This is a genomic window from Cupriavidus sp. C1SS-2L (genome assembly GCF_057073735.1).
The window spans coordinates 1183507-1237366 of sequence record NZ_CP172708.1 but is presented as its reverse complement, the minus strand read 5'-3'; the positions used below and the strand labels follow the sequence as shown (position 1 = coordinate 1237366).

Here is a 53860-nt window from a genome sequence, read left to right as displayed (position 1 = left end):
CCTGGCGCTGTACGACTTCCTCTTCCGCCAGGTCAGCATCGTCTCGCGCCTCCCGCTGCATTGGGCCCGCAAGCGGCGAGGCTGCCGTCCCGACGGCATCCCGGATGCGGGCCTCGCTGGCGTCCAGTTGCACGGCCAGGGCCGCCAACTCCTGCGTTGTCAACTCGGGCATGACAGGTCTCCTTGATCCTTCATCATCGCTTTCTGCTCGTATGTCGAACTCTGGTGCTTTGCGTGATGCCGAGATGTATGACTCGGCATCCATATGGAGAGATGCTGGAACGGGAATGCCCAGGACAGCAAGGCGCTATGTGCCGCTTTCCGCTTCTGCTGCGGCGAAATGGCGCGCGAACCATCCGGCCGCAAGCCGCCCTACCTGTTCGAGCGCACCCGGCTCTTCGAACAGGTGGGTCGCCCCGGGAACCACTTCCAGCCGCTTCTCGCAGGATATCCACGCCGCCGCGCGCGCATTGAGGTTGACGACGACCGGATCGGCTTCCCCGACAATCATCAGCAGCGGAGACGCGAGGCGGCAGAGTGCGTCATGACCTGCCAGATCGACACGCCCGCCCCTGGACACCACGGCATCGATGCGCAGATGCGCCGGCGCCGCCGCGGCGGCACGCACGGCGGCGGCCGCGCCGGTGCTCGCACCAAAGTAGCCAAGTCGAAGATCGCGCTGCCCTGCCAGGCGTTCAATCGATTCCGTCGCAGCGCTGAGCCTGTCGCTCAGCAGCGCAATATCGAAACGCCGCCTCAGGCCAATATCCTCTTCCGGGGTCAACAGGTCAAACAGCAAGGTACCGATGTCCGCATCATGCAGCATCGACGCGACCAGACGGTTGCGCGGGCTATGGCGGGAACTGCCGCTACCGTGGGCGAACAGTACAAACCCGCGGGCTGCATCAGGCATGGCCAGCTCCCCCGGAAGGACCACGTCATCCGCGTGGATCATTACCTGCTGCGCAGTGACGAGTTTCATTCGCGCCCCCTTCTTGTTCGGGTGCTCCGATCAATCCCGGTGCCAGTTCACATGCAGTTCGGTTTCCGCATGGTCGTAGTCGATCGCAAGCTTGCCGCGGTAAGCGTGATGGATGGCATTGCCGATATCGCGCGCAAGGTGCACGCCAGTGGTCGCGATGACGGTGCCCTGGTCGTCGGAATCGATGGACATCAGCCGTTCCATCGGATGCTGCGCGCGCAATCCGGCTTCCCTATGGCGGACAAGAGCGAGGATCTCCGTGCGATGGGCGCCCTCAAAGCCGCCTGCAAGCACCACCCGCGCCGCCGGAATGCCGTCAGCGGTGCGCGCGCATGCCGAACACACCAGGTGTGCCGCGCCGGAGGGCGCCGGGCGCCATTGCCAGTGGCCCCGCATGAAGACAGCGTGGCAGACGGGACAGGTCGCCACAATTGGCGCGGCGGCGGGCTGCTTGTAGCGGTCGGAAATGTGCTCGACCGGAAACGGACTCCACCGAACGGGTCGGACTTTCACGAACTGTGCGCGGACTTTCATGTTGGGCTCCTCGTTGATGGGATTCTTCAGCGCGCCTAAACGCCAGGCGTGCAGGTGAAGATGGTGCACCTGGCGGCGTCAACTTCGGCCAGGTTTCGGGTTGGCGGCAACCGCTGGTCACATAGGGATAAGCTATGCGCCCGGCCAGACCACGACTTAAGCTGGATCAAAGAAATTGCACCGGCGCTCGGCGTACACAGGAAAGGACTGACCCAGTTTCGGGCAAATACCACAGCCAAGCGTTTCCACATTCGTTGATACCGAGCAATTTCCGTTGCCATGGCTTGCCTATGTTTGAGGAAGCAGAGCCAGGGACCAGACCGGACATGACGACGCTTTTGATCCTCCTGAACATCGTTGCGTTCTCTGGCGAGGTGGCGACAGACGGTGCTCTGGCACAGCAATTCGCACTATGGCCACCCATACTTGGCATGCCGGCGGACGGTGAGGTCAGGTTCGCGCCGTGGCAGTTGCTGACTTATGGCTTCCTGCATGCCAACCTCGCACACCTGGCGTTCAACATGCTCGGCCTGTGGATGTTCGGCCGGAGCGTCGAGGCAAGTCTCGGGCCCGGCCACATGCTCGCTGTCTATTTGGCAAGCCTGGTCAGCGCCGGTTTGATCCAGTGTGCGGTGCTTGGCTATATTGCGCCGGCACACATGCCCACCATCGGTGCTTCCGGCGCCGTGTTCGGGCTATTGAATCGACGTCATCGGCTGGCATGCTCCCGTCTCAGCGCGCGATCAGACAGGCAATGACCTGCTCGTCTTCAACCTGCGGAAACTCGCCATAGCACTCACCGACTGCGCGGAATGCTGGCGGCGATTCGAGGCAGACCACTTCATCCGCATACGGACGCAGGCGCTCCAGCGTCTGCCGAGGTGCTACCGGCACTGCGCATACCAGGCGTGAAGGCTTCTGCTCCCGGACGGCGTGCAGTGCGGCGATCATCGAAGCGCCGGTCGCCAGGCCATCGTCAATGATGATCACCACACGGCCCGCCACGCTGGCGGCGTCACGCCCGGGCGTGTACATGGCCCGGCGGCGGCGCAGCGTTTCAAGCTGGCAGGCCCGTTCGCGGTCAACGTATACGCTGTCCGCACCGTACATCGCGGCATGGGGAGTCAGATACGTCCAGCCACTCTCGTCCACAGCGCCGATAGCAAGTTCAGGGTTCCCTGGTGCTCCAAGCTTGCGTACGAGCACGACGTCGAACTCCGCGTCGAGCGCTTCGGCAACGATCGCGCCCATGGGGACGGCTCCACGCGGAACAGCCAGCACAAGCGGATGCTTGCCAGCGTATCGGCGCAGCGCCTTCGCCAGTTGCCTGGCGGCGTCCTCCCTGTCGATGAACGGCATGTTGTCCTCCTTCTGCGGCCCTCGCTGAGTCATGCGGGAAAACCAACGCTTTGGGCCAGGACAACGCGTTGGTCGGGGTCCAGCCGCATCGCCTTTGCGAGCGCGCGCCGATCCAGCAGCCCCCGCGCCACCGTGGCCAAGCCCGATGCGGCACAGAACAGGTAAACGTTCTGGCTGATGTAGCCGGTATCCAGCGCGGTATAGAACTGACGCATCGGCTTGTCAGTCTCGTCGAGCTTCGACAGCCTGCTGACATAGACGAGGTCAAGCGGCGCAGTGGATACATAGTCTTGTAGGCCGGTGGCCGCGCGGAGGTCTTCGCCGGTCACCAGCCTGAGTCGCCACGCTGCCGGTTCGAGTGCATAGAGCCCGTCCGGCATGGCAACGTACACGTCGATCTCCTGCCAGTTGCGTGCGGATGGCGCAGTGCGCAAGCCGGTATCTGGCCGGTTGATGCCAAATGCCGCCCACAAGAGCGTGGACAGCAGTGCCTCGTCCAGCGGACGCTGTGCAAAGCTGCGGACAGACCGGCGCTTGTGAAGCGCGGTCATCAACGGCATGCCGCCTTCGGTCTGAGGCTCCGGCAGGTTGATGTATTCCACGGGGACTTCGGATGAAACGATGGGATGGGTCACGTCACGCTCCTGAATTTCGAGGGCCCTGGCATCGTGCGGAAACAGGTGGCGCCGGCCGTCGTGTTCGCTGCGCTGCGCGCTGCACGTTTCATGGCCGGTAGTGTGCCGGCGAACGCATGGCGGCGTTTTCAACGGCATGGCGCTCGGCCCAGCGATGCGCCTGCGCGATGCCAATGCGAATCGCCATGCCTTCACCGTAACCCTGTTCCAGCAGCGCATTGGCGATCGCGATCGCTTTCGCCCTGACTTCGGGTTGAAGGTTCTTCATCGAGATGGGAAAGTAGCTGGAATTCCAAGGCATCGCGCCACCACGCTCATTCGGGGGAGGTGGGCGCCTGCGCGCTCACCTCCCCGTCGCGCTTCAGGACAATTCCAGATCGTCCACCACGGCGCCAACTCCGGGCGCAGACCAGGCCGCACCAACTGCGGCCAGTCGTTGCGCGCGTGAATCTACCCGGCCGCTCAGCGTCACCGTGCCCTCTTTCATCGAGACATTGATGTGCTTCGCTTCACGCTCGGCATGCCGGCGCAACGCAGCTTCAATGCGTTCGACCACATCGTCGGGCGCGGGGCGCATCCGCATCTTGATATGGTTCGTCACACCGGTCACACCGCGCAACTGCGACACGGCACGCTCGGCAAGCTTGCTCTGGTACCCCCACTCCACTTCGCCCGTCAGCGTGACGCGGCCCTTCTCGACACGCAGCTTGATCGCATCGGCAGGCACGTGCACATGCCATTGCAGAGCATCCCGTGCGGCGGTGGCAATCGCCTCATCGCTGAATTCCCCGTGGGCCGGACATCGAGGTTCACTACCACCGCGCGCACGCCAGAGACCTTTTCCGCAGCACGCTCGGCTGCAAGCTTCTCGGCATAGCTGGGCAGGTGACCGCTGAGCGTTACCACGCCCTCGCGTACCTCCACGCCAATGGCTGCCGCATCGATGGCGGGATCCCAGTCCAGCTCTTCCGTGACGTCCTTCTTGAGTTGAAGATCGGTTTTCATCGAGACATCTCACAACATGGATTTGAGGAACGGCATGCGACGCGCCTGTGCGGCGGCGAGGTCCGCCATTCCTGCAATGGTTCAGACATGAAGCGCCGATTGGGTATGGCCGGTGCGCTCGCGCTCCTGCTCATTGCTGATGATCGTGGATAGCATGCCCCACTCCGCCGCCATGGCGCCGACAATGTCGTCCATCGAAATCACTCCGATGAGCGCTTCACCATCGAGCACGCCAAGCCGGCGCACACCATGCGAGAGCAGCAACTGCATCGCATCGGCAACACCATTGTGGCGGCCGACAGTGACCAGCCCGCGCGTCATGATGTCCCCCACCTGATTGGTGCAAGGGTCTGTCCCGGCCGCCGTGCTGCCAAGCACGATATCCCGATCGGTCAGCACACCGGCAACGCGCGTGCCTGACGCCGTTGCTTCCGTGACGATCAATGAGCCCACATGCTGATCACGCATTTGCACTGCTGCTTCCTGCAATGTGCAGGAAAGCGGAATATGGACAGGTTCACGCGTACAAAGCTCGTCGATTCTCATTGCCGTACTCCTTTTCAGACATGGTTTCACTTCACGGTAATCCGCTGTTGCGGCGATGTCTCCTTCTTGGGCAGGACCACGCGCAGCACGCCGTTGTCGTAGCTGGCCTCGACCTTGCCCTCGTCGATGCTGGCGTCCAGCGTAAAGGCTCGCTGCATCGAGCCGCTGTAGCGCTCGCGCCGGATCACGCGTTCGCCCTCTTTTTGTTCGGAGGACTTCTCCACCTTTGCGCTGATCATCACCGTGCCGCGGTCAACGGATACGTCGATGTCCTCCTTCTTCACACCAGGCAGTTCCGCAGCCAGGGTGTAGGCGCTCTCCGATTCCGACACATCGACCTTGAATGCCAGACCGTTATCTGCAGTCCCGCGGAATGAGCGCAGCATGCCCTGCAGCATGTCGCTGATGGGTTCGACAGAGAACGGATCAAAGTGCCTGAGGTTGGTCATGGTGATCTCCTTGGAAACTGGAACAGAACCGAAAGGCCGGCTGCTTCCAGATTGGCAGTTGAGCGCCGCGGGCGTTTGTTCTGCATCAAGGCCGCTGCATCGACTTCCATGCGGCGCTGGAGCGACATTGCCGAAGTCGGAATCCGCCGCGACGCTGTCAGGTAAACCTGACAGGGCATGCTTCAAGCCTGACACCAGTCTCAGCCCCGCCTGATTTCGAAAGGGGCGGCCGGCGACGATACTGCGGACATGAGCCACCGCACCCAACTCCACGACTTGGAGTGGGTACGGATGCCGAAGCCGACTTGCCGACACTCGAGGCGCTTCGCCCCGATATCGTGCTGGTCGGACTGCGCACCGGACAAAGCCTGCGGCACGTCCGGTTGCTCACAGTAAAGCTGCCGGAAAGCACCTTGATCGTGCTTTCCAACAGCGGGTCTGCGCTGATGCGCAAGGCCTGCCTGCGGGCCGGCGGAAGCTATTGCTTCGACAAGACGCTGGAAGTCGACAAACTGCGCACCGCTCTGCTGGAGATCTCCGGCACAGCACCAAGAAGCAGCGAACCATAGGAGTACCGGGCTCTCGGGGCCAGCAGACGCGCCCCTGATAGCACCGCCATCTGGAGACAACGATGTTCGGAACCAGTGACTCGCCGTCGGCCGACCTCGAGCAACACGCGATCAGCGCCCCCCTTGACCGCCATGCAAGGCTGTCCACCGAAAACGCACCGAAGCCGGGTGCCCAGTGCTCCACCTGCATGCTCCGGCACATCTGCATGGCGTCCAACCTCGACGAGACGGACATAGTGCGCCTGAACAGCGTGGTGAAGAACTGGAAGATGGTCAGGCAAGGTCAAGCGCTCTACCGCGCCGGAGATCCGTTCCAGAGTATCTACGCGCTGCGTTCGGGCTCGATCAAGACCGTGCTCTCTCACCCTAGCGGCAGGGAATGCGTGTCCGGCTTTTTCCTTCCCGGCGAAACGCTCGGCCTCGACGGCATTTCGACAGAGGTCCACACCTGCGACGCCATTGCCCTGGAAGACAGCGCCGTCTGCGTGATCCCGTTCCACCTGCTGGAAGCCCTTTGCCGCGAAGTCAAATCGCTGCAGCAACAGGTGCACAAGATGATGAGCGCGGAAATCGTGCGCGAGACCGGCCAGATGATGCTGCTCGGCAACCTCACGGCGGAGCAGCGCGTGGCGGCCTTCCTGCTCAACATCTCGCGTCGCCTGCAGCGCAGGGCTATTCGCCGACATGCTTTACGTTGCGCATGACGCGCGAGGACATCGGCAGTTATCTGGGCATGACCCTGGAGACCGCGAGCCGCACGCTGTCGCGCTTCCAGCAGGAAGGACTGATTCGGGTACAGGGCAAGCAGATCGAACTGCTGGATCTTGAAGCACTCGATCTGCGATAAACCTATGACGTTGCTCATGCCGGTCGGACAGGCGCAAGTGCGGTGCTTCGTCCTGATGTTCCAGGCTGGTCGCCAGCTTGCCGGCAATTGCCTGGCTGACGCGTGCGTGCCCCGCTTGCCACCTGGGTGATCGCCGAAACCAGCTCGGTCGCAGCGCTTTCCTTGGTCAGATAGCCCGCCGCACCGGCCTGGAACGCGCGCACGATGTATTGCTGCTCCGCATGCATGGTCAGTACCAGGATGCGCAGCGCCTGTTGCTCGTCCCGCAACAGGCGGATCAGTTCCAGGCCGCTGCGGCCTGGCATCGACAAGTCGAGCAGCAGCACCTGCGGCGCGCAGTCGCGCACGAGCTTCAGGACCTGGCTGCCGTCGGCGGCTTCGCCTACCACATCGAATTTGCCGGCGCGCTCCAGGATATGCTTGAGACCGTCGCGCACGACGGCATGGTCATCGGCAATGAGCACGCGCGTCATTTCATAACCCTTTTTCCAGAGGAATCCGATCACATGAACGACCTTCAGGTCGGCGTCGCAGAGGGCGGCCAGTCCGATCGCATGGTCCAGGGCCATGTCGCTGCAGTGGCTGCCGTCGACTGCCACGAGAATCTTCTTGTACATTCCATATCTCCGTCAGGTTGCCTGCAAGGCGGGCGGGAGGCTAGGCCTCTCTGGGCGATATCCACGCTGGCCTTACGATGGCTTCGGGCCTTGTCTGACGATTGCGCAGTGCCGCGGCGAACGCTGCCAGCGGTTCAGCGGCCGCGCCGCTCTGCACGTCGCGCTGCTTGAGCACGAGGGCGGGCCCCGGCGTCTTGCCGGTCAGGAAGGCAATGTCGTCCTCCGCGCGGAAACCGCCACGAGAAGCCATGACGCAGACTGCGGACACGGAACCGGAGAACGGCGCATGGTCCAGCAAGAACTTGCGCGTGGGCGCCGCCAGACGTCCGAGCCATACCGGTGCAACGACAACCACATGGGCGCAGTCGCTGGGTAGCGGCCCTTCGTAGTGGCATGCCGGCGTGCGATGCAGCAGCATGTCGAGCACGCAGCGCAAATCGCCGTATAAGCGGGCCCTGGGATTCTCGTCCCGAACTTCTGCCTGCCCCCAGCCGGTGTACGCCGCCAAGGTCTCCGCGACTTGCCTGGCCGTGCCGGTCCGTGAGTAATACACGATCAGGGGGAGGCTCCTCACCCGACGTCGGGCGCGCCGGGACATGCATGGAATGCTAGGAAGCTGAGGCGAATCCCTCTTGATGCATGTCAATCTGACCAGCCTGGGAAAAGGCCGGCTTGTTCCCCAACCGGACGGCCGCCTCAATTTGACATGCATCAATCCACACTGGGTCGCCTGTTCTAGTATTTTCAACAGGCATTTTCCTGTCACTCAAGGGAGTTAACCATGTCCGCGGCCACCGACCCGACGTTTGAAATGATCCGCAGCGGCCACCAGGCGGCGCTGCGCGCAATGATCCTGATGGAGGAAGCCCGCCAGGCCATGCTGAAGCTGCAAGTGAAGGCTCTGGAAGACGACATCAAGGGCGGCCAGCGCATGCTCGCGGCCATGTCGGCTGCGCCCGACTGGAACGCGTTTCACGGCATACCGACCAAGATGCTCGCAGAGCAGATCGAACGCAATGCGGAATTCTCGCGCGCGGCAGGAAAGCTTTCCGTCGAAGCGGCATCTGGCTTTCTTGAACACCTTCGCGCCGGCACGGAACATTGGGCCGAGTCCCAGCGCAATGCACTTGGCGCAGGTGGCGGCTTTATCCCGCCGCTGACCGAGTTCAGAGGCATCTTCGATAACGTCAGCCAGATCATGACGTGGCCCCTTGGGCAAGCAAGCCGCCAGCCGGCGACAACTGCAGCCGGGAGCTGACGCGGTGCCCGCACAAAGGGTGGCCCTGGTAACCGGGGGAATGGGCGGACTCGGGGAAGCCATTGCCATCCGCTTGCTGGCCGATGGCATGCAGGTGATCGTTACCCATTCCGAACACAATGACCATGTTGCCAGTTGGCTCGAACGTCAGCAGGAAGCGGGCCGCGAGTTCCTGGCGTTTCCGGTGGACGTGGCGAACTTCGAGTCATGCCAGAGATGCGCCTCCCGGGCACTGGCCGAAGCCGGCCAGGTCGACGTGCTCGTGAACAACGCGGGCATCACGCGCGACAAGACCCTGCGGCATATGGACAAGGCTGACTGGGATGCGGTGCTTCGCACCGATCTCGATTCCGTGTTCAACATGACGCGGCCACTATGCGACGGCATGGTTGCGCGCGGTTGGGGTCGGATCATCAACATCTCGTCGGTGAACGGATCCAAGGGCGCTTTTGGGCAGACCAACTATGCGGCGGCAAAAGCCGGCATGCATGGCTTTACCAAGGCGTTGGCGCTCGAACTAGCCAGCAAGGGCGTCACGGTGAACACCGTCTCGCCGGGCTACCTTGCGACTCGCATGGTGACCAGCATGCCGGCCGACATTCTCGATAAGCATGTACTTCCCCAGATTCCGATGGGCCGGCTCGGCAGACCGGAAGAAGTGGCAGCGCTGATTTCTTACCTGAGCTCAACGGAGAGTGCCTTTGTCACTGGTGCAAACTTCCCGATCAATGGCGGACAGCACCTTCAATGAAACCCAAGGACGCGTTCCTGGCGACGATCGCCGCTGCAACAGTGGCAGAATGCCCGCCGGTTTCGGATGAGCCGGCATACCGGGACTTCGACCGGCAGGTCCGCGCAGCACTGGCACGCGCCACCGGCGGTATATCGCTGATTTCGCTCGGCCTGGCGGCCGCGGACTGGCTGATCCAGTGTGCAATTGCGCCGGGCAAGGTCTCCAACGCGGCGGCCGAGGCAGGACGCCAGTGCCTGGCGGATGCCGTGCGCTGGCTGCCGTTCGCCGATTCGCCACCCGCCATTGCAACGACCGATTCGCGCTTCGCGGACAACGGCTGGGAGGCCTGGCCATTCCGTTGCTGGCGCGACAGCTTCCTTCGCAATGAGGCACTCTGGCAGTCGTTGACCAGCGGAGTAAGCGGCTTGTCGCGCCACCACGAACGTGTGACCGCATTCTGCGTGCGCCAGTGGATAGACATGTGCTCGCCGGGCAATATTCCGTGGATGAACCCCGCGGTCATTCGCGAAGCGCAGCGCACATCGGGCATGAATTTTATCGAGGGCATGCGGCACTGGGCCGAAGACTTCGCCGACATGGTCGGCAACCTGCCAGGTGCAGCCGCCCGGCCGCCGGCGCTGGCCTACCTGCCGGGGAAGGATGTCGCGGTCACGCCTGGCAAGATCGTGTTCCGGAACCCGCTGTTCGAACTGATCCAGTACACGCCCACTACCGCGCAGGTGTGGCGGGAACCCGTGCTGATCGTGCCGTCATGGATCATGAAGTACTACATCCTCGATCTGCAGCCGCACGACTCGCTGGTCCGTTACCTTGTCAGCCGCGGCCACACGGTCTTCATGATTTCATGGAAGAACCCGGGCGCAGAGGCGCGTGACCGCGGCTTGCACGACTATCTGCATGACGGCATCCTTGCCGCCGTTTACGCGGCGCAGGCACATTGCGACGGCGCGAACATCCACGTGGCCGGATACTGCCTGGGCGGCACGCTGCTGGCGATGTGCGCGGCGAAGCTCGCGCGCGATGCCGACGGTGAACCGCTGGCGACGATCACGCTGTTCGCCACCGAGACCGATTTCTCCGAGCCCGGCGAACTCGGCCTGTTCATCGACAAGAGCGCCGTAGACACGCTGGATGCCCTGATGTGGAGCCAGGGCTATCTGGATGGGCCCCAGATGACCTCGGCGTTCCAGGTGCTCAACGCCCGCGACCTGGTCTGGTCGCGCATGATGAGCGAGTACCTGCTGGGACAGCGGCTGCGCGCCAACGACCTCATCTCGTGGAACCGGGATTCCACCCGCCTGCCCTACCGCCTGCATTCGGAATGCCTGCACAAGCTGTTCCTGTCGAATGAACTCGCCGAAGGAAAGCTCTGTGTCGGGGGTGGCCCTGTTGCGCTGTCGGACCTGAACCGGCCGATCTTCATGGTCGGCACGGAGCACGACCACGTATCGCCGTGGCGCTCGGTCTACAAGCTTCATCTGCTCGCACGGACGGACCTGACGTTCGTGCTCACGTCGGGGGGCCACAACGCGGGCATCGTTTCCGAACCCGACCATCCGCGGCGGCGGTTCCGGATCACGACGCGCGCGCCCGGCGAGCCGTACCGCAGTCCGGAACGGTTCCTTGCCGAGGCAGAGCGCCACGCTGGCTCGTGGTGGCCCGCATGGAGCAACTGGCTTGCCCGTGCGTCGTCCGAGCAGTGCCGCGCCCGCGATCCGGCCCCGCATGCCCTGTGCAATGCCCCGGGCGAGTATGTGCACGAGCGCTGACAGCCAGTGCCAGCGGCTGAACTGGCTGCAGCGTTCGGTTCAGTCCAGACGATAAGTCTTTCTGTACTCCGGCATCGTCACCTGCCATCCCAGCCCGCGCTCCACGCGCTGGCGCATGGCATCGCTGGCGTCCGGTTCCCCATGCACGATGAATACGCGCCGGGGCGGCGCCTGGAACCCGTTGAGCCACGTCATCAGTTCGTTGGCATCGGCATGTGCCGACATACCATGGATCTGCTCGACCGCCGCGTGGATCGCGACGTCCTTCCCGTGGATGCGCAACTCGCGCTGCCCGCCCGCAAGTGCCGCGCCCCGCGTACCCGGTGCCTGGAAGCCGGATAGCAGAATGGTGCAGCGCGGGTCCCTGCCGAAGGTGGCAAGGTGGTGCACCACACGTCCGCCCGTCGCCATGCCACTGCCCGCCAAGATGATTTTCGGCGCGCGATCCTGGTTAAGCCAGACCGACTGCTCCATGCTCTGCACCGGAATCGGCAGTCCGCACGCGGCCGCGCATGCGGCCCGGTCGATGCGCAGTTCATCGGGATGCAGGGCAAAGATCTGCGTCGCGTCGATGGCCATCGGACTGTTGAGGTAGATCGGGATATCGGGCATGCGCCGTTCTTCGAGCAAGCGATGCAGGCAATACAGCAATGCCTGTGTGCGCCCGACCGCAAAGGCCGGAATGACCAGCGTGCCACCGCGGCCAAGCGTGTTGCCGACAACGCCGGCGATCGCATCGAGGGGATCTTCGTCCGGGTGAATGCGGTTGCCATAGGTGGACTCGACCAGCAGGCAATCGGCCTCGCGGATGAACTCGGGCGGCCGCATGACAATATCGTTCTGCCGGCCGAGGTCTCCCGAGAACACGATGCGCTGGCCTCCGGCATGCAGCGTCACCGCAGCGGCGCCGATGATGTGCCCGGCATGGTGAAACTCGGCGTCAATGTCGGGCGTCAGCGAGAATCGCGTGCCGAAAGGCTTCGGTTCCAGGCGGCGCAGCGCGCGCCCTGCGTCTGCGCTGGTATAGAGCGGCAAAGCGGGCCGGTGGCGCGAGAAGCCTTTCCGATTCGCATACTCGGCGTCCTCCTCCGCCAGTGCCGCGCTGTCCGGCAACAGGATGCCGCAAAGCTGCGCGGTGCCCATGGTGCAGAATACGGTCCCGCGGAAGCCGTTGCGCACCAGCAGTGGCAGATAGCCGCTGTGGTCGATATGCGCATGGGTCAGGATCACGGCATCCAGGGTGGCCGGGTCAACCGGCAACGGATCCCAGTTCCGCAATCGCAATGACTTGAAGCCTTGGAACAGACCGCAGTCAACCATGACGCGGCTGTGGCCGGTGTCGAGTATGTATTTCGAGCCTGTGACGGAATCCGTGGCCCCCAGGAATTGCAGTTCCATGCTTGACTCCTGATCAATGAGACAGCAGCAGCGGGACCGGGCACGCGTGCATCAGGGTTCGGGTCGTGCCGCCAAGTATCAGTTCGCGCACACGCGAGTGCCCATAGCCGCCGGCAACGAGCATCCCGGCACCGAGCACGGACACGGTTTCAAGCACCACGGTGGCGACATCTCCCGAAGTCTGCTCCGTACGCACGGCGGCAATGACGCCATGTCGCCTCAGGTACTGGCGCAAGCCCGCCACCGGTTCACTGTTGGCATCGGGGCTTCCCTTCTCGTCCCAGACGGCAAGAATCGTTACCCTGGCCGCACAAAGCAGCAACGGCATGGCGTCGGCCACGGCGCGTGCCGCTTCACGGCTGCCATCCCATGCGATGACCATGTGCACGCCATGCAGTGGCATGGGACGAGGCGGCACCAGCAGAACCGGCCGGCCGGCATTCAGCAGCACATACTCCGCGGTTCGCTGCATCGTGCTGTCTCCGGCAGGCAGCAAGCCGCCAATGACGATGATGTCGGCAACGCGCCCTTCCTGCGCCAGCACCCAACCGAGCTCGTCCTCGACAACATGGTGCGTAAATGGCGTACCGTATGCCGTCTGGCTGACGGTTTCACCGAGCAGCTCGCCGGACGCCGCCGTTTGCGCCAGGCGCCTGCGGCGCGCGCGTTCCGCGAAAGTTGCTGCGTCCTCTCCGGCGCGAAAAAGCGGATCCATTCGTATGCCGGTGGCACTGACCCCGACCACGTGCCCGCCAAACCGCGCGGCGAGCTCCGCTGCCATCCGCACCCGCGCTTCGCAGCCGTCATCTGTGCCAAGCGCGACCAGTACTGTTCTGTAGTCCATCTGCCCCCCTCCCAGGAATCGACCACCCGAACTATCCGGCGAATCTCGCGGACAGCGCGCAGGACCGCCAGTGCCCGGTGCCGCCGCAAGCGCACACGGCCTGCACCGATATCGGAACCGACGCCCGCGGCGTGGGCGGCCGCAAGAAATTGGGTACCGACGTGCAGGCACAACTGGACATCACGGCGCCCCACATCACCAAGTGCCGGACAGTCACCTGTAACCGCGCGAATGAATGAACGTTCAGGGCCATGTTGATCCCCATTAATCCGTCAATGCGACAGCAGCACCGGCACGGTCATCGACTCGAGGAGCGTACGTGTTACGCCGCCGAGCACCAGCTCGCGCATCCGGCCGTGCCCGTAGGCACCCGTGACGATCAGGTCCGAGCCCTGATCCGCGGCAAACGACAGCAGCATTTGCCCTATATCGTCACCGTCAGCCGCAGTGAGGTCGTGGAGCGTGGCCTGCACCTGATGCCGGGCCAGCCATTCGATCGCATAGCGCGGCGGCGAGAGCCATGGATTGAGCGCCAGGTCCAGCTGGTTCCAGGCGACAACGTCGACGGTCTGCGCACGCCGCAGGAATGGCAGCGCATCATGAATGGCTCGCGCGGCCTCGCGGCTTCCGTTCCATGCGACGAGGATGTTCTTCCCCGGATGCGGAAACACCCCCGCATAGGGCACGACCAGCACCGGGCGACCGCATTGCAGCACCACCGACTCGACGAAGTGATGCCCAGCGAAGGCATCCTTGTCGGCAGGATTGTGCTGCCCCAGTACCAGCAGGTCCGCCGTGTGGGCCTGCGCAACCACGCTGTCGGCCGCAGCCCCCTCCGGCGCATGCCATTCTGTCGGGATCAGCAGTTCGTCCGTCGCGCCAAAGAATGCATGGCGTGCCACTTCGCCGATGTGCTTATGCCATTCCCGATAGGAGTCAAGGTAGCGGTCCCCATCGACCAGATAGCGAATGGAACTGGGATCCGCATGGCCCATCGCGAACAGTCCAATCAGCGTTGCGTGAAAGTCCTGCGCCAGCCGGACAGCGATGTGCAGCCGCTGGTGCGTGCGGCGGCTGGCATCCAGGTGAACCAGGATGGTGGCATATTCCATGGCAATCTCCGTTGCACGGTGTGATACATCAGCATCTGCAATGTAGGTCGCAGCGCATCCGCGCAGTTGTCGCACGTCAAGGCTCGCGATGGTGGCCGCCAAGGATGCCCAGCCCGCGTCCGGCTTGATAAGCATCAAGTCCTGCTGTGTCGTGGCATCTAGCCTTCAGGTATCGGACTCCGCCGCACGCGGAGCGGCCCGGATCCATCGCAGTTGAGCAGGTTGCCGCCATGAGCCAGATTCTCTTTCCCGATTCCGTACCGGCTTATTGCGCGGCAGGTCCCAGCTTGCAGTGCCCGGCACAGATCGACGGCGCCGCCGCCACCTTCGAGATCACGGCGGAGGCGCTGGAAGACCATTTCGGGGCACGGTCGTATCTCTATGAAGATCTGGCTTCCGCCTTTTCGTCTCATCGCAAGGCCATCGAGAACGTCGCCCGTAGCATGTTCGAGATGACGGGCGCACATAGCATCGTCCTGCATAGTGGCCATTTCCGGTTTTCCGCCTAGTGCGAGTGCTGGCTCGCCGATCGCCATGCCTATCGAACTGCAACGGTCACCACGTGCGCACGCGGGAAGCTCCGACAATTCGCGGGCGGTCCCCGGCACTCCTGCCGAACAGGATCTCGCGCATGCCGCTGCCCCGGCCGTGCCCGGGCGAGGCGCCTTGAAACGGGCATTCACTGTGCTGGCCCGCCGGTCGGCACTGATTCTGCTGTGTCTGGCAACTTGCCGTGCGGCTAACGGTGCAGGACCTTCGGCGGCCTCGATCCCATTGCCGGCAAGATATGCGCAACAGGTGGCACGGATCGGGCATGAGGGCAGCATGGATCGAGCAGGCCGCGTCGCGAGTGAAGCGCAGATGCCCGTTGGCGTCGGCGCCTGCGCCGCGCTCAAGCGGCAGCATGCGGCGCGTCAGCCCGCGCCGGCCCCGGACGATTCCGATGCCGCAACGCGCCATGCCTATGCGTCGGCCACGAATGCCAACGGCGTCGCCTACTTCAGTGGCAGCGCGGATCCGGCGCAGGCCATCGACATGCGAGACATCGCCGGCCTCTACAATCTCTGCCTGGTTTTCGCCGGCAAGCAACGGGCATGGATCGCCGGGGTGAAAGCGAATATCTACAGCGCCAATGGCACGCTCGTATTCCAGACGTATGCCGACGGCCCATTCCTAATGCTCCGGCTAACCCCCGGTCGCTATCGCCTGGTCGCCGAATACGATGGCAGCGTGGTTGACACCGTCCTCCGGGTGCCGAGGCATGGCGCCGCTGCGCGCATGCTGTGGTGGCCCGACCTGGCCAGCCTGGTAGTTTGAATGCGCCGTGACTTCATTGCGAAGCCAGGTCCCGGTGCGGAATGCCAATCGTCATCATGGATGACGCAAGGCCGTTCCGGACATCACGGTCCTGTGCTTCGCTGATCGGAGGAAACCACTCTGATCGACGCGAAAAGCCGGATCCCCGATCTCATTCCTGCCGGGATCCCACTTGCGGCAAATCGAGGCGAGTCGTCGCGCATGGGTGGAACCAGATTCGAATGGGAAAGGGATCCATCAAGGCAGAGACAGCGCATCGACTTTGAATGACTCGTGACCGCCCAAGGAATTCAGAAAACAAATTGCGCTGATGGAGTCCGCCGCCCGGGACAGGAGCAATTCGCCAACGGAGACATCTGACCCGCTCGCGCAAGTCTCGACTTCGACGCCCGCACCATCCGTCCACGTATGGCAATGCCGTTGTCGGCGTCGTGCTGATTGGCGAACTCAACGACGGCACGGCCGGACTGATTGCCATTAAAGACCGCGGAGGTATTGCGATCATTCCGGCCCCCTTGGAAGCTGCTTCGCCGTCCATGCCTCGCAGTGCGCTCGCACACGTGAAAGGGGACTACTGTTGCAAACTCGATGAAATGGCAGAGCTCTTCATGCACCTGGCGGCCGACCATCCTGTGCCGCGAGACTGCGGCCTCGATGAACTCATGGCGATCGAATGCCGCATCGCCGCGAACGTTCCGGGCAGCGAAGACTGGCGGCGGCAGCGAGAACTGAGTGCTCCGACTGACCTCAACTGTCCAGCCTGCCAGTGCGTACTCTAACAATTGCAGGACAAGGGATTGCCGCGGTTTCGGTGCGGCGCGGGACATGCCTTTCGCCAGGCTCATGTGTCCCTGCGTGTGCGCCAGGCGGCGCGAGCATTATGTGCAGACACTAAAGACCGGTGGCACGCAGCACCGAGCGCCTACGAGCGGGGACGTCAAGCTCCTAATGAGTCATGTCGCGCGAAGCCACTTGCCTTTATTTCATCTTTCTAATAAAGTGGAAATATGGAAGAACAAGACATTGTCCGTTCCCTGGCCGCCCTGGCACACAACCTCCGCCTGCAAGTCTTCCGGATGCTGGTGGTTGCGGGTCCGGCAGGTTTGACCCCCGGGGTCATCGCCGAACAGCTCGACGTGCCGGGCACCACGCTGTCGTTCCACCTGAAGGAGCTAATGCACGCGCACCTGGTGACGCCGCAGCGTGAGGGCCGAAATCTGATCTATCGGGCGGAGTTCGATCAGATGAATGCGCTGCTGGGCTTCCTCACGGCCAACTGTTGTCAGGGCGGGCCCTGCCTTGATGTGAGCGAAATCTCCTGCAAATGCTGACGGAAACTGCCATGAAGCGATTTCACATTCACCTCCACGTCGACGACCTGAACAAGAGCATTGCCTTCTACTCGAGGCTCTTCGCGGCTGAGCCGACGCGAGTGGAGAGCGACTATGCGAAGTGGATGCTGGAAGATCCGCGCATCAATTTCGCAATCTCGACACGAGGGGATCACGCAGGCGTAGACCATCTCGGGTTCCAGGTGGATGACGCTGCCGAGCTGGTCGAGCTGAAAGCACGCGCCGAAGCAGCCGACATGGCCGTGCTCGACGAAGGCGCGACGACCTGCTGCTACGCGCGCAGTGACAAACACTGGATCACCGACCCGCAAGGGATTGCATGGGAGCACTTCCATTCGCTCGCCAACATCCCCGTTTTCAGCGAAAGCAAGCAGGACGAGTCAACCGCGACGAACTCCGCCTGCTGTCCACCCCGCGCGCCGCGTGGCAAGGCACTCGGCATTGCCGTGAAATCTGACACTTCTTGCTGCTAGGAGCGCAACCGTAACGAAAAGAGCCTACAACGTCCTGTCCATCTGCAGGCAGCTCGGCCCACTCGATTCGTGCCGAGGGCCTGCTGAACCATCTCGGACAAGGCCGCTTCAGGGGCTTTTCGGCTGGTAGCCACCCGAGCGGGGGCGTGAACCGTCTCTTGAAGCTGACGGTCTCCTTGAAGTCCGCCGCGCTGCCGATCCGACGCAGATCCGCCCATATCCCCTTGTGGTACGACACGACATTGCGATCCGTCCATGGCGTGGTCACGTTGCCCATAACGCCGTTGTAGTGGGCAAACTGCGATATCTCGAGGGCTTCTGCCGAGCTCATGCCATGAGCCTTGGAGAGCCGGGCGGCCAGCTACTTGAACAACAGCGCCAGTCCTGATTCGCTCGATCAATGAGTTGCCATCCCAATGACCGATGGTGTTTGAGGATTCAACTGGTCGATGCAACACACTTCTATGGGGCATTGAGAGTCAAGCCCTTGGCTGGTCTTTTTCTATAGGCAGTCGTCTCCATTTGAGAGGGCAGCAGTTATCGGCCAGGAGTCAAGATGTCGTCCGTCATGAACTCGGATAAGGCAGGCACTTCAACAGGATTGAGGTCGGAGTGTACTTTTCGTGCCACGGTTGGCTCCCTCAGTCAGACCGGCTCAGCGACAACGACGTTCTCGATGTGACCCACGCCGTCGATCTCGACGCGCATCACGTCGCCGACGCGCAGGAAACGCGACGGCTTGTGGGCAACGCCGACGCCTGACGGTGTGCCCGTCGCGAGGACATCGCCGGCTTCGAGTGTCATCACTGTCGACAGATAAGCGATCTGTTGCCAGATGTTGTAGATCATCTCCCCAGTGTTGACCTCCTGGCGGCATTCGCCGTTCACGATCATGCGCAGCCGCAGCGCATGCGGATCGGCGATTTCGTCAGGCGTGACAAGCCACGGGCCGAAGGGGCCATGCGTGTTGAACGACTTGCCGAGCATGATGGTCGGTGAGCGCATCTGCCAGTCGCGCACTGAAACGTCGTTGCAGATGACATAGCCCGCGACGACTGACGCCGCGTCCTCCTCCGACACGTGACGGCAGCGGCGGCCGATAACGACACCAAGCTCCGCTTCGTAATCGAGCTTGTCGGACACTTTCGGCATCTGCACCGGGTCGAACGGCCCATTTACGCACGACACCTGCTTGCTGAACCAGACCTGGCTGTCTGGCACCTGGATGCCGGCAGCGACGGCTTCTTCGACATGACGGCGATAGTTCATGCCGATCGCAAGAAACTTTGACGGGTTCGGCACGGGAGCGTCGAGTCGCACATCTGCGAGCGGGTAGGTGACGGCGTCAGCGATACGCAGGTCGCGCGCGCGCTGCATGGGCGCGCGGCCGCCTTGGAGGAACTCCAGCATGGTACGAGGCAGACTGCAATCGCTCGCGGGCAGATCGATGATCTGTTGACCTTCGATCTTACCAATGGATTGATATCCGCGGAATTGGAATGTGGCGAGCTTCATAGTGGTTCATCTGAAAAAAGGCAAAGGATGGCAAGGGATCGCGTGCGCTAACGCGCATGCCCTAACGATCCTTCGTTGACGCGTCAGGTACTCGCTCCACGCTTTCGAAGAGCACCACGGGTGAGTCGTGGTCATGGCGCTTTGCGCGCCGATTAATCTCAACAATCTCCGAAACTCTTTACTCGAAACAGATTGTTTCCATTAGTCCAGGGTCATCTTCCCGGTCGAGAATTCAATTCGCAGGTCAAGGCGGCCTTCGTTGACGAGCCATGGGCGGACTGTGAATGAGCGGGCGCCGCACTGATGCATAGGATCCGCTGCGGCTAGTTCGCGCGCCTGCTCCGTAGAGGACGCGCGAATCACGAACATTCCCTCGCCGTCCCAAAACTTTTCGTCGTCGGTCCAATGAGGGCCGGCGGCAACCAGAATGCCCTCTCGTTCGATTTTTCGCTGATGCTCAAGATGAACCGGCACGTTTTCCATAACGGGGCCGATACCATTCGTCGGCTTCGAAAAAACGACGTAAAACTGCTTCTGGAGCATGCCCTTGCTGGCTTCAAGAACCTGCTCACGGGTAACTCGTGTGGCTTCCATCATCGTCTCCAATTCAAATAGCGATTTAAAATCTTGAAATGCCTCGCTTCAAACTACAACTCCGTGTTCCTCGTGAAGTAATCCGGGACATCGGGTCCCCACAGAAGCAGGGAGTCCTCGGGAGGAAAGTCGCCGGATGACCACGACACGCCAGCCGTCACGTAATCGATGTCGGCCGAATATTCACAAAAGGAACCCCACGGATCCATGACATAGTGAAAATAGTTCGACCCGAGCACGTGACGCCCGGTACCCCATCCACGACGATAGCCCGCTGCAGCCATTTGTGCTGCGCCCTCGCCCACGTCATCAATGCCAGCGACATCCCAGGCCACGTGGTGCCACCCCTTCCCCCCGCTCTTGACGAAAGCTACGAGATGGTGATCGCAACCGTGTACGGCGTGCATGAATGCAACGCGGTCCATGGATCTATCGGAGAGCCGCAGCCCGATCGAGCGCTCATAGAAGTCGACCGCGCGCAGTGTGTCCGGAGTAAACAGCAACACATGGCTCATCCGTCTCGGCCGTACCACGCGAGCATGCGACCGGGGATGAGAACCTCGGCGGTCAGCTGCGACGTCCACTCGCCCGAAGGGCTCTTTTCGCGACGCAGTTACCTTGGGCCCCGTGTTGACGTGAATTAGGTTGCCGTCGGGATCTTCGAACCACAGCCCGTCTGCCGTGTGGTGTCGCCCATCGGTCAGCGCGGCCACGTCGACATTGAATCGCCCTCCCGCCTCCCGCACCTGTCGTTCAATTTTTCCGAGGTCATCGGCAAAGCAGCTAAAGCTGAGGTACGACAATGATTTTCTCGATGCCGGAAGAATTCTCGCCCAGCGATGGCCGTCGAGCGCCCTTAACTCGAGCTCGGTACTGCGATCTTTAGTTACCTCGCTGACCGCTAACCCGAAGGCTGTAAAAAATTCCCGCGCGTCGCGAATTGACGGAACGTTGAGCGCAAAATGATCGACTGAATGAATCGCGGCACGTGCGTCGGGTTCTCCATTATCCATAGTCACCTCTATTGGTTCCTGCATACTTAACGAAGGCGTTTCACAAAGTGGAGGTCGAGACCCGATAACGGCGCGCCTGCTTCATGCATTGCACTGCGCTCGGCAATGGAGCCCAGGTCGATGGCGACGACGCCAACGCTGTTAATCACCTTCTGTACCAAATGACGTCCGAATACCTTTGTCACGGTCCCGGCACCTATAAAACCGATGTTCATGGCAAGTCTCCTTTCCTGATATTTAGTGTGTGAGGGTATTGCGTGGATAGGCCGCCCTAGCCTGCGCGACTCGCTTTGAAGCGCTGCCTGGGTTGGCATGGGGTCAAGCAACAACACGGATGATGATCGGGGCGAATCATGCCCACCGTCCGGCCTCTTCGAAGATCAGCCGCGGGTTGCGCGGAAAGGGCGTGTCCGGCTTTCCGTATCCAAGGCAGCAGATGAAATTGGATCGAATGCCCGTGTCCGCGAAGAACTCCTGATCGACTGCGGCGTTGTCGAAGCCAGACATAGGGCCGCAATCCAGACCAAGTGCGCGGGCGGCCATGATCAAATAGCCCCCCTGAAGCGTGCCGTTGCGCGTCGCCGTGATCTCGGCCATATGCGGTTCACTAAACATGTTGCGCAGCATGTCGCCGCGAGCCGGAAATAACCGCGGCATCAGGTCCGGAAAACCAAAGTCATGGCCAATGATGACGGTCAACGGCGCCGAGAGAATTTTGGGGCGATTCGTCTCCGCCGCGAGCGCGGCAAGTCTGGCCTTACCGGCGTCGCTCTTGACCCAGACGAAGCGCGCCGGGCAGCTGTTGGCGGAGGTAGGACCCCACTTGAGCAATTCGTAACGTTCATGAATACTCGTTGTAGGCTCTCGCGAGCCGAAACAGCTGGTAAGAGATGCGGAGGGCAGTCGGCTTTTCATCATGATGTGCCGTTCACGGTAATTTTGGGGGTGGTAAGAAAGATAAGAGACTTGACTCATCCGCAAAAGTGACTAAATTTTGATCTTTCCCATCTAACGATTAGATGACATGCTGGACACCGTCACCATCAACCAGCTTCGTACCTTTATCGCCGTATGTGAGGAGAAGAGCTTCACGGGCGCGGCGCGCCGGCTTCGGCGGGCCCAATCCGCGGTGAGCCACGCGATCTCCGCTTTGGAAGCTGCGCTAGGCGTCGAGCTTTTCGAGCGAGACACCCGAAGGGCCGAACTTACCGCTGCTGGACGCAGCCTTATCCCCGATGCCCGAGCCGTCATTACACGAACGGAAGACATGAAGAACCGGGCGAAGTCGATTTCCGCAGAAGGCGTGCCGCGGCTCTCGATCGCCGTCGACACCTATTTCCCGAGGAAGCGCCTGATCGACTGCCTGCGTGTGCTCGAAGCCGAATCGCCGACGGCTGCCATCAACCTCCACATGACAACCATGCAGGGTGGTGAGGCGTTGGTATTAGCAAGTGACTGCTCGCTTGCAGTCACCATTTCTGACGTGCCGGAGATCAAGAAAAGCGCTATCGAGCGACACTGGCTCTGCGAAACGCCGCTTGTCACCGTTTGTGCGCCGACCCATCCGTTAGCCGGTATCAGCCGACCAATCGCCCAGGATGAATTTGGCGAATATGTGCAGTTGGTGGTCACCGACAACCAGCCGAGCGCAGAGACGAGCCAGAAGGGAGTGGCAGGCGAGCGCCAATGGCTCGTCAACGACCTCGGGGCAAAACGTGACCTCTTGCTAGCGGGGCTTAGCTGGGGGCACATGCCTGCGGATCTAGTCGCTGAAGATCTGGCTCAGGGGCGTCTTGTCGAAATCCGTCGCCGGGCATGGCACATCGGCCCCCTGGTGTTTGTCATCTCGCGCATCAGGGGAAGCGAGCTCTCATCATTCGAAGAGCGGGCGGTGCAGCTCCTGGCGGGTGAACCGATCGCGGCTCCTATGTAAAGCTTCGTCGCAAGTCATGGTTGTTGCATAGTCGTCGAGATATTCGAACGATTGCGGGATCTCAGCGAGCTATCCGTGCACCGATGCCGAGGCCGACAACATTCCTCCGGCAACGCCGATTCATCGCTATTGGGTGATGGATATGTATTGAAAAAATCGCTTGCGAGGTATCGCGAAACGACGCCCGAGACCCGCACCGGTTTCCTGGAAACCATCGCCTCTGGCATCGAAGGCCTGGCGACGCCCTTATCGAGCGCGCCATGGGTAATCGTCCTTCTCGTGCATGTATGGACCCGACGCCTTTTGCAAGCTTCTTGTTCGTGATGTCGAGATGGTCTGCATGCATGTATCCGGCTTGCGTGGTGGCCTTTGCCGAAGCTGCTTGCAAAAGGCGTCGGGTCCACTGGGGATCTGCTCAACCCTTTTCTGGGTGCTGGCGGCGCGCGCTTCGAGCCGCCAGCACAGTGAGGGAAACGCAGAGAAATGCGCGCAATGAAAGCGACTGATGACGGGCAGATCAGGCACCGCGCCATCAACTCGCGTGGGCAGTCAAGATGTCCGTTCATTTCTCCCAAAAAACATGGCCGCAAGTTTTTGGGGGCCAATGACCCGCCCAACTTCCCAGAACGCAAAGAACGGAATGAACGCACCGAACATCATCACGGTCCGCGCAAGCAGTTCATAGACGCCGTACTCGATCATTCCGTGAACGATGCCATCCAGGTTCTGCTTGTGGGTCAACCCATCCAAGACATGTTCGAGAGCGCCCAGGAAAAACACAAGCCCCCCATAGACCAGCGATTTGTAGATCACCGACACGGCCAACGGACCGCTCTCGAAGCGCCGCCCAAGCTTCAACGCGTCGCCGATCATGATGACCTTGGCGATGATCAGCGCTTCGAAGAAGGCGAATCCGTAATTGAGATAGACGACGTCGAACTCCGACAGGAGCAGGCGGCGGTAAACCATGAAGGTGCCTATCAGCAGGAAGAGATAGAAGGTGATGATCCAGAAAGCCCTCAACTCCTCCATGGCCCGATGTTTGAGGCCGCTGTGCTTGTGTGCTTCGCCAGTCATCGCCTTGACTCATCCCATGAGGAACCGGTTGTGATATCAGCAAGGAGAAAGCGTGCCCTTTTTTCCACGCCGGTCGCCCGCCTGCGGCGTTGACATACAATGCATGGGCGCAACCTTGATCGCCATGGCAAGACATCAGGTTGTGCCATTAACGCTAGGCGGCTTCCTCAAAAAAGCAAGGCGCGAAAGTTGATTTTCAGCAAGCTAGTAAGGTGATGCGCTGCCTTCCACGGCAACCATGGCAAAGAACCTTTGGCATACAGACAACATCTGCGCAAGCGCATGAGGCTGGCCCATGATCAGTGGAGGACTTCTCTCCTTCCAGTAAACTTATCGGGATGCCTGAGTGGATCAGTACCTTACGCAAGAGGCTTCGCCATGTTGGACTGACGATTACAAATACTGCTCTCCTTGCTCGCGCAACCGGACAACTTTGGCTGGCACCCCATAGGCAACAGACTGCCTTTCTATGTCATTGATGACGAGAGCTCCCGCCCCGATGACCGTTTGATCCCCTATTGTGACGCCATGGATAAGATTGGCGCCCAACCCAATGGCGGCATAGGTACCAATGTTGCAATCGCCTCCTGTGATGACTCCCGGTGCCAGGCTAACGAAGTCGCCAACCTTGCAGTCATGATCGATGCATGCTCCAGTGTTGATGATGCAATGACGGCCAATAGCCGAGCATGCATTGACCACCGCACCCGCCATGACAACGGTGCCAGTACCGATCGTTGCATCCCGTCCAATGCATGCCGCTGGATGAATGGCTACGGCAAATTGAATCCCGGCGCACAGCGCCTCAATTCGTTTGGCTACCTGCGCGCGCACGTTGTTGTCGCCAATAGCGATCAGCGCCTCATCGATCCGGTATTCCTTGACCAGCGCCTGGAGGGCGGTCTCATTGCCGATCACGCGATAGCCCATCACTTCGCGCGGAGTGTCGTCTACTAACCCGACGATGCGGTACTTGCCCTGCCTCTCCACCACATCGATGACGGACCGGGCATGTCCGCCTGACCCGATGACGACGATGCGCTTCATGGTTGCCTTTGCTCGCATGGTTTGTATCGCGGACCAAGAGCACCTCCCTCCGCAACGCAGGCCGGGCCCACCGCACTACGGCCGTCTTCCTGAGACTAGTCCTTAGATATTGCGGCAAATGGGGATCGACGGGCGGAGCACGTCGGTCCTAACCTAGTAAACAGGCAAGTCCGCGAGAATCCAGTTACCCAGATTTAAGAAATCTGCACATCTCATTTAAGGTTTTTTAAATTTAGCGCATGTTGGCCACAAAGCTATGCTCCCGTGACCATAATCTGCTCGGCACCGAACGGTTGTTGGCTTCTCGCAACGACCACTACCGCCAGAAGATGAAACTGGGGCCGCGATGACGTAGGCGCTCCGTAGCTTCGTAACCGCCCGAGTGGCTGCGCAGCCTTTGCTTATGCAGCCAAGGCTGCGCCGACAAGACATACGACGGTGCTGAGCGCGCATGTCACGGCGTTGGAGGCATGGACGACGAAGTTGCGTGGAAGAGGCGCATCAAATCGTCTTCGTCCCCCGTATTCGCTAAACTTTTTGCGGCGTTTTATCTTGCGGCCCAGCCAAGCTCGACTGTGCGGGATGGGGTTCCGACTGCGATCGCTCGACCACAGTGCAAACGCGCGCAGCAGCTGCGGGCTCATCGTACACGTCGCACTTTCGGCCGCGGTCTAGCCGTCTTCGAGGTGCCCGGGCTCTTTCTACCCACTGACGTGAGCCCAAGTCATCGCGTCGATCACAAATTTCGACCTCCACGCCGCCCCATTCGTTGTGCATTGACGTTGGTCAACCACTCGACCGCGGTGGCATCTACAGTCGTATCAGCATGCCGGCGACCGGATTGGCCGCCCCGCGTTCGCTTCGATGGAGAACATAAAAATGAAAAGCATTCCCGTTGTCGCCGCTGTGCTGATCGCTGCCGGACTGCCGCTCGGCGCTTCCGATGTTTATGCACAAACGCTGGAAAAGATCGCGTCAAGCGACAAGATCACGGTCTCCTATCGGGAGGCCGCCGTGCCGTTCAGCTATCTGCTGGCGCCACACAAAGCAGTCGGATTCTCGGTCGATCTGACAGAAGCGATCATCGACGATGTGCGCAGCCGGCTGAAGAAGCCCAACCTTAAGGTCGACTACGTCCCCGTGACGGGGCAAAACCGAATCCCCATGTTGGTGAGCGGCACCTATGACCTGGAGTGCGGATCCACCACCAACACCAGTGCCCGCGGGAAAGAGGTCGCGTTTTCGATCAACGTGTTCTACGCCGGAACGCGCTTGCTGACCAAGAAGAATTCCGGCATCAAGAACTACTCCGATCTCACGAAAAAGACGGTGGCCAGCACGGCAGGTAGCACAAACGAGAAACTCCTGAGCCAATACAGCGCCGACCACAATCTGGATATCCAATTGATCTCAGGCAAGGACTACGCGGATGCCATGCAACTGGTATTGAACGACCGAGCCGTGGCGCTTGCCCTCGACGACGTGTTGCTGTTCGGCCTTCGAGCCAACTCGCGCAGTCCATCCGCGCTCGAAATCGTAGGTGATACCCTTCAAGTGGAACCATATGCGTGCATGGTTCGCAAGGACGATACCGAGTTTAAAAAATTGGTGGACGGCACGATCACACGGTTGATGAAGTCGGGGGAGTTCACACGGCTGTACAAGAAATGGTTCGAGTCGCCGATCCCTCCCGCCGGCGCGAATCTGAATATGCCGATGAGCGACGCATTACGCGCCAATATCAAGATACGCAGCGATAAGCCTGCTCAATAAGTCCGGATAGGGGCCGTGAGCTAGTGGGAACAAGATCATGGGATTCGCACGCGCGCGCGTGAAAGTGACTTTCATTCGATTGAGACGGCGCACTGTACCAGAGAGAAATGCTGCTGGTTATCTTCGTGAGAACAAATCGCAATTGTTTCTCATACTAGTCCCGCCAAGTGTATTTTTTTGATTGACCATAAGACTTCATCTCACGTCGACCGGATCAACGTGCGTCATGACGTTGAAGATTCTTTTCGGCCCATCACTCGCCGTCTCGGAGTCCGCGCCAAAGCGGGGCCTTCATAGCTATTCTCCAAGGCGCCTGCCCCAAGCTGTCTGTCGACAAAGTCCGCAAGCAAGGCTTTCAAAATAGCTTCAGTCCTCTATACCGATGCACTGGAGCGCTCCGAATTGGAATACAGGCGGCTTAGGGGGTTGCTCGTCGTTCTTTAATCTGTGCCAGTTGCTCCGAACATTCTCCCAGTCTAGGTGTCCGGTGGAAAATGCATTCGCGATGACGTTGCCCGTATGCTCGTCAAGAAATCCACTGACTTTGTCGAGGGGGAGGTCCCCATAGTAGAGTTCCTGCTCGACATAGAGATTGAGATACAACGACATAGGCATGAGAGTCTCATAGCCGTTTTCGACAAAGCTTTGCGGCTGAAAAAGGGCCAAGTCTTTGTGTTCACCGGGAGCAAGCGGCAGCAACCCTTGGTCCCAAGCATTCACTGCAGTATCAAAGGGAGACCCTATATATATATGCCGTCAGACGTGAAAACGTCAAATGAGGCAGGGTGCTCCATAATACGCATCGGAAGTGGCGAAGTCACACTAACGCCGAACGACATCATGCAAGTCCGCACGTCGCAAATCACCGGAACTGATGCCTGGACACGCCACTTATGATCGCCGGTATCGACAGGCCGGAAGAGATCAACACCCCGCTTCCTTGCCGTCTTCCGCGCTGAGGGAGTGAACCCGGCCGGGCAGACCAATACTCCTTTGTAAGCCTGCACATCCTCGACAAGACCATAGAACACTTCGACGCCCTTCACGTCGACGGGGTCTTGTAGTCCTTGCAGTCTATGACAATCGTCATCAGGTACTGACCGATATGCTGCCGCAGCAGGATATCGATCTGACGATCTGTCTCAGAGATCTGTCCCCGTAACTTTGCGTTGTGGACTATCTCGGCGCCGGGCGCCAGCTTCGCCTGAATCTCGGCGACGAGATGTTCGAGTGTTAGCCAATCTGGGTTGTTCGCCATCACCACCTCCTAGCGGCCATGGTACTACCCGACGAACACATGCTGCCAAGCGCACGCTGAGAGGAAGGCGCCCCATTTTGCGGTGGGGTAAGATGGGGAGTACAAAAAACAAAACCCCGGAAGACCGCGATCTTCCGGGGTTCGCCGCCATTGCTGGCGGAGACGGAGGGATTCGAACCCTCGATCCAGGTTTTGGCCCAGATGCTCCCTTAGCAGGGGAGTGCCTTCGACCTCTCGGCCACGTCTCCCAAACTTGCGTTGTTCGAGGGAGCCGAACAACGAAGCGCAAATTCTAGCGATGCCTTCCTGGTTAGTCAACGAAAAATCGATAACTCAACACAAAAATTCTCAGCCCCGCTAGAGGTCCTTACGAACGGATCAGGCCTGTTCCAGTTCGAACGCCTTGTGCAGTGCGCGCACGGCGAGTTCCATGTACTTTTCGTCGATCAGCACCGAGATCTTGATTTCCGAGGTGGAGATCATCTGGATGTTGATGCCCTCTTCCGACAGCGTGCGGAACATCTTGCTGGCGACGCCCACGTGCGAGCGCATGCCCACGCCCACCACCGACACCTTCGACACCTTCGGGTCGCCCGAAACGTTGGCGGCACCGACGTGCGGCTTGACGCTGTCCGTCAGGAGCGTCAGCGTGCGCTGGTAGTCGCCGCGCGGCACGGTGAATGTGAAGTCGGTCTTACCGTCCACCGACTGGTTCTGGATGATCATGTCGACGTCGATGTTGGCGTCGGCGACCGGGCCCAGGATCTGGTACGCGATGCCCGGCTTGTCCGGCACGCCCAGAACGGTGATCTTGGCTTCGTCACGGGCGAAGGCGATGCCCGAGATAACGGCGGCTTCCATGTTGGAATCTTCCTCAAAAGTGATCAGCGTGCCCGAGTTGATTTCGTTCTCGAGCGGCATAAGCGGGTCGGTCAGCGACGACAGTACGCGGGTCTTCACGCGGTACTTGCCGGCGAACTCCACGGAGCGGATCTGCAGCACCTTGGAGCCGAGGCTGGCCATTTCCAGCATCTCTTCGAAGGTAATCTTGTCCAGCCGGCGCGCGTCTTCCACTACACGCGGATCGGTCGTGTAGACGCCGTCCACGTCGGTGTAGATCAGGCACTCATCGGCCTCGATCGCGGCGGCGATAGCCACAGCCGAGGTATCCGAGCCGCCACGGCCCAGCGTCGTGATGTTGCCGTCGTCGTCGATGCCCTGGAAGCCGGTGATCACCACCACGCGGCCCGCATCGAGATCGCCGAGGATGCGCTCGTCGTCGATCGACTCGATACGCGCCTTGGTGTAGGACGAGTCGGTCTTCACCGGCACCTGCCAGCCCGTGTAGCTGACCGCGTCGATGTTTTCGCCATGCAGCGCGATGGCCAGCAGCGCGACGCTGGCCTGTTCGCCGGTCGAGGCGAGCATGTCCAGTTCACGCGGGTCCGGCTGTGCCGAAATTTCCTTGGCGAGTCCCAGCAGGCGATTGGTTTCGCCTGACATGGCCGAAGGCACCACGACTACGCGGTGACCGGCGCGGTGCCACTTGGCCACGCGCTTGGCGACATTCTTGATGCGTTCCGTGGAACCCATCGAAGTGCCGCCGTATTTGTGAACGATGAGAGCCATCTTCTTGTCGACGCCAGCGATTGTGCAAAGCTCTTGAAAATACACGAACCGCGACCATCAGGCAAGGCGTAGCGGCTTCGCCGGCGGATGGAATGTGATGTTGGCGTCGAAAATCCTGGCTACGGGATGCGTGTACCAGCCGTCGCCTGCATCCACTCGACGCGCCAGCGCGGCGCGTGCGGCGCCTCTGTCCAGCGCCGGTGCATGCCCAGGCCTGCGGCCATCACAAGCGTATCGCCGGCCCACAGCAGTGGCAGCCAGCATCGGCGCCAGCGCGGCACACCGGCCTCCTGATAAGCCTGCTTGAGTGCGCGCGCGGGGCCGCCGGGCCGCAGCACGATGCGCTCGCCGCCAGTGCGCTGCGCGATCCGCAACGGCTGCTGGAGCACGGCTTCCGGCACGCCGAAGGTATCGTCGCGCGTAAAGCGCAGTTCGCCACGCCAGGCAGGGACTACGATGCGCGGCTCGCCGCGCCAGGTCAGCGCCTGCGCCGTCGGCGGCGCATCCGGCTCCGGCGTGCAGGCCAGCACCCTGCCCTGGAATCGGCGCAGCACCAGGTTGTCATGGGCGATGGCCGGTTCACCACCACTGTGGTCAAGCAACTGTTCGCGCATAGCCGCCAGCCTCGCCGTGGATGGCGCGCGTGCGCCGAGGTCGCGTAACCAGAGACGCAGCACGGCATCGGCGTGGGAAGCGGGTAGCGCGCGCAGGCCTGACAGGTCCAGTTCGGCGAGCGTATCGGGATCGCGTCCTGGCGCGGCCAGCCGAGCCAGCTCGGTGCCCGCGAGATCGTCGAGCATGCGGGCGGCCTGCGCAAAGTGCGCGGCGGCCTGGGCAACATTGGCGCGCAAGGCGGGGAAATCCCGCTCCAGCAGCGGCAATTGCGCGCGCAAGGCGTTGCGCGCATAACGCGTGCTGTCGTTGGACGGATCATCGATCCATGCGAGTTCATGCGCGGCGCAATAGCTGTCGATGTCGGCACGCGGGACTTCGAGCCATGGCCGCAAAAGCATGATGTCGCCCGCTTCGTCCAGTTTGCGCATCGCAGGCATGCCGGACATACCCGCCACTCCCGCGCCGCGAAAGAGACGGAGCAGCACGGTTTCGACCTGGTCATCGAGATGGTGCGCGAACAGCAAAAAGCGGGCACCGCTCGCTCGGCACATGTCGCCGAGCGCTTCATAGCGCGCGCGCCTCGCGGCGGCCTCGATGCCCTCGCCCGTGCCGGCCTGCACTGACACGCGGCGCACGAAATAACCCAGCTCCCATCGCGCGCACAGATCCGCGCAGAATGCATCCCACGCATCGGCCTGCGCCTGCAGGCCATGGTGAACATGCAGGGCGACCACGCGGGCCGGCATGCGCCACGCAGACACGGCCGCCTGCGTGGCATGGAGAAGCGCTACGGAGTCGCGGCCGCCGGACAGCGCCACGGCCACCACCATGTCGGTAGCGCTTGCGCCCGTCCCGCCAGAAACAACAAAGGCCGCACTGGCCTGAAGAGCCTGTGCGACCTTGTCGGTCAGGCGATCGGACGGATCACTCCTGGGCGCCGGTTTCCTTGAACTTGCCATAGGCCAGCAGGCGCTCGTAGCGGCGCGCCTGCAGTTCCTTCACGCTCACGCCCTGGAACTGGCGCAGGGATTCAGCCAGCGAACGCTTGAGCATGGCGGCCATGCCCTTGACGTCGCGATGGGCACCACCCAGCGGCTCGCTCACGATCTTGTCGATCAGGCCCAGTGCCTTCAGGCGGTGGGCGGTCAGCCCAAGCGCTTCCGCGGCTTCCGGCGCCTTCTCGGCGGTCTTCCACAGGATCGAAGCGCAGCCTTCGGGCGAAATCACAGCGTAAGTCGCGAACTGCAGCATCTGCACTACGTCGCCCACGGCAATGGCCAGCGCACCGCCCGAGCCGCCTTCACCGATGATGGTGGCGATCAGAGGCACCTTCAGGCCGGCCATCACATACAGGTTGTGGCCGATCGCCTCGGACTGGCCGCGCTCCTCGGCGTCGATGCCGGGGAACGCGCCCGGCGTGTCGACGAACGTGAAGATCGGGAGGCCGAACTTGTCGGCCAGTTCCATCAGGCGCTTGGCCTTGCGGTAGCCCTCGGGCTTGGGCATGCCGAAATTGCGCATGGCGCGCTCTTTCGTGTCACGGCCCTTTTGGTGGCCGATCACCATGCACGACTGGCCGTTGAAGCGGGCCAGGCCACCGACAATCGAAAGGTCGTCGGCAAAGGTGCGGTCGCCATGCAGCTCGTGGAAATCGGTAAAGATTTCACGCACGTAGTCGAGCGTGTACGGGCGCTGCGGATGACGGGCGATCTGCGCAACCTGCCACGGGGTCAGGTTGGCGTAGATGTCCTTGGTAAGCTGCTGGCTCTTGCCGGCCAGCCGCGAAATCTCTTCGGAAATATCGACAGCCGAATCGTCCTGCACGAAACGCAGTTCTTCGATCTTTGCCTCGAGTTCGGCAATGGGCTGCTCAAAATCCAGGAAGGTGGTTTTCATAAAATCACACGTACCTGTCTGTGAAGGGGCGCATTCTACCGGAATTTGGCCGCTATCTTTGCGCCGGGCAGATAGCCTTTACTGCACCTGCAGCTACTTTTTCTTACGGCTATGCCTAATACGTCACCGGCAGCGGGTCCAGGCTACGCCACATGTACCATGTGGCCACCGTGCGCCAGGGCTCCCAGTTTGCCGCGACTTCTCGCGCTTCGCTACGGGTCACGGGCTCGCCGCTGAAGTAATTTGCCGAGATGGCGTTGATCAGCCCGATGTCGTCCAGAGGCAGCACGTTAGGCCGCATCAGGTTGAACATCAGGAACATTTCAGCCGTCCATCGGCCGATGCCGCGGATCTGCGTCAGCTCGGCGATGACGGCTTCATCGTCCATCACCGCCCATTCGTTCACGTGGACGCGGCCGGCCTTGAAGTGATCAGCCAGGTCGGTAATGTATTCCGCCTTGCGCCGCGAGAGCCCGCACGCAGCCAGCTTCTCGGGACCCGCCCGCAGGAACTGTGCCGGCGTGAGCTTGGGGCATGCCCCCACCAGCCGCTCCCAGACCGACTGCGCCGCCTTGACGGAGATCTGCTGGCCCACGACCGAGCGAGCGAGGGTGATGAACGGATCGCCGCGAGAGACCAGATGGGCCGGACCATAGGTCGGGATCATCTTGCGCAGGATGCGGTCGCGCTTCATCAGGTCGGCACAGGCCTCGTCCCAATAGGCCGGGCGTACGGCGTCGATGACGGTCTCGACCGGCAACGGCAAAACCTCGGCTTCCGGCAGCGCGACCTTCCCTTCCTTGGCGCTGCCTTTGGCGGCACGGGAGCTGGTGGTCTTGGCCGGTGCGGCGGGCTTGCGCGCGGCAGCGTTCAAGCACGCCTCCATTCGGTCGCACCGCCCGGCTTGTCTTCCAGCACGATGCCTGCGGCCAGAAGATCCGCGCGGATGCGGTCGGCTTCAGCGAAGTTGCGTTCGGCCTTGGCAGTCTTGCGCGCGGCGATCAAACCTTCGATCTCATCCGGCGACGGGCCGTCGACCTTTTTGCCACCTTGCAGGAACGTGTGCGGATCGCGTTCGAGCAGGCCCAGCGTGCCAGCCAGTCCCTTCAGTTGGCGTGCGGCCACCGAAGAGCCCGTACGGTTGACTTCGCTGGCCAGATCGAACAGCACGGACACCGCAATCGGCGTGTTGAAGTCATCGCACATGGCTTCGGCAAAGCGCTTTGCGTGCGCCTCTTCCCAGTCCACGGCATAGCCGCCGGGCTGCGTGTCCTTGAGCGCCGTGTAGAGCCGCGTCAGCGCATGGCGCGCGTCGTCGAGGTGGGCATCGCTGTAGTTCAGCGGGCTGCGGTAGTGCGCGCGCAGGATGAAGAAGCGCACGACTTCCGCGTCGTACTCCTTCAGCACTTCGCGGATGGTGAAGAAGTTGCCGAGCGATTTCGACATCTTCTCGTCATTCACGCGCACGAAACCGTTGTGCATCCACACATTGACGAACGGCTTGCCGCTCGCACCTTCAGACTGGGCAATTTCGTTCTCGTGGTGCGGGAACTGCAGGTCGGCACCACCGCCGTGGATGTCGAAATGCTCGCCCAGCAGCGTGCAGCTCATGGCCGAGCATTCGATGTGCCAGCCCGGGCGGCCCATGCCCCACTTCGAATTCCACTTGCTCTCGGGCGGCTCGCTTTCCTTGGCCGACTTCCACAGCACGAAATCGAGCGGGTCCTGCTTGGCATCGTTGGCGGTCACACGCTCGCCGGCGCGCAGATCTTCCAGCGACTTGCCGGAGAGCTTGCCGTAGCCATCGAACTTGCGCACCGAGTAGTTCACGTCGCCGTCCGTAGCCTGATAGGCCAGGCCATTGGCTTCGAGCTTGCCAATCAGGTCCAGCATCTGCGGCACATAGTCGGTCGCGCGCGGCTCATGGTCCGGTCGGACGATCCCCAACGCGTCGGCATCCTCGTGCATGTACTGGATGAAGCGGGTAGTCAGCTGGCCAATGGTTTCGCCGTTTTCGGCGGCGCGGCGGATGATCTTGTCGTCGATGTCCGTGATGTTCTGGACAAAGGTCACGTCATAGCCCGCGGCGCGCAGCCAGCGATGCACCATGTCGAACACCACCATCACGCGCGCGTGGCCAACGTGACAGTAGTCGTAGACGGTCATGCCGCATACGTACATGCGGACTTTGCCCGGCTCGATCGGCACGAAAGGCTGTTTCTCACGCGCGAGCGTGTTGTAGATGTTCAGAAGCTGCATGAAGCAATGTGTGTGATGTGAGGTGGCTGCCGGTATGCCGTCGCCCGGCCCTGTATCCTTCGTGGGGCCCCAAGCGGCGGCGCACGCGCGCAAACACCGGAGCCCCATATCTTACCGGAAGCGCCCTGCCCGCACCCATGGCGAACGGCTGCCCGGCACGCACACGGTGCCGCGGCGCGCACGTGCGTCGTGCCGGCGGTGGCGCTTTGCTAGAATGCCGCGGAGTATAACGGACCCATTCTCGATGAGCCTGACCCTGCCCTCCCGGCGCTTCGCCCCGGCGCGCCACGCCATGACCGCACTGGCCGTGCTTGCCGCGCTGGCAGGCACCGCCCATGCGCAGAACGGCCCGCTGTCCCTGGCAGCCCCGACCGCGCCGCCTTCGGGCCCGCGCTCGGCAGATCCCGGCATGGACAAGGCCGAACGCGCCGCCGCCGGCAAACGCTACGACGAAGCCATCTCCGGCTTCGACCGCGTGCTGGCCGCCAATCCGCGCAACGCGCAGGCCCGTTTCGAACGTGCCTGGGCCATGGCCCAGGCCGGACGCGAGGACCAGGCAATCCAGGCGTTCGCCGAGATGGCGCAGGACTTTCCGGAGCTGCCCGAGCCGCACAACAACCTGGCGCTGCTCTACGCAAAGCGCGGCGACCTGAAGCGCGCCGAGGCCGAACTGCTGCTGGCCACGGAGGTGAAGCCGGACTTCGCCATCGGGTACACCAACCTTGGCGACGTCTACCGCCGCCTGGCCGAGCAGTCCTATGCCGAAGCGCTGCGCCGCAACCCCGGCGATACGCGCGCCGGCGCTGCAATGCGGCAGTTGCGGCCGGCCGGAAGCCAGCCGAAGCCAGCCATCCCGTCGGTGACCGCCCCGGCCAGTGCTCCCGCCGCGCGCTGATACCCGCCACCAGACATTGCCTGTTCCGCTGCCGGGCTGCCAAGGCCCGGCAATCACCAATCTACCGGAGCTTCAGTCATGATCCGTTCCCGCCGCATCCTCCTGGCCGGCCTGAGCGCCGCCGCGCTGGCGCTGTCCGCATTGCCGTCGATGGCACAGCAGACGCAGAAAGCCGAACGTGTGCAGTTCGTCACCAACCAAGGCAAGTTCACCGTCGAGGTCTATCCCGACGCGGCGCCCAAGACCGTCGCCAACTTCATGGAATATGTGAAGAGCGGCTTCTACAGCGGCACCATCTTCCACCGCGTGATCAACGGCTTCATGGTCCAGGGCGGGGGCTTCGACCGCGAGATGAAGGAAAAGCCGACGCGTGCTCCGATCCCGCTCGAAGCGCAGAACGGCCTGAAGAACAAGGCTGGCACCGTGGCCATGGCCCGCACCGCAAACCCGAATTCCGCCACCGCTCAGTTCTTCGTCAATGTGGTGGATAATCCGAATCTCGACTACCCGCAGCCGGACGGCAACGGCTACGCAGTATTCGGCAAGGTGGTGGAAGGCATGGATACGATCGAGAAGATCAAGAACGTGCCGACCACGGCCTACGGCCCCATGCGCAATGTGCCGGCTGCGCCCATTGTGATCGAGTCGGCCAGCGTCATTCAATAAACACCACCGTACAGAGGAAAGCCCATGTCCAAGGTCCAGCTCCAAACCAACCAGGGTGTCATCACCATCGAACTCGACGCCGAGAAGGCTCCGAAGTCGGTCGAGAACTTCCTGTCGTATGTCCGCAAAGGCCACTATGACAACACCATCTTCCACCGCGTGATCAAGAACTTCATGATCCAGGGCGGCGGCTTCGAGCCGGGCATGAAGCAAAAGGGCACCGATGCCCCGATCGAAAACGAGGCCGGCAACGGCCTGAAGAACGACAAGTACACCGTGGCCATGGCGCGCACCAACGCACCGCATTCCGCCACGGCCCAGTTCTTCATCAACGTGGTCGACAACGACTTCCTGAACTTCAGCTCGCCGACGCCGCAAGGTTTCGGCTACGCCGTGTTCGGCAAGGTCGTTGAAGGCACCGACGTGGTCGACCAGATCAAGGGCGTGCGCACCGGCAGCTCGGGCTTCCATCAGGACGTGCCGCTGGAAGACGTCGTGATCGAAAAGGCTGTGGTCGTCGAGTAAGAACGCGATCCATGCTTCACGATTGCGGCTTCATGCACGCTTCCCTGCCGACAACTACATCGACCTGGCCGCGCGCATGACCGCAATCCCCACCACGCCGGTGGCCGGTCCCCTCGAGGTACAGGCGCCGGCGTGGTTCATTTCCGATCTGCACCTGACGCCAGGCATGCCGCGCACGCTGGCCGCGTTCGAGCGCGTGCTCGAACGTGCCGCCATGGAAGCGCGCACGCTGTTCATCCTTGGCGATTTCTTCGAGTTCTGGGTCGGTGACGAAGAGACCAGTTCGCCGTTCGCCGCACGGGTGGCCACGGCGCTGCGCACGCTGGCAGGACGTGGCGTGCCGGTCTACCTGATGCACGGAAATCGCGATTTCCTGCTCGGCAAGCGCTTCGCCAAAGCGGCGGGAGCCACCTTGCTTCCGGATCCCACCGTCATTCTGTGCGCCGGCCAGCGCGTGGTGCTCAGCCATGGCGACATGCTGTGCACCGACGACGAGCGCTACAACCGTTTCCGACGATGGACCCGCAAGCGCTGGGTGCAACGGGTATTCCTCGCCCTGCCGCTGTCCGCACGTCTCGGCGTGGCCCGTCGGCTGCGTGCCGACAGCGAAGCCGGCCGCCAGCGCCAGGTTGACCAGGGACAGCCGACCCACGTCGTGTACGGAGATACCTCGCCGGCCGCGGTGACCGCCCTTCTCGAGGCCAGCGATGCCAGGCTGCTCGTCCATGGCCACACTCACCGGCCCGCACGGCATCAGGATGCCGCCGGCGTGCGATGGGTGCTGACCGATTGGGATCTCGATGGCAGCCAGCCGCGCGCCGCGGTGCTGCAGCTCGACGAAGGCGGCTTTCACGTGCTGCCGCAGACGACATAAGGGGCAGCCGCGGCTGCCCCTAATTTTTTGCTTCGCCGTCGCCTGTCGCCTACTTCATCAGCCTGCGCAGTTCGCTGGCATCGAAGCGGTCGTTCGGCGTGTTCTCGAGATGCTCGCCCAGGCGATCGAGTGCGGCCAGTACGGCCTCGATACGATCATTCTGCTTGGCTGCATTGTCGATCAGCCCCTTGAGCGCGAGAGACACCGGATCATCCGCATTAGGCGTGATGCCATAGGCTGAGAACTCCTGCTTCGCACCCTGCTGCGATGTCGGCGCGTCGGGCAGGATGATACGCGCCGGAATGCCCACCGCCGTCGCACCGGGAGGCACGGGCTTGAGCACCACGGCATTGGAGCCCACACGAGCGCCGTCACCGACCACGAAACCGCCAAGCACCTTGGCGCCCGCGCTGACCACCACGTTGGCGCCCAGCGTCGGATGCCGTTTCTGGCCCTTGTACAGCGACGTACCGCCCAGCGTCACGCCCTGGTAGATCGTGCAGTCGTCGCCGATCTCCGCGGTTTCGCCGATCACCACACCCATGCCGTGGTCGATAAATACGCGACGGCCCAGCTTCACCGCAGGATGAATCTCGATGCCGGTGAGAAAGCGGGACCAGTGCGAGATCCAGCGTCCCAGCCAATGAAAGCCGCCATTCCAGCAAGCGTGGGCAAAGCGGTGGAACACCACGGCATGCAGGCCGGGATAGCAGGTCAGGACTTCGAGGCGGCTGCGCGCGGCGGGATCGCGCAGCATGATGGTGTCGATATCTTCCTTCAGACGAGAGAACATCTTGGTCGTGTCGTGTTGCCGCGCCGTGCGCCAGCCGCGCGGGCATCTGCCGTGGGCTCGGTCGCCGGCGCGGTCATTGGCCGGTGAAAACGGGGATCCGGGAGTGTAAGAGATTTGCGGCCCCGATGCCGTCAGGGACATTGGCTTCGACGCGTGTTCAACATCGCTGGGACAGGGACGCGCGACCAGCCACCGGCCTGCGCGCGCATCGGCGCGTCGCAGTGGGGAAACTCGGTGTCTGGGCCTGGTTCTGCGCCACGGTTCAATGTTCCTCTTGCCTGGCCGGTGTGGACGGCCCTGATTGTTCTGGCTTGGTGCGACCGCCGCGCACGGCGATCAGCATGTGCTTGGCGATGCCGCGCAGGATGTTCACTTCCTCACGCTCCAACCCGGCACGTGCGAGCAGCCGCCGCAGGCGCGTCATCAGCTTGCGCGGATTGGCCGGGTCCAGGAAGCCAATCGCTTCCAGCCCCTGCTGCAGGTGGCCGAACATCGATTCGACCTGCTCCGCCGTCGCCGGCTCACCAGCATAGCCGATATTGCCACTGTCGTCCGGCGCGGCCTGCGCCCGGTCCAGCAGCGCCAGGCGCATCTCGTAGGCAATGAGCTGCACGGCCTGGGCCAGATTGAGCGAGGCATAGACCGGATTGGCGGGGATATGCGTCACCGCCACGCAGCGCTCGACGACGTCGTTGGGCAGGCCGTAGCGCTCGTTGCCGAATACGAATGCGATCTCGTCCCCGGCCCGGGCAGCCAGCGACTCGGCACCGCGTGCGGCAGCGTCACGCGGCAGCAGCCGGGGCGGGCCGAACTCGCGTTGCCGTGCGGTCATCGCCACGGTCTGCGTGGCCCCCTCCAGCGCGGCTTCGATGCTGTCCACAATCACCGCGCCGGCCAGCACGTCGTCAGCGCCGCTGGCCATGGCCACGGCATCCGGGTGCTCGCGCACGCCAGGCTCACGTGGCGAGACCAGCACCAGGCTGCCAAAGCCCATGGTCTTGATCGCGCGCGCCACCGAGCCGACATTGCCGGGGTGGCTGGTTTCGACCAGCACAAAGCGCACGCGGGCGAACATGCCGTCCGCAGGCATGGCCAGCGCGGCCGTTCCGGCGGCCTGGCTCGTCTCGTTTGCCGGGTTCATATACAATTCAGCTTCTTCTTCGGCGCGGCGCCGATATTTTGCTTGCCAGCGAGACGCTTGCAGCACATATGGCGACGCCCCACGTTCTTCTACAATTCGTTGTGTTGTCAGCTGCCCGGACCCCGGTGCGCGAAATCGTTCGCGCCATGGCGGAAATCCGGTGCGGCCTGGAGAGATTCATGCATCCGATGCTCAATATCGCCATCAAGGCGGCCCGCAAGGCGGGTTCCATCATCAACCGCGCGTCGCTAGACGTCGATCTGGTGCGCGTTTCGCGCAAACAACACAACGATTTCGTGACCGAGGTCGACAAGGCTGCCGAAGCGGCGATCATCGAGATCATCCGCACTGCCTACCCCGAACACGCCATTCTAGCGGAAGAGTCCGGCCAGTCCTGGGCCGAGGGCGAAGACCAGCACGAGTACACCTGGGTCATCGACCCGCTCGACGGCACCACCAACTTCATCCACGGCTTCCCGCAATACGCCGTATCGATCGCCCAGCTGCATCGTGGCGTTCCGTCGCAGGCCGTGGTCTACGACCCGACCCGTGACGAACTGTTTACCGCGAGCAAGGGCGCCGGCGCATTCCTGAACAACCGCCGCATCCGCGTCACGCGCCGCGACAAGCTGGCCGATTGCCTGATCGGCACCGGCTTCCCGTTCCGCGACCTCGAAGGCGTGGACGAGTACCTGGAAATCTTCGCGCTGATGACGCGCAGCTGCGCTGGCCTGCGCCGCCCTGGCGCCGCCGCGCTGGACCTCGCCTATGTGGCGTGCGGCCGGCTGGACGGCTTCTTCGAAAGCGGCCTGAAGCCCTGGGATATGGCTGCCGGCATGCTACTGATCACTGAATCGGGCGGCCTGGTCGGCAACTACGCCGGCGAAGCGCGCCAAATGGAACAAGGCGAAGTGTTGGCCGGCAACCCGAAGGCCTTTGCCCAGATGGTTCGCCTGCTGTCGCCGTACTCGCTGGACAACGCCAAGCCCGCCGCCACGGCCTGAGTTCCTGCCTCTTATACGCAAGGCGCCCGCCACTCCGGCGGGCGTTTTTGTTTTTGCGCCGCCCGCGACGTCGGGCCGCGATGATCCACGTCAAGGTCGCTGCAGCCGTGCTTGCTCAGAATGGGAATGCCATAGCACATTTCTGAGGAGGCCCCGCATGTTCCCTGAATACCGCGACCAGATTTCCCTGCTGAAGACGCAGGACGCTCATTTCGCACGGCTGTTCGATCGCCACAACCAGCTGGACCAGGAAATCCACAATATGGAAGCCGGCATCCTGCACGGCACCACCATGGAGATCGAGCGCCTCAAGAAGGAAAAGCTTCAGCTCAAGGACCAGCTCTACGCCATCCTGCGCAATACACAGGCTTGATCATGGCAGGAACCAACCATGACACCAGCGCGGCTGACGCAGTCCGCGCCACCGCACGCGGCGACGTGCTGCCCACCAATACGACCCGCTCGGCCGAGCGCAACGAGGTGAACGATGCCATCGGCGCCGCCGTCCAGCTCGCGGCGAACAGCATGCAGGACGTGCTTGCCCATCAGGACAAGGACAGCGTGCTGGATTCGATCCGCGCGCTGATGGACGGGCTCTCGCCCGACGAGGCCGGGCAGTTGCGCAGCCTGATCCTCGAAGGCGACCCGGGCGCCTGGCAGGCCGGCCGCAACCGGCATCCGGACGAGGAACTGTCTGCGGCCTGGCGCGACGGCGCGTATCCGTACCAGAACCTGATGTCGCGCCGCAATTACGAGAAGCAGAAGTACCGCCTGCAGGTCGAACTGCTGAAGCTGCAGGCCTGGGTGCGCGAGACCGGCCAGCGCGTGGTGATCGTGTTCGAAGGGCGCGACGCGGCTGGCAAGGGCGGCACCATCAAACGCTTCATGGAACACATGAACCCGCGCGGCGCGCGCGTGGTCGCACTGGAAAAGCCCACCGAGTCCGAACGGGGGCAATGGTACTTCCAGCGCTACGTGCAGCACCTGCCGTCAGCCGGCGAGATCGTGCTGTTCGACCGTTCCTGGTACAACCGCGCGGGCGTGGAACACGTGATGGGCTTCTGCTCGCCGCAGGAGTACCAGGATTTCCTGCAGCAGGCACCGGAATTCGAGCGCCATCTGGTTCGCAGCGGCATCCACTTGTTCAAGTTCTGGTTCTCGGTCAGCCGGCATGAACAGCGCCGCCGCTTCAAGGAACGCCAGGTCCATCCGCTCAAGCAATGGAAGCTGAGCCCCGTGGATATCGCCTCGCTCGACAAGTGGGATGCATACACACGCGCCAAGGAAGCGATGTTCGCCCATACGGACACCGCCGATGCACCGTGGACGGTGATCCGCTCGGATTGCAAGAAGCGCGCGCGCCTGAATGCGCTGCGCTTCATCCTGTCGCGCTTTCCTTACGGCAACCGCGACACCACGGCGATTGGCCAGCCGGACCCGCTGATCGTCGGACGCGCGCTCGCCAACTGACCAGTCCTTCCCGCCCCCCCTCTTTCCGTCATTGAAAGGAATACCATGTTCAAGCACATCCTGCTCCCGGTCGATGGCTCGGAGCTTTCGCACAAGGCCGTTTCCGCCGCCATTGAGTTCGCGCGTGCGACTGGCGCCAGGCTGACCCCCTATATGTCCGTGGAAGAGTATCCCTACGTCCTGTCGACCGACTCCAGCCATGAAAAGCGCGACGTGTTCCAGCAACGGATGGAAGCTGCCGCCAGGCAAGAGCTTTCGCGCATCGAGGCTGCCGCGGCACTGGCGGGCGTGCCGTGCACGGGACACGTCTCGACAGCCTCGGCGCCGTTCCGCGGGATCATCAATTCCGCACAGCATCTCGCTTGCGACGTCATTTTCATGGCATCGCATGGCCGCAGCGGCATCGCGGGGCTGCTGCTCGGCAGTGAAACCCAGAAGGTGCTGACGCACAGTACGATTCCGGTACTCGTGTTCCGCTGATATTGGTTCAACGCCCTCTCTCCACCGGCATAGCGGCGGCTATGCCGGCCATCCTCCAGATTTCCCGGCCCTACGCGCTGGGGTCACAAGCCCGCCTGCGGTAAACTCCCTACTTTGGCCGTCCGGACACAATCCGGGCGCGCATCCGCGCGCTGCGGAATCACATGCCGGGGAAGAGACGGCAACGACCCGCAACGTCGTGCGGGCTACGCTGCCGGCTACGCCGCAAGGCCACGCCAGACAAGGGAATGCAGGAGAAAATCGAATTGAATCAGGAAGTTGCGAAGCCCCTTGCGGAGAAGCACACTCCGATGATGCAGCAATATTTGCGCATCAAAGCGGACCATCCGGACACTTTGCTCTTCTACCGGATGGGCGACTTCTACGAGCTGTTTCACGACGATGCCGAAAAGGCCGCGCGGCTGCTCGATATCACGCTGACCGCGCGCGGCAGTTCCAACGGCGTGCCGATCCGCATGGCGGGCATTCCGTTCCATTCGGCGGACCAGTACCTCGCCAAGCTCGTGAAGCTTGGCGAGTCGGTCGCGATCTGCGAACAGATCGGCGACCCGGCCGCGAGCAAGGGCCCTGTCGAGCGCAAGGTGGTGCGCATTGTCACGCCTGGCACGCTGACCGACGCCTCGCTGTTGCCGGACAAGTCCGATACGTTCCTGATGGCGGTCCATCAGCAGACCACGCGGCGCGGCGTCAGCAAGACCGGGCTGGCCTGGCTGAACCTGGCTAGCGGCGAACTTCGGCTGATGGAATGCGAAGCGGCACAGCTCGCGCGCGAATTCGAACGCATCCGCCCCGCCGAATTGCTCTACGCGGACGGCATCGATTTGCCTGCCGTGGCATGCGCGCGCACGCGGCTACCGGAGTGGCACTTCGACCAGGATGCCGGCACGCGCCGCCTGCTCGAACAGCTTGGCGTGGCGAGCCTGGAACCCTTCGGGTGCGCCGGGCTCGGCGCCGCGATCGGTGCGGCCGGCGCGCTGCTGAACTATGCGGCGACCACGCAGGGCCAGTCGCTGCGCCATGTGCGTGACATCAAGGTCGAGCGCGAATCGGAATTCGTCGGGCTGGACTCGGCCACGCGTCGAAACCTGGAGCTGACCGAGACGCTGCGTGGCGGCGAATCGCCCACGCTGTTCTCTCTGCTGGATACCTGCGCGACGGCGATGGGCAGCCGCGCGCTGCGCCACTGGCTGCATCACCCGCTACGCGATCCCGCGCTGCCGCGCGCACGACAGCAGGCCATCGGCGTGCTGATCGACCACGGCATCGACGACCTGCGCAGCGCATTACGCAAGCTTGCTGACGTCGAGCGCATTACCTCGCGCTTGGCGCTGCTGAGCGCGCGCCCGCGCGATTTGTCTTCGCTGCGCGATACGCTGCGCGCGTTGCCGCATGTGCGCGCGTGCCTGCAGGCCGAGCCGGACAGCTCGCTGCTGTCGCTGACCGTCGCCGAACTCGCCGTGCCGCAAGCCTGCCTGGACCTGCTGATCTCCGCGGTCGCCGAGGAGCCCGCCACGGTCGTGCGCGACGGCGGCGTGATCGCGCGCGGCTATGACGCGGAACTCGACGAGCTGCGCGATATTTCCGAGAACTGCGGCCAGTTCCTGGTCGACCTGGAATCGCGCGAGCGTACCCGCACCGGCATCGCCAACCTGCGTGTCGAGTACAACCGCGTGCATGGCTTCTACATCGAAGTCACGAACGGCCAGGCCGACAAGGTGCCCGACGATTACCGCCGGCGCCAGACGCTCAAGAACGCTGAACGCTATATCACGCCCGAGCTGAAAGCCTTCGAGGACAAGGCGCTGTCGGCGCAGGACCGTGCGCTAGCGCGCGAGAAGCAGCTCTACGACGTGCTGCTGCAGGCGCTGCTGCCGCATATCGGCGAACTGCAACGCGTGGCCGGTGCTCTGGCGCGGCTTGACGTGCTGGCCTCGCTGGCCGAGCGCGCGCAGACGCTGGACTGGTCGTGCCCGGAGCGCGTGGGCGACAACGTGATCGACATCGTGCAGGGCCGCCATCCCGTGGTGGAAGGCCAGCTCGCTGCCGAATCCGTGCCATTCATCGCCAACGACTGCCAGCTCAACGAGGCGCGCAAGTTGCTGCTGATCACCGGCCCGAACATGGGCGGTAAGTCGACCTTCATGCGGCAGACCGCGCTGATCGTGCTGCTCGCCTGCGTGGGCGCCTACGTACCGGCCCGGCGCGCAGTGATCGGCCCCGTGGACCGCATCTTTACGCGTATCGGCGCCGCCGACGACCTGGCGGGCGGACGCTCTACGTTCATGGTCGAGATGACCGAGGCGGCGGCGATCCTGCACCACGCCACGCCTGCCAGCCTGGTGCTGATGGACGAGATTGGGCGCGGCACCTCGACCTTCGACGGGCTCGCACTGGCCTGGGCGATCGCACGCCACCTGCTGTCGCACAACCGTAGCCACACGCTGTTCGCAACCCACTACTTCGAACTCACGCAACTGCCGCAGGAGTTCCCGCAGGCTGCGAACGTGCACCTGTCGGCCGTTGAACATGGCGACGGCATTGTCTTCCTGCACGCGGTGCAGGACGGCCCCGCCAGCCAAAGCTACGGCTTGCAGGTCGCGCAGCTCGCCGGCGTGCCGCAGCCCGTGATTCGCGCCGCACGCAAGCATCTCGCATGGCTCGAACAGCAGTCGGCCGATGCCACGCCGACGCCGCAGCTCGACCTGTTCGCCCCGCCGCCACATCCTGACACGAGCGACGACGACGAGCCTGTCAGCATTGGAAAACCTGTGCAAGTCGCATTGCTGCCCGAACAGGCAGCTGTGCTCGACGCGCTCTCGGATCTGGACCCGGACAGCCTCACTCCACGTGCTGCGCTGGATGCGCTCTACCGGCTCAAGGTGCTGGCTGGCGAGGTTGTCGACGCCGCATGAATGCTTCGGGCAGCCGGCTCCGTGGCCGGGCGTTGATCATTGCCGCATTGCTGCCGTTGCTGGCCGCCATGTCAGTGTCCGCCGCCGCGCCAGCCCGCCGCGCGGGCAAGACCACTGGCCCGGAGACCATCCGCATCGCGTTGCTGGCGGACCTACCGCAATGGCCGGCAGCCGAAGACCGCTTCGCCGCCCTCCTCGACCTGCTGGCCGAGCGCAAACTGGACCTCGTTGTCCATGCAGGCGGTATCAAGGGCGATACGGAGTCATGCGGCGATGCGGTGCTGCAGGCGCGGCAACACCTGCTCGACCAGTCGCCGCTGCCGCTGGTGTTCGTGCCTGGCGAAACCGACTGGGCCGAATGCCACCTGCCGGTCAATGGCAATTTCGATGCCGTGGAGCGGCTCAACCGCTTGCGCGAGCTGTTCTTTCCGGAGGATGCCACGCTGGGCAGGCATCCGCGTGCCGTCGTGCGGCAGTCGGACCAGGCCATGTTCCGCAGCTTCCGCGAGAATGTGCGGATCAGCCTCGGCAATATTCTGCTGGTCGGCCTGAATGTTCCTGGCGACAACAACCACTATCGTAACGAAGGTGGCCGCAACGGGGAGTTTGAGGATCGTCGTGAGGCCAACCGGCAATGGCTCGCGCGCGCGTTCTCGATCGCGCAGCAGCATGGCATGACGGGGCTCATCATCGTCGCACATGGCGATCCGCAGTTTGGCAACGGCTGGGAGAAACGCGGCAAGCCGTCGCTGCTTGACGGATTCATGCGCCGGCGCCCGCGTGATGGCTACCTCGAGTTCAAGCGACAGTTGCGCGAAATGGCTGGCCGCTATCGAGGGCAGGTGCTGCTCGTGCACGCGAGCAGCAATGGTTTTCGCACCGACAAGCCATTGCGTGATACCACGGGCAAGGCGATGCAAAACTTCACGCGCGTGGCGCTGCCGGCCGGCACGACGGCGCAATGGACTGAACTGATCGTGACACCGCAAGCGGCCTCGCCGTTCAGCGTGGTGCTGAAGGATGGAGTCGGAAATTAGCCGGCGCTCGCCATAAAACAAAAGAGCCGGCATGACCGGCTCTTTTGCTGACATCGCTTTCGCGAGATCTCAGTGCAGCGTACGCGGGGTGTCGTCGTCATCTTCATCGGCCACCTCGACGCCCGATGCGCCGTGCGCGTGGCCGTGTTCGATTTCCTCGGCCGTGGCTTCACGCACTTCGGACACCTTCAGCCAGAAGCGCAGCGCCATGCCGGCCAGCGGATGGTTGCCGTCGAGCACCACCTTGTCTTCGGCCACATCGGTCACGGTGTAGATGACGGAGTCTTCTTCATCGCCATCCTCCGGCATGCCTTCGAACTGCATGCCGACTTCGAGCGGCTCGGGGAAACGGTCGCGCGGCTCGACCTTGACGAGGTCGGCGTCGTAGTCGCCAAATGCGTCTTCGGGTTCCAGCTGCAACTGAGTCTCGAAGCCAGTGTCGTGGCCGTCGAGTGCTTCCTCGATCTTGGGGAACGTGCCATCATAGCCGCCGTGCAAGTAGACCATGGCCTCATCCGATTCCTCGATCAGATTGCCTTGCGCATCCGACAGCTTGTACACCACGGACACCACCGTGTTCTTAGCGATTTTCAATTCTTGACTCCATGAACGATTCCGCATTATACGCGCACGCCCTGCCACCTGGCCCCGTCGATCCGGATGCACCGCTGGGCCTTCTAGGTGGCATGACGCCCGCTGCTTTCATGCGCGATATCTGGCAACGGAAACCGCTGTTGATTCGACAGGCATTTCCCGAAATTGTGCCGCCTGTGTCGCGCGAGGCGCTTTTCGCGCTAGCCGACCGGGACGAAGTCGAGTCGCGCCTGGTGACGCACTTCCGCAACAGGTGGAAGCTCGAGAACGGCCCGTTCGCCGCCGACAACCTGCCGACCATCAAGACTAAACAGTGGACCCTGCTGGTGCAGGGTGTCAACCTCCATGACGCGGCCGCGGCCGACCTGATGGGTCAGTTCCGCTTCGTGCCCGACGCGCGCCTGGACGACCTGATGATCAGCTACGCGACCGACGGTGGCGGTGTCGGTCCGCACTTCGATTCCTACGACGTGTTTCTGCTGCAGGTTTCGGGCCGGCGCCGCTGGCGCATCTCGTCGCAGACGAAGCTCGATCTCGTACCGGATATGCCGCTGAAGATCCTGGCCGACTTCAGTGCCGAAGAGGAATGGGTGCTCGAGCCCGGCGACATGCTCTACCTGCCCCCGCAGTATGCGCACGATGGCATTGCCGAAGGCGAATGCATGACATGCTCGATCGGCTTCCGCGCGCCTGCGTACCGCGAACTTGCGGGCCATTTCCTTGCGTGGCTGTCCGAGACTGTCGAAGACAACGAAGACCTCGGCGGTCGTTATGCGGATCCTGGCGAGCGTGCGGCAAAGCATCCCGCGCAACTGCCGGCCGGCATGGCGAAGGCTGTCGCGCAGCGCCTCAAGGCCTTGCAATGGAACGGTGCGATGGTGTCGGAATTCGTGGGTACCTACCTGTCCGAACCGAAGCCAACGGTCGAGTTTGCCCAGGTGCCCGATATCCCGATGCGGCAGTATGCCAAGCTCGCGCGCACGCATGGCGTCGTATTGGCACCCGGTTCGATTGCGCTCTATGACAACACGCATTTCTTCCTGAATGGTGAAGCATACGAGCCCGAGCCGGAACTGGCACAGTGGTTGCGTCGATTGGCCGATTATCGGCAACTTTCCGCAAAGGAAGTGGAGACATGTGCCGGCCTGCCGGATCTGCTTGATACCTTCCATCACTGGACACTAGAGGGCTGGTTGCAGCTTTCACCGGCGGCACTGTAATAATGCGTAACATTGCAATTCCGTAAATTTTCACGCTACACAAGCCGGGAAAACGCGGATATAATCGTCGGCTGGCTAGTACTGTGTACCACTGCATTTGTCGGCACCGGGAGAGCCTCTATTTTGCAGTTCAAGAGCGATAATTACCGGTAATTATTCATCGCCTGTTTTTTTGGTTATTACAAGTTAAAGGACGAACAATGAAGAAGTCTCTCCTGATCGCATCGCTGCTGGCCGCTGTTGCTCTCGCCGCCTGCGGCAAGAAGGAAGAAGCTGCTGCTCCGGCTGCTGACACCGCCGCTCCGGCTGCTGCCGCTCCCGCCGCTGAAGCTTCGGCTCCTGCCGCTGAAGCCCCGGCCGCTCCGGCTGCTGAAGCCTCGGCCCCGGCTGCTGACGCATCGGCTCCGGCCGCTGACGCTTCGGCTCCGGCTGCCAAGCAGTAATTGGTTCGTACCAACAAAAAAACCGACCTTCGGGTCGGTTTTTTTGTTTCTGCGGCGACCGCGCTAGCCACCACCAGCGCTTTCAGGCCATCAAATCTGATCGCCTCTTACCCCCGGACTGACTGCCAGTCCAGCCCCGCTTCCTGATCCGCCACCAGCACGTCCGTCGGCAATGCGCCAAGCGCAGACGCCAGCGCCGCCGTGGCAAGTTCACGCGTATTGTTCTGCTTGCTCAGGTGCGCCGCGACCACGCGATTCAGTCCGCTATGGGAAACCTGTGCGAGGATGCTTGCCGCGACCTCGTTGGCCAGGTGACCGAGATCTCCGCCGATGCGACGCTTGAGAGAAGCCGGATAGACCGAGTTGCGCAACATCTCGCGATCGTGGTTGCATTCGAGCACCAGTGCGTCGACGCCTGACAGGCGCGCCGTCACATATGGCGTTTCCATTCCGATATCGGTCAGCACACCAAGGCGTGCATCCCCATCGGACAGCACGAATTGCAGAGGTTCGCGCGCATCGTGCGGCACGGTATAGGGCAGCACCTGCAGGCCGCCGATGCTGAACACATGGTCTGCACCGCAGACGCGCACGTCCGCCAACGCGGCGCCTCGCATATGCTGGGTGGCCAGCCATGTGCCATGGCTCGTATACACAGCAATGTCATGCCGGGCAGCGAATGGGTAAGCGGAGCCGACGTGATCGCCATGCTCGTGCGTCACCAGCACAGCATCGAGCTGGTCAGGCGTGACACCAAGGCGCTCGAGGCGCCTGGCCGTCTCGCGGATGCCGAAGCCGCAGTCCAGCAGGATGCGGGTAGTGGTGGTTCCTTCGCGGGATTCAACCAGCAGCGAGTTGCCCTCGCTGCCACTGCCAAGAAAGGCAAAGCGCATCATGCAAGCGCCCGCCTCATGACAAATCGCGTAGACCGGGCCGTGCGGCCCGTTCGATCGACCGGCACTCTACGTGTCAGTGGAGTTGCTCGTCGAGCAGCGAGAGGATGCGCTTGCCGACTTCGCCGTTCTCCGGCTGGCCGGCATCGTTGAGCACCGTCACCAGCGTGCCCGAGCCCGTGCCTTTGAGCGCCACGCGGTACTTCTTCGCGGTCTTCGGATCATCCGGCTTGGTGAACAGCTTCGAGAAGAAGCCACGGCTGTCGACGTTGGTGCGCGGGTCGACGTAGCGCACGTAGTACAGGCCCTGGGCACGGTCGCGGTCTTCGACGGTGAAGTTCACGCGATCAAGCGACAGGCCCACCGAACGCCAGGCGCGATCGAAAGGCTCGGGAATCTGCAGCGCCGGCGAGCCATTGACCTGCGACAGGTAGGACTTGCTGGCGGCCGATGCGGCATCACCCGCGACCGCAGCACCGGTCGCCTCGGCCGCAGCACCAGCCGCTGCGGCGTTGCCCACCGGCGTCGGGTTCTTGGCCATCTGGTTAGCCTGCTCCTTCTGCACGCCCAGGCGTTGCGCAAGGCGCGAAAGGAATTCGGCTTCCAGCTCCGGATCGGCCGGACGCGGCGTCCAGACGGTCGTCGACTTGTCGACGCCAGTCAGTTGCTCCTGCGCGCCACGATGGCTGATGAAGACTTCGAGCGTGCCGTTCTGCGAGCGCTCGACGCGCGTGCGGAACTTGTCGCGCTCCGACGTCGAGTACAGGCCGTCGAACACCTTGCCGATCGTATTGCGGATGATGTCCTGCGGAATCTTGGCGCGGTTTTCCGCCCAGTCCGTTTCCATGATGCCGGTCTCAGGCGAATCCTGGACCAGCAGGAAACCGCTTTCCTGCCAGAATCCACGCAGCGACTGCCACAGCTGGTCGGCGCGCATGCCGTTGCTGATCACGAGCCAGCGCTGGTTGCCGTCGCGCTCCATGCGGATGCCCTGCGCCGAAGGCAGGACGTTTTCCGTCGGCGAGGCCTCGCGGGTCTTGGTCGCCTGGCTGTAGTTCGACAGCGTCGAGGTGTTCGTACCACCCTGGTCCGGCACGGAATAGCGGCGATCGCCATCCAGCTTGGTCAGGTCAGGCGGAATGTCGAGCGACGGCGTACGCTTGGAAGCCGACGACTTGTAGTCGATCTTGTCCGGCTGCATCGCATCGTTGATGCTGCTGCAGCCCGTGATCACACCCGCGGCAAGCACGGGCACAACCAGTGCGGCGCGGCGGACTTGCGTCGCGCCACGGCGGTTAAGCTTGAGTTTCATTGACACGCAATCCTAGTTGAGGGGACGGCACGGGTGCGCCGGAAAATCAGCGCAGCAGGCCAGCGGCGGCCAGTGCCTTGCGCACGGTCTCGTGATTGGACTCCAGCAGCGGCGTGAGCGGCAGGCGGATGCCGCCTTCCATCTTGCCCATCTGCTGCAGAGCCCACTTGACCGGAATCGGGTTGGCTTCGACGAACATCGCCTTGTTCAACTCGATCAGTTCCATGTGCAGGCGGCGCGCGGTCACCACGTCGCCCTTGAGCGCGGCCACGCACATTTCGTGCATCTTGCGCGGCGCCACGTTGGCGGTCACCGAGATATTGCCTTTGCCGCCCAGCAGGATCAGCGCCACGGCGGTCGGATCGTCACCGCTGTAGATCGCAAAGCCTTCCGGCGCATCCTTGATCAGTTGCGCGGCGCGGTCGATGTTGCCGGTCGCTTCCTTCACCCCGACGATGCCTGGCACCTGCGCGAGGCGCAGGATGGTGTCGTTGGTCATGTCCGCAACGGTGCGGCCCGGCACGTTGTACAGCAGCACCGGCAGTTCCACCGCCTCGGCGATGGTGCGGAAATGCCGGTACATGCCTTCCTGGGTCGGCTTGTTGTAGTACGGCACGACCTGGAGCGAGGCGTCGGCGCCAACCTTCTTGGCGAAGGCCGTCAGCTCGATGGCTTCCTTGGTCGAGTTGCCGCCGGTACCGGCGATGATGGGAATCCGCTTGCCAGCCTGCTCCACCGCCACGCGAATCAGTTCGCAGTGCTCGTCCACCGAGACGGTGGGCGATTCGCCGGTGGTGCCAACGATCACGATGGCATCGGTGCCCTCGGCCACGTGCCAGTCGACGAGCGCGCGCAGCGCCGGGTAATCCAGGCTGCCGTCCTCATGCATCGGGGTGACGATGGCAACAATGCTGCCGGTAATCTGTGTCATAACGTTAGGGAATTCGGGATGCGAATAACGAGATTGTACCGGAACAGCCGGCCGCCTCGACCGATGTTCCGACAAGGGGTTACACCAAACGGTTCAACGTGTGAAGCGGCATTCTCGCGGATAACGGAGACGCCGCTTCAGGTCTGGAGCGGGTAGCGTGGCGGCACGTTGCCGCCTGCCGTGTGCACCACCTCGCGCACCGCACACAGGCGCTGCACAAACGCCGTACGGGGCACTTCGAGTACGCCGTCTTCATAGCCGATCACACGCAGCCCGTGCGTATGCGCCACTTCGAGGAGTTCGCCGGGATTCAGAAGAAAATCAGGCCGCGAAGGCTTGCCGACGGTCTCGTTTCCACTCGCAAAGGTCTCATAAAGTAGCACGCCACCCGGCGCCAGCGCAGCGGCAAGGTGAGCCCACAGCGGACGATGCAGGTAGTTGGTGACGACAATGGCGTCGAACGCCGCCTCGCCGGAGAGGGGCCACGTGCCCTGCTCCAGGTCTTCCACGCGCCCGGCGATCGGCGAAGGCAGCGCGGCGACAGCTTCGGCATCGCGATCGACGCCAACCACCGCATACCCCCGCTGCGCGAACCAGCGTGCATGGCGGCCGCTACCACAGGCGAGATCAAGTACGCGGCCGCTTGGCCGCACGAGGTGCGCCCAGCGCGTAACCCAGTCGGACGGAGCGCCGGTCGGCGCATGGGCGAGCATGGACCTCGCCCCTACTGCAGCAGCATGATGATCGGCCGCAGCATCAGCTCGACGACCGAACTCAGCAGGTTGATCACCGGCCGCATCCAGACCGAGGTGATCACACCGGCCGCCACCAGCGCCAGCACGACAAAAATCCCGTACGGCTCGATGCGCGACACCGAATAAGCCACACGCGGGGGCAGCAGTGCGGTCAGCACGCGGCCGCCGTCCAGCGGCGGAATCGGAAAAAGATTGAACGCTGCCACGACCAGATTGACCAGCACACCGGCGCGAGCCATTTCGCTGAAGAACGGCTCCGACACGCGCGCCCAGGCCAGCCCGATCGCGATCAGCGCCCACAGGAAGGCCTGCACGATATTGCTGACGGGACCAGCCAGCGCCACCCACATGCCATGCCAGCGCGGATTGCGCAGCCGCCCGAAATCCACCGGGACCGGCTTGGCATAGCCGAACACGAACTGGCCGCTGGTCAGGAGATACAGCAGCAGCGGCACGGCAATGGTGCCGATCGGGTCAATATGCCGCGCCGGATTCAGGCTGACGCGGCCCAGCGCATAAGCGGTGGTGTCCCCGAAGTGCTTGGCGACATAGCCGTGCGACGCCTCGTGCAGCGTGATCGCGAACAGCACTGGCAGCGCATAGACGGCAAAGGTCTGAATGAGGGAGGAATCCATGAGACTTATTGTACCGGGCGGGCTGGCCGCCGCATCACATGCGGCACGAATTCAGAGACCGAACCGTGCGATATCGCCCCTTCCCTGGCGCACGAGCTCGGGCTCTCCACTGGTCAGGTCAATCACGGTCGTGGGCTGTGCCGGCGCCGGGCCGCCGCAGATGACGAGATCCAGCAGCTTTTCAAGCCTGGCACGGATTTCCGCGGGGTCGTTCATCGGCTCCTCGTCGCCGGGCAACTGAAGCGTGGCCGTCAGCAGCGGCTCGCCGGCGTCGGCCAGCAGCGCCAGCGGGATGGCGTGCTCGGGCACGCGCACGCCGATGGTCTTTCGCGACGGGTGCGACAGCCGCCGCGGCACCTCCTTGGTGGCCTCCAGGATGAAGACATAAGGGCCCGGCGTAGCGCCCTTGATCCAGCGGTACTGCCGGTTGTCGACGCGCGCGAAACTGCCCAGCTCGGACAGGTCGCTGCACATCAGCGTGAGGTGGTGCTTGTCGTCGATGCCGCGCAGCCGGCGCAGGCGCTCCACGGCGGCCTTGTCGTCAAGCTGGCAGCCCAGCGCGTAACTGGAGTCGGTCGGCAGCGCGATCAGCCCGCCCTGGCGGATGATCTGCACCGCCTGCTTGATAAGCCGCGGCTGCGGGTTCTGCGGATGGATTTCGAAGTACTGGGACATGGCCGGGCTCGGGGACGGGTTCTGACGAAGTTCGTGCCCGGCGGCAATGTCCTTTCGGCGGTGCCTGCCCGGCGGCCTGCGAGACTACCAGTCGTGCCATACCGGCGTCACCGTCGACGGCAATGGCGGCAACGCGCCCAGCTCCACGCGCCCCT

61 protein-coding genes, 1 tRNA gene and 4 pseudogenes (2 of these 66 running past the window's edge) are annotated in these 53860 nt (G+C 62.7%); 26 read left to right on the top strand and 40 right to left on the bottom strand.

The genetic code is table 11. The features are described 5' to 3' along the window. From ACIGJG_RS05825 to ACIGJG_RS05815, 3 genes are all read right to left on the bottom strand, one after another. A protein-coding gene (locus ACIGJG_RS05825; RefSeq protein WP_011297337.1) for a TraR/DksA family transcriptional regulator crosses the window boundary here: on the bottom strand, positions 1 to 172 show its start. Its footprint begins 203 nt before the window's first position; 172 of the gene's 375 nt are visible here — the first part of the coding sequence; the start codon lies at positions 170 to 172; its stop codon lies beyond the left edge, outside the window. 135 nt (positions 173 to 307) lie between these two features. Next, positions 308 to 982, bottom strand: coding sequence for a dienelactone hydrolase family protein (locus ACIGJG_RS05820; protein ID WP_011297336.1), 675 nt, complete (start codon positions 980 to 982; stop codon positions 308 to 310). A 30-nt stretch (positions 983 to 1012) separates the two neighbouring features. Then, entirely contained in the window at positions 1013 to 1516 is a 504-nt protein-coding gene (locus tag ACIGJG_RS05815; RefSeq protein ID WP_483672871.1) for a BCAM0308 family protein, read from the bottom strand. A gap of 290 nt (positions 1517 to 1806) precedes the next feature. Between ACIGJG_RS05815 and ACIGJG_RS05810 the strand changes: the two genes are divergently transcribed. Then, positions 1807 to 2274: a rhomboid family intramembrane serine protease gene (locus tag ACIGJG_RS05810; protein WP_483672870.1), complete on the top strand. Its 468-nt coding sequence runs from the start codon at positions 1807 to 1809 to the stop codon at positions 2272 to 2274. Here ACIGJG_RS05810 and ACIGJG_RS05805 read toward each other — a convergent pair. The 6 genes and pseudogenes from ACIGJG_RS05805 to ACIGJG_RS05780 form a co-directional block, all read right to left on the bottom strand. Then, the gene (locus ACIGJG_RS05805; protein WP_483672869.1) at positions 2249 to 2875 is read right to left on the bottom strand and encodes a phosphoribosyltransferase; all 627 of its coding nucleotides are present in this window, start codon (positions 2873 to 2875) and stop codon (positions 2249 to 2251) included. The two genes, ACIGJG_RS05810 and ACIGJG_RS05805, sit on opposite strands and share 26 nt — an antisense overlap. Before the next feature lie 29 nt (positions 2876 to 2904). Next, positions 2905 to 3510, bottom strand: coding sequence for a nitroreductase family protein (locus tag ACIGJG_RS05800; RefSeq protein WP_166486993.1), 606 nt, complete (start codon positions 3508 to 3510; stop codon positions 2905 to 2907). Between the two features lie 88 nt (positions 3511 to 3598). Continuing rightward, positions 3599 to 3811, bottom strand: a complete 213-nt coding sequence (locus tag ACIGJG_RS05795) for a DUF2188 domain-containing protein (RefSeq protein WP_011297331.1) — start codon at positions 3809 to 3811, stop codon at positions 3599 to 3601. Positions 3812 to 3871: 60 nt separating this feature from the next. Further along, a pseudogene (locus ACIGJG_RS05790) lies at positions 3872 to 4515 on the bottom strand (BON domain-containing protein). An 81-nt stretch (positions 4516 to 4596) separates the two neighbouring features. Continuing rightward, positions 4597 to 5061 carry a CBS domain-containing protein gene (locus ACIGJG_RS05785; protein WP_011297329.1) on the bottom strand — a complete coding sequence of 155 codons (465 nt, stop codon included), beginning with the start codon at positions 5059 to 5061 and terminating at the stop codon, positions 4597 to 4599. 26 nt (positions 5062 to 5087) lie between these two features. Continuing rightward, positions 5088 to 5510, bottom strand: coding sequence for an Hsp20/alpha crystallin family protein (locus ACIGJG_RS05780; RefSeq protein ID WP_011297328.1), 423 nt, complete (start codon positions 5508 to 5510; stop codon positions 5088 to 5090). A gap of 281 nt (positions 5511 to 5791) precedes the next feature. On the opposite strand from ACIGJG_RS05780, the gene ACIGJG_RS05775 reads away from it, so the two are divergent. After that, on the top strand, positions 5792 to 6079 hold the full coding sequence (locus ACIGJG_RS05775) for a hypothetical protein (RefSeq protein ID WP_011297327.1): 288 nt from the start codon (positions 5792 to 5794) through the stop codon (positions 6077 to 6079). Positions 6080 to 6141: 62 nt separating this feature from the next. After that, positions 6142 to 6926, top strand: a pseudogene (locus ACIGJG_RS05770) (helix-turn-helix domain-containing protein). Between the two features lies 1 nt (position 6927). Here the strand turns inward: ACIGJG_RS05770 and ACIGJG_RS05765 are convergent. Continuing rightward, positions 6928 to 7399 (bottom strand): annotated as a pseudogene (locus tag ACIGJG_RS05765) (response regulator); the annotation flags it as partial. Between the two features lie 184 nt (positions 7400 to 7583). Further along, on the bottom strand, positions 7584 to 8141 hold the full coding sequence (locus ACIGJG_RS05760) for a flavodoxin family protein (RefSeq protein ID WP_483672868.1): 558 nt from the start codon (positions 8139 to 8141) through the stop codon (positions 7584 to 7586). Between the two features lie 183 nt (positions 8142 to 8324). On the opposite strand from ACIGJG_RS05760, the gene ACIGJG_RS05755 reads away from it, so the two are divergent. From ACIGJG_RS05755 to ACIGJG_RS05745, 3 genes are read left to right on the top strand one after another with little or no spacing between them, the layout of a single operon-like run. Continuing rightward, positions 8325 to 8801 (top strand): hypothetical protein, encoded by a 477-nt coding sequence (locus ACIGJG_RS05755; protein WP_483672866.1) that lies wholly within the window; start codon positions 8325 to 8327, stop codon positions 8799 to 8801. A gap of 40 nt (positions 8802 to 8841) precedes the next feature. After that, positions 8842 to 9552 (top strand): acetoacetyl-CoA reductase, encoded by a 711-nt coding sequence (gene phbB, locus ACIGJG_RS05750; RefSeq protein ID WP_483673054.1) that lies wholly within the window; start codon positions 8842 to 8844, stop codon positions 9550 to 9552. After that, positions 9549 to 11324, top strand: coding sequence for a PHA/PHB synthase family protein (locus tag ACIGJG_RS05745; protein WP_140951914.1), 1776 nt, complete (start codon positions 9549 to 9551; stop codon positions 11322 to 11324). The genes phbB and ACIGJG_RS05745 overlap by 4 nt, the downstream gene beginning before the upstream one ends. 39 nt (positions 11325 to 11363) lie before the next feature. On the opposite strand, the gene ACIGJG_RS05740 is transcribed toward ACIGJG_RS05745, so the two are convergent. From ACIGJG_RS05740 to ACIGJG_RS05730, 3 genes are all read right to left on the bottom strand, one after another. After that, positions 11364 to 12722, bottom strand: coding sequence for an MBL fold metallo-hydrolase RNA specificity domain-containing protein (locus tag ACIGJG_RS05740; protein WP_140951912.1), 1359 nt, complete (start codon positions 12720 to 12722; stop codon positions 11364 to 11366). A 13-nt stretch (positions 12723 to 12735) separates the two neighbouring features. Further along, positions 12736 to 13566 carry a universal stress protein gene (locus ACIGJG_RS05735; RefSeq protein WP_011297323.1) on the bottom strand — a complete coding sequence of 277 codons (831 nt, stop codon included), beginning with the start codon at positions 13564 to 13566 and terminating at the stop codon, positions 12736 to 12738. A 272-nt stretch (positions 13567 to 13838) separates the two neighbouring features. Next, the gene (locus ACIGJG_RS05730) at positions 13839 to 14678 is read right to left on the bottom strand and encodes a universal stress protein (protein ID WP_140953525.1); all 840 of its coding nucleotides are present in this window, start codon (positions 14676 to 14678) and stop codon (positions 13839 to 13841) included. 230 nt (positions 14679 to 14908) lie between these two features. Here ACIGJG_RS05730 and ACIGJG_RS05725 point away from each other — a divergent pair, with 230 nt between their 5' ends. From ACIGJG_RS05725 to ACIGJG_RS05700, 6 genes and pseudogenes are all read left to right on the top strand, one after another. After that, positions 14909 to 15187 (top strand): DUF1488 family protein, encoded by a 279-nt coding sequence (locus tag ACIGJG_RS05725; RefSeq protein WP_011297321.1) that lies wholly within the window; start codon positions 14909 to 14911, stop codon positions 15185 to 15187. Positions 15188 to 15212: 25 nt separating this feature from the next. Then, positions 15213 to 15995 carry a hypothetical protein gene (locus tag ACIGJG_RS05720; protein ID WP_258234456.1) on the top strand — a complete coding sequence of 261 codons (783 nt, stop codon included), beginning with the start codon at positions 15213 to 15215 and terminating at the stop codon, positions 15993 to 15995. A gap of 431 nt (positions 15996 to 16426) precedes the next feature. Next, entirely contained in the window at positions 16427 to 16774 is a 348-nt protein-coding gene (locus tag ACIGJG_RS05715; protein ID WP_483672864.1) for a chemotaxis protein CheB, read from the top strand. 228 nt (positions 16775 to 17002) lie between these two features. Further along, complete coding sequence (locus ACIGJG_RS05710; RefSeq protein ID WP_011297319.1) at positions 17003 to 17326, top strand: ArsR/SmtB family transcription factor; 324 nt, start codon at positions 17003 to 17005, stop codon at positions 17324 to 17326. A gap of 11 nt (positions 17327 to 17337) precedes the next feature. Further along, positions 17338 to 17820, top strand: a complete 483-nt coding sequence (locus tag ACIGJG_RS05705; RefSeq protein WP_041679538.1) for an ArsI/CadI family heavy metal resistance metalloenzyme — start codon at positions 17338 to 17340, stop codon at positions 17818 to 17820. Continuing rightward, positions 17801 to 17993, top strand: a pseudogene (locus ACIGJG_RS05700) (hypothetical protein); the annotation flags it as partial. The gene ACIGJG_RS05705 and the pseudogene ACIGJG_RS05700, both read left to right, overlap by 20 nt. Before the next feature lie 472 nt (positions 17994 to 18465). Here the strand turns inward: ACIGJG_RS05700 and ACIGJG_RS05695 are convergent. The 5 genes from ACIGJG_RS05695 to ACIGJG_RS05675 all read right to left on the bottom strand — a co-directional run bounded on the left by ACIGJG_RS05695 (position 18466) and on the right by ACIGJG_RS05675 (position 21860). Then, a complete protein-coding gene (locus ACIGJG_RS05695) occupies positions 18466 to 19335 on the bottom strand; it encodes a fumarylacetoacetate hydrolase family protein (protein WP_011297317.1) in 870 nt (289 codons plus the stop codon). Positions 19336 to 19536: 201 nt separating this feature from the next. Beyond that, entirely contained in the window at positions 19537 to 19932 is a 396-nt protein-coding gene (locus ACIGJG_RS05690; RefSeq protein WP_207206577.1) for a YciI family protein, read from the bottom strand. A gap of 50 nt (positions 19933 to 19982) precedes the next feature. Beyond that, positions 19983 to 20942: a VOC family protein gene (locus tag ACIGJG_RS05685; RefSeq protein ID WP_041679537.1), complete on the bottom strand. Its 960-nt coding sequence runs from the start codon at positions 20940 to 20942 to the stop codon at positions 19983 to 19985. A 26-nt stretch (positions 20943 to 20968) separates the two neighbouring features. Beyond that, on the bottom strand, positions 20969 to 21157 hold the full coding sequence (locus ACIGJG_RS05680) for a hypothetical protein (RefSeq protein WP_041679536.1): 189 nt from the start codon (positions 21155 to 21157) through the stop codon (positions 20969 to 20971). Positions 21158 to 21293: 136 nt separating this feature from the next. Beyond that, positions 21294 to 21860 carry a malonic semialdehyde reductase gene (locus ACIGJG_RS05675; protein WP_011297313.1) on the bottom strand — a complete coding sequence of 189 codons (567 nt, stop codon included), beginning with the start codon at positions 21858 to 21860 and terminating at the stop codon, positions 21294 to 21296. A 106-nt stretch (positions 21861 to 21966) separates the two neighbouring features. On the opposite strand from ACIGJG_RS05675, the gene ACIGJG_RS05670 reads away from it, so the two are divergent. Then, positions 21967 to 22875, top strand: coding sequence for a LysR family transcriptional regulator (locus ACIGJG_RS05670; RefSeq protein ID WP_011297312.1), 909 nt, complete (start codon positions 21967 to 21969; stop codon positions 22873 to 22875). Between the two features lie 549 nt (positions 22876 to 23424). Here the strand turns inward: ACIGJG_RS05670 and ACIGJG_RS05665 are convergent. Together ACIGJG_RS05665 and ACIGJG_RS05660 are read right to left on the bottom strand one after the other, a co-directional pair. Continuing rightward, complete coding sequence (locus ACIGJG_RS05665; RefSeq protein WP_011297311.1) at positions 23425 to 23952, bottom strand: hypothetical protein; 528 nt, start codon at positions 23950 to 23952, stop codon at positions 23425 to 23427. 393 nt (positions 23953 to 24345) lie between these two features. Then, entirely contained in the window at positions 24346 to 24999 is a 654-nt protein-coding gene (locus tag ACIGJG_RS05660; RefSeq protein WP_041679535.1) for an acetyltransferase, read from the bottom strand. Between the two features lie 879 nt (positions 25000 to 25878). Here ACIGJG_RS05660 and ACIGJG_RS05655 point away from each other — a divergent pair. Beyond that, entirely contained in the window at positions 25879 to 26772 is an 894-nt protein-coding gene (locus ACIGJG_RS05655) for a transporter substrate-binding domain-containing protein (protein WP_011297309.1), read from the top strand. A 366-nt stretch (positions 26773 to 27138) separates the two neighbouring features. Here the strand turns inward: ACIGJG_RS05655 and ACIGJG_RS05650 are convergent, their stop codons facing one another. The 9 genes from ACIGJG_RS05650 to cysS form a co-directional block, all read right to left on the bottom strand. Further along, entirely contained in the window at positions 27139 to 27492 is a 354-nt protein-coding gene (locus ACIGJG_RS05650) for a hypothetical protein (RefSeq protein WP_140949015.1), read from the bottom strand. 20 nt (positions 27493 to 27512) lie between these two features. Continuing rightward, positions 27513 to 27779 (bottom strand): hypothetical protein, encoded by a 267-nt coding sequence (locus ACIGJG_RS05645; protein WP_483673053.1) that lies wholly within the window; start codon positions 27777 to 27779, stop codon positions 27513 to 27515. 35 nt (positions 27780 to 27814) lie between these two features. Further along, complete coding sequence (locus ACIGJG_RS05640) at positions 27815 to 28030, bottom strand: hypothetical protein (RefSeq protein WP_041679533.1); 216 nt, start codon at positions 28028 to 28030, stop codon at positions 27815 to 27817. Between the two features lie 154 nt (positions 28031 to 28184). Then, positions 28185 to 28278 (bottom strand) — tRNA-Ser (locus ACIGJG_RS05635). Between the two features lie 130 nt (positions 28279 to 28408). Continuing rightward, on the bottom strand, positions 28409 to 29659 hold the full coding sequence (locus ACIGJG_RS05630) for an aspartate kinase (RefSeq protein WP_011297308.1): 1251 nt from the start codon (positions 29657 to 29659) through the stop codon (positions 28409 to 28411). Between the two features lie 119 nt (positions 29660 to 29778). Then, positions 29779 to 31233: a tRNA lysidine(34) synthetase TilS gene (gene tilS / locus ACIGJG_RS05625; RefSeq protein ID WP_011297307.1), complete on the bottom strand. Its 1455-nt coding sequence runs from the start codon at positions 31231 to 31233 to the stop codon at positions 29779 to 29781. Further along, positions 31199 to 32170, bottom strand: coding sequence for an acetyl-CoA carboxylase carboxyltransferase subunit alpha (locus ACIGJG_RS05620; protein WP_011297306.1), 972 nt, complete (start codon positions 32168 to 32170; stop codon positions 31199 to 31201). The genes tilS and ACIGJG_RS05620 overlap by 35 nt, the downstream gene beginning before the upstream one ends. Before the next feature lie 115 nt (positions 32171 to 32285). Beyond that, positions 32286 to 33056, bottom strand: a complete 771-nt coding sequence (locus ACIGJG_RS05615; protein WP_011297305.1) for a DNA-3-methyladenine glycosylase family protein — start codon at positions 33054 to 33056, stop codon at positions 32286 to 32288. Next, positions 33041 to 34429 (bottom strand): cysteine--tRNA ligase, encoded by a 1389-nt coding sequence (gene cysS / locus ACIGJG_RS05610; protein WP_011297304.1) that lies wholly within the window; start codon positions 34427 to 34429, stop codon positions 33041 to 33043. The genes ACIGJG_RS05615 and cysS overlap by 16 nt, the downstream gene beginning before the upstream one ends. 244 nt (positions 34430 to 34673) lie before the next feature. On the opposite strand from cysS, the gene ACIGJG_RS05605 reads away from it, so the two are divergent. From ACIGJG_RS05605 to ACIGJG_RS05590, 4 genes are all read left to right on the top strand, one after another. After that, complete coding sequence (locus tag ACIGJG_RS05605) at positions 34674 to 35324, top strand: tetratricopeptide repeat protein (RefSeq protein WP_011297303.1); 651 nt, start codon at positions 34674 to 34676, stop codon at positions 35322 to 35324. Between the two features lie 78 nt (positions 35325 to 35402). After that, on the top strand, positions 35403 to 35990 hold the full coding sequence (locus ACIGJG_RS05600) for a peptidylprolyl isomerase (RefSeq protein WP_011297302.1): 588 nt from the start codon (positions 35403 to 35405) through the stop codon (positions 35988 to 35990). A 24-nt stretch (positions 35991 to 36014) separates the two neighbouring features. Beyond that, entirely contained in the window at positions 36015 to 36515 is a 501-nt protein-coding gene (locus tag ACIGJG_RS05595) for a peptidylprolyl isomerase (RefSeq protein WP_011297301.1), read from the top strand. 76 nt (positions 36516 to 36591) lie between these two features. After that, positions 36592 to 37389, top strand: coding sequence for a UDP-2,3-diacylglucosamine diphosphatase (locus tag ACIGJG_RS05590; RefSeq protein ID WP_041679873.1), 798 nt, complete (start codon positions 36592 to 36594; stop codon positions 37387 to 37389). Positions 37390 to 37438: 49 nt separating this feature from the next. On the opposite strand, the gene cysE is transcribed toward ACIGJG_RS05590, so the two are convergent. Both cysE and ACIGJG_RS05580 read right to left on the bottom strand, forming a co-directional pair. Then, the gene (gene cysE, locus ACIGJG_RS05585; protein WP_011297299.1) at positions 37439 to 38182 is read right to left on the bottom strand and encodes a serine O-acetyltransferase; all 744 of its coding nucleotides are present in this window, start codon (positions 38180 to 38182) and stop codon (positions 37439 to 37441) included. A gap of 262 nt (positions 38183 to 38444) precedes the next feature. Then, positions 38445 to 39323 carry an RNA methyltransferase gene (locus ACIGJG_RS05580; RefSeq protein WP_049796405.1) on the bottom strand — a complete coding sequence of 293 codons (879 nt, stop codon included), beginning with the start codon at positions 39321 to 39323 and terminating at the stop codon, positions 38445 to 38447. A 179-nt stretch (positions 39324 to 39502) separates the two neighbouring features. Here ACIGJG_RS05580 and ACIGJG_RS05575 point away from each other — a divergent pair, with 179 nt between their 5' ends. From ACIGJG_RS05575 to ACIGJG_RS05550, 6 genes are all read left to right on the top strand, one after another. Then, a complete protein-coding gene (locus ACIGJG_RS05575; RefSeq protein ID WP_011297297.1) occupies positions 39503 to 40327 on the top strand; it encodes an inositol monophosphatase family protein in 825 nt (274 codons plus the stop codon). A 157-nt stretch (positions 40328 to 40484) separates the two neighbouring features. Continuing rightward, positions 40485 to 40700 carry an HP1242/YdcH family protein gene (locus ACIGJG_RS05570; RefSeq protein ID WP_011297296.1) on the top strand — a complete coding sequence of 72 codons (216 nt, stop codon included), beginning with the start codon at positions 40485 to 40487 and terminating at the stop codon, positions 40698 to 40700. A 2-nt stretch (positions 40701 to 40702) separates the two neighbouring features. Beyond that, entirely contained in the window at positions 40703 to 41797 is a 1095-nt protein-coding gene (ppk2, locus tag ACIGJG_RS05565; RefSeq protein WP_011297295.1) for a polyphosphate kinase 2, read from the top strand. Positions 41798 to 41842: 45 nt separating this feature from the next. Then, entirely contained in the window at positions 41843 to 42277 is a 435-nt protein-coding gene (locus ACIGJG_RS05560; protein ID WP_011297294.1) for a universal stress protein, read from the top strand. 311 nt (positions 42278 to 42588) lie between these two features. Further along, on the top strand, positions 42589 to 45210 hold the full coding sequence (mutS, locus tag ACIGJG_RS05555) for a DNA mismatch repair protein MutS (protein ID WP_140949020.1): 2622 nt from the start codon (positions 42589 to 42591) through the stop codon (positions 45208 to 45210). Further along, positions 45207 to 46247, top strand: coding sequence for a hypothetical protein (locus ACIGJG_RS05550; RefSeq protein WP_483672860.1), 1041 nt, complete (start codon positions 45207 to 45209; stop codon positions 46245 to 46247). The genes mutS and ACIGJG_RS05550 overlap by 4 nt, the downstream gene beginning before the upstream one ends. A 69-nt stretch (positions 46248 to 46316) precedes the next feature. Here the strand turns inward: ACIGJG_RS05550 and ACIGJG_RS05545 are convergent, their stop codons facing one another. Next, complete coding sequence (locus ACIGJG_RS05545) at positions 46317 to 46841, bottom strand: FKBP-type peptidyl-prolyl cis-trans isomerase (RefSeq protein ID WP_011297291.1); 525 nt, start codon at positions 46839 to 46841, stop codon at positions 46317 to 46319. A gap of 11 nt (positions 46842 to 46852) precedes the next feature. Between ACIGJG_RS05545 and ACIGJG_RS05540 the strand changes: the two genes are divergently transcribed. Next, the gene (locus ACIGJG_RS05540) at positions 46853 to 48061 is read left to right on the top strand and encodes a JmjC domain-containing protein (RefSeq protein WP_483672859.1); all 1209 of its coding nucleotides are present in this window, start codon (positions 46853 to 46855) and stop codon (positions 48059 to 48061) included. A 200-nt stretch (positions 48062 to 48261) separates the two neighbouring features. Next, positions 48262 to 48504, top strand: a complete 243-nt coding sequence (locus ACIGJG_RS05535) for a hypothetical protein (protein WP_011297289.1) — start codon at positions 48262 to 48264, stop codon at positions 48502 to 48504. 107 nt (positions 48505 to 48611) lie between these two features. Here the strand turns inward: ACIGJG_RS05535 and ACIGJG_RS05530 are convergent, their stop codons facing one another. From ACIGJG_RS05530 to ACIGJG_RS05500, 7 genes are all read right to left on the bottom strand, one after another. Continuing rightward, positions 48612 to 49400 carry an MBL fold metallo-hydrolase gene (locus ACIGJG_RS05530; RefSeq protein ID WP_011297288.1) on the bottom strand — a complete coding sequence of 263 codons (789 nt, stop codon included), beginning with the start codon at positions 49398 to 49400 and terminating at the stop codon, positions 48612 to 48614. Positions 49401 to 49473: 73 nt separating this feature from the next. Beyond that, positions 49474 to 50709, bottom strand: a complete 1236-nt coding sequence (gene bamC, locus ACIGJG_RS05525) for an outer membrane protein assembly factor BamC (RefSeq protein ID WP_011297287.1) — start codon at positions 50707 to 50709, stop codon at positions 49474 to 49476. Between the two features lie 46 nt (positions 50710 to 50755). After that, the gene (gene dapA / locus ACIGJG_RS05520; protein ID WP_140949021.1) at positions 50756 to 51640 is read right to left on the bottom strand and encodes a 4-hydroxy-tetrahydrodipicolinate synthase; all 885 of its coding nucleotides are present in this window, start codon (positions 51638 to 51640) and stop codon (positions 50756 to 50758) included. A gap of 137 nt (positions 51641 to 51777) precedes the next feature. Beyond that, positions 51778 to 52353, bottom strand: a complete 576-nt coding sequence (locus tag ACIGJG_RS05515; RefSeq protein ID WP_483672858.1) for a class I SAM-dependent methyltransferase — start codon at positions 52351 to 52353, stop codon at positions 51778 to 51780. An 11-nt stretch (positions 52354 to 52364) separates the two neighbouring features. Beyond that, positions 52365 to 53030, bottom strand: coding sequence for a site-2 protease family protein (locus ACIGJG_RS05510; protein WP_011297284.1), 666 nt, complete (start codon positions 53028 to 53030; stop codon positions 52365 to 52367). Positions 53031 to 53081: 51 nt separating this feature from the next. Next, positions 53082 to 53705, bottom strand: a complete 624-nt coding sequence (locus ACIGJG_RS05505) for an L-threonylcarbamoyladenylate synthase (RefSeq protein ID WP_011297283.1) — start codon at positions 53703 to 53705, stop codon at positions 53082 to 53084. Between the two features lie 84 nt (positions 53706 to 53789). Then, positions 53790 to 53860, bottom strand: the end of a protein-coding gene (locus ACIGJG_RS05500; RefSeq protein ID WP_011297282.1) for a 3',5'-nucleoside bisphosphate phosphatase. The gene runs 775 nt beyond the window's last position; the window shows 71 of its 846 coding nt (coding positions 776–846); its start codon lies beyond the right edge, outside the window — the gene reads right to left on this strand; it ends in the stop codon at positions 53790 to 53792.

Bases quoted from the DNA above. Each gene is read 5' to 3' on its own strand.
- tilS (WP_011297307.1), bottom strand. From the start codon at position 31,233: ATGGCAAGTTCAAGGAAACCGGCGCCCAGGAGTGATCCGTCCGATCGC.
- ACIGJG_RS05590 (WP_041679873.1), top strand. From the start codon at position 36,592: ATGACCGCAATCCCCACCACGCCGGTGGCCGGTCCCCTCGAGGTACAG.
- ACIGJG_RS05720 (WP_258234456.1), top strand. From the start codon at position 15,213: ATGCCTATCGAACTGCAACGGTCACCACGTGCGCACGCGGGAAGCTCC.
- ACIGJG_RS05710 (WP_011297319.1), top strand. From the start codon at position 17,003: ATGGAAGAACAAGACATTGTCCGTTCCCTGGCCGCCCTGGCACACAAC.
- ACIGJG_RS05735 (WP_011297323.1), bottom strand. From the start codon at position 13,566: ATGGACTACAGAACAGTACTGGTCGCGCTTGGCACAGATGACGGCTGC.
- ACIGJG_RS05575 (WP_011297297.1), top strand. From the start codon at position 39,503: ATGCATCCGATGCTCAATATCGCCATCAAGGCGGCCCGCAAGGCGGGT.
- ACIGJG_RS05740 (WP_140951912.1), bottom strand. From the start codon at position 12,722: ATGGAACTGCAATTCCTGGGGGCCACGGATTCCGTCACAGGCTCGAAA.
- ACIGJG_RS05530 (WP_011297288.1), bottom strand. From the start codon at position 49,400: ATGATGCGCTTTGCCTTTCTTGGCAGTGGCAGCGAGGGCAACTCGCTG.
- ACIGJG_RS05660 (WP_041679535.1), bottom strand. From the start codon at position 24,999: ATGAAGCGCATCGTCGTCATCGGGTCAGGCGGACATGCCCGGTCCGTC.
- ACIGJG_RS05745 (WP_140951914.1), top strand. From the start codon at position 9,549: ATGAAACCCAAGGACGCGTTCCTGGCGACGATCGCCGCTGCAACAGTG.
- ACIGJG_RS05595 (WP_011297301.1), top strand. From the start codon at position 36,015: ATGTCCAAGGTCCAGCTCCAAACCAACCAGGGTGTCATCACCATCGAA.
- cysS (WP_011297304.1), bottom strand. From the start codon at position 34,429: ATGCAGCTTCTGAACATCTACAACACGCTCGCGCGTGAGAAACAGCCT.
- ACIGJG_RS05540 (WP_483672859.1), top strand. From the start codon at position 46,853: ATGAACGATTCCGCATTATACGCGCACGCCCTGCCACCTGGCCCCGTC.
- ACIGJG_RS05515 (WP_483672858.1), bottom strand. From the start codon at position 52,353: ATGCTCGCCCATGCGCCGACCGGCGCTCCGTCCGACTGGGTTACGCGC.
- ACIGJG_RS05510 (WP_011297284.1), bottom strand. From the start codon at position 53,030: ATGGATTCCTCCCTCATTCAGACCTTTGCCGTCTATGCGCTGCCAGTG.
- ACIGJG_RS05695 (WP_011297317.1), bottom strand. From the start codon at position 19,335: ATGAAGCTCGCCACATTCCAATTCCGCGGATATCAATCCATTGGTAAG.
- ACIGJG_RS05640 (WP_041679533.1), bottom strand. From the start codon at position 28,030: ATGGCGAACAACCCAGATTGGCTAACACTCGAACATCTCGTCGCCGAG.
- ACIGJG_RS05705 (WP_041679538.1), top strand. From the start codon at position 17,338: ATGAAGCGATTTCACATTCACCTCCACGTCGACGACCTGAACAAGAGC.
- ACIGJG_RS05685 (WP_041679537.1), bottom strand. From the start codon at position 20,942: ATGGATAATGGAGAACCCGACGCACGTGCCGCGATTCATTCAGTCGAT.
- ACIGJG_RS05805 (WP_483672869.1), bottom strand. From the start codon at position 2,875: ATGCCGTTCATCGACAGGGAGGACGCCGCCAGGCAACTGGCGAAGGCG.
- ACIGJG_RS05690 (WP_207206577.1), bottom strand. From the start codon at position 19,932: ATGATGGAAGCCACACGAGTTACCCGTGAGCAGGTTCTTGAAGCCAGC.
- ACIGJG_RS05760 (WP_483672868.1), bottom strand. From the start codon at position 8,141: ATGTCCCGGCGCGCCCGACGTCGGGTGAGGAGCCTCCCCCTGATCGTG.
- ppk2 (WP_011297295.1), top strand. From the start codon at position 40,703: ATGGCAGGAACCAACCATGACACCAGCGCGGCTGACGCAGTCCGCGCC.
- dapA (WP_140949021.1), bottom strand. From the start codon at position 51,640: ATGACACAGATTACCGGCAGCATTGTTGCCATCGTCACCCCGATGCAT.
- ACIGJG_RS05535 (WP_011297289.1), top strand. From the start codon at position 48,262: ATGAAGAAGTCTCTCCTGATCGCATCGCTGCTGGCCGCTGTTGCTCTC.
- ACIGJG_RS05670 (WP_011297312.1), top strand. From the start codon at position 21,967: ATGCTGGACACCGTCACCATCAACCAGCTTCGTACCTTTATCGCCGTA.
- ACIGJG_RS05615 (WP_011297305.1), bottom strand. From the start codon at position 33,056: ATGGAGGCGTGCTTGAACGCTGCCGCGCGCAAGCCCGCCGCACCGGCC.
- ACIGJG_RS05580 (WP_049796405.1), bottom strand. From the start codon at position 39,323: ATGAACCCGGCAAACGAGACGAGCCAGGCCGCCGGAACGGCCGCGCTG.
- ACIGJG_RS05600 (WP_011297302.1), top strand. From the start codon at position 35,403: ATGATCCGTTCCCGCCGCATCCTCCTGGCCGGCCTGAGCGCCGCCGCG.
- ACIGJG_RS05820 (WP_011297336.1), bottom strand. From the start codon at position 982: ATGAAACTCGTCACTGCGCAGCAGGTAATGATCCACGCGGATGACGTG.
- ACIGJG_RS05570 (WP_011297296.1), top strand. From the start codon at position 40,485: ATGTTCCCTGAATACCGCGACCAGATTTCCCTGCTGAAGACGCAGGAC.
- ACIGJG_RS05795 (WP_011297331.1), bottom strand. From the start codon at position 3,811: ATGCCTTGGAATTCCAGCTACTTTCCCATCTCGATGAAGAACCTTCAA.
- ACIGJG_RS05560 (WP_011297294.1), top strand. From the start codon at position 41,843: ATGTTCAAGCACATCCTGCTCCCGGTCGATGGCTCGGAGCTTTCGCAC.
- ACIGJG_RS05815 (WP_483672871.1), bottom strand. From the start codon at position 1,516: ATGAAAGTCCGCGCACAGTTCGTGAAAGTCCGACCCGTTCGGTGGAGT.
- ACIGJG_RS05680 (WP_041679536.1), bottom strand. From the start codon at position 21,157: ATGAACATCGGTTTTATAGGTGCCGGGACCGTGACAAAGGTATTCGGA.
- cysE (WP_011297299.1), bottom strand. From the start codon at position 38,182: ATGTTCTCTCGTCTGAAGGAAGATATCGACACCATCATGCTGCGCGAT.
- ACIGJG_RS05780 (WP_011297328.1), bottom strand. From the start codon at position 5,510: ATGACCAACCTCAGGCACTTTGATCCGTTCTCTGTCGAACCCATCAGC.
- ACIGJG_RS05655 (WP_011297309.1), top strand. From the start codon at position 25,879: ATGAAAAGCATTCCCGTTGTCGCCGCTGTGCTGATCGCTGCCGGACTG.
- phbB (WP_483673054.1), top strand. From the start codon at position 8,842: ATGGGCGGACTCGGGGAAGCCATTGCCATCCGCTTGCTGGCCGATGGC.
- mutS (WP_140949020.1), top strand. From the start codon at position 42,589: ATGATGCAGCAATATTTGCGCATCAAAGCGGACCATCCGGACACTTTG.
- ACIGJG_RS05675 (WP_011297313.1), bottom strand. From the start codon at position 21,860: ATGATGAAAAGCCGACTGCCCTCCGCATCTCTTACCAGCTGTTTCGGC.
- ACIGJG_RS05755 (WP_483672866.1), top strand. From the start codon at position 8,325: ATGTCCGCGGCCACCGACCCGACGTTTGAAATGATCCGCAGCGGCCAC.
- ACIGJG_RS05550 (WP_483672860.1), top strand. From the start codon at position 45,207: ATGAATGCTTCGGGCAGCCGGCTCCGTGGCCGGGCGTTGATCATTGCC.
- ACIGJG_RS05785 (WP_011297329.1), bottom strand. From the start codon at position 5,061: ATGAGAATCGACGAGCTTTGTACGCGTGAACCTGTCCATATTCCGCTT.
- bamC (WP_011297287.1), bottom strand. From the start codon at position 50,709: ATGAAACTCAAGCTTAACCGCCGTGGCGCGACGCAAGTCCGCCGCGCC.
- ACIGJG_RS05725 (WP_011297321.1), top strand. From the start codon at position 14,909: ATGAGCCAGATTCTCTTTCCCGATTCCGTACCGGCTTATTGCGCGGCA.
- ACIGJG_RS05605 (WP_011297303.1), top strand. From the start codon at position 34,674: ATGAGCCTGACCCTGCCCTCCCGGCGCTTCGCCCCGGCGCGCCACGCC.
- ACIGJG_RS05505 (WP_011297283.1), bottom strand. From the start codon at position 53,705: ATGTCCCAGTACTTCGAAATCCATCCGCAGAACCCGCAGCCGCGGCTT.
- ACIGJG_RS05810 (WP_483672870.1), top strand. From the start codon at position 1,807: ATGTTTGAGGAAGCAGAGCCAGGGACCAGACCGGACATGACGACGCTT.
- ACIGJG_RS05630 (WP_011297308.1), bottom strand. From the start codon at position 29,659: ATGGCTCTCATCGTTCACAAATACGGCGGCACTTCGATGGGTTCCACG.
- ACIGJG_RS05620 (WP_011297306.1), bottom strand. From the start codon at position 32,170: ATGAAAACCACCTTCCTGGATTTTGAGCAGCCCATTGCCGAACTCGAG.
- ACIGJG_RS05730 (WP_140953525.1), bottom strand. From the start codon at position 14,678: ATGGAATATGCCACCATCCTGGTTCACCTGGATGCCAGCCGCCGCACG.
- ACIGJG_RS05665 (WP_011297311.1), bottom strand. From the start codon at position 23,952: ATGACTGGCGAAGCACACAAGCACAGCGGCCTCAAACATCGGGCCATG.